General features: G+C 58.4%; 54 protein-coding genes (2 of these 54 cut by a window edge). 29 read left to right on the top strand and 25 right to left on the bottom strand.

Going from position 1 to position 57,127, the window contains the following annotated elements:
- The 7 genes from GOX45_RS09850 to GOX45_RS09820 all read right to left on the bottom strand — a co-directional run.
- Window positions 1–1,187 carry the 5' portion of a CpaF family protein gene (locus tag GOX45_RS09850; RefSeq protein WP_171100381.1) on the bottom strand. It extends 250 nt beyond the left edge of the window, so 1,187 of the gene's 1,437 nt are visible here — the first part of the coding sequence; the start codon lies at window positions 1,185–1,187; its stop codon lies off the left edge, out of view.
- A gap of 17 nt (window positions 1,188–1,204) precedes the next feature.
- Window positions 1,205–2,434: an AAA family ATPase gene (locus GOX45_RS09845; protein WP_171100379.1), complete on the bottom strand. Its 1,230-nt coding sequence runs from the start codon at window positions 2,432–2,434 to the stop codon at window positions 1,205–1,207.
- Window positions 2,435–2,640: 206 nt separating this feature from the next.
- Entirely contained in the window at window positions 2,641–3,264 is a 624-nt protein-coding gene (locus GOX45_RS09840; RefSeq protein ID WP_171100377.1) for an OmpA family protein, read from the bottom strand.
- Window positions 3,265–3,280: 16 nt separating this feature from the next.
- Window positions 3,281–4,687 carry a type II and III secretion system protein family protein gene (locus GOX45_RS09835; RefSeq protein ID WP_171100375.1) on the bottom strand — a complete coding sequence of 469 codons (1,407 nt, stop codon included), beginning with the start codon at window positions 4,685–4,687 and terminating at the stop codon, window positions 3,281–3,283.
- A 194-nt stretch (window positions 4,688–4,881) separates the two neighbouring features.
- Window positions 4,882–5,763, bottom strand: coding sequence for a Flp pilus assembly protein CpaB (cpaB, locus tag GOX45_RS09830; protein WP_171100373.1), 882 nt, complete (start codon window positions 5,761–5,763; stop codon window positions 4,882–4,884).
- A gap of 148 nt (window positions 5,764–5,911) precedes the next feature.
- On the bottom strand, window positions 5,912–6,106 hold the full coding sequence (locus tag GOX45_RS09825; protein WP_171100371.1) for a hypothetical protein: 195 nt from the start codon (window positions 6,104–6,106) through the stop codon (window positions 5,912–5,914).
- Between the two features lie 88 nt (window positions 6,107–6,194).
- Complete coding sequence (locus tag GOX45_RS09820; protein WP_171100369.1) at window positions 6,195–6,398, bottom strand: hypothetical protein; 204 nt, start codon at window positions 6,396–6,398, stop codon at window positions 6,195–6,197.
- 348 nt (window positions 6,399–6,746) lie between these two features.
- Between GOX45_RS09820 and GOX45_RS09815 the strand changes: the two genes are divergently transcribed.
- Complete coding sequence (locus tag GOX45_RS09815; protein ID WP_171100367.1) at window positions 6,747–7,613, top strand: lytic transglycosylase domain-containing protein; 867 nt, start codon at window positions 6,747–6,749, stop codon at window positions 7,611–7,613.
- A 53-nt stretch (window positions 7,614–7,666) separates the two neighbouring features.
- On the opposite strand, the gene GOX45_RS09810 is transcribed toward GOX45_RS09815, so the two are convergent.
- The 5 genes from GOX45_RS09810 to tldD form a co-directional block, all read right to left on the bottom strand.
- Window positions 7,667–8,293, bottom strand: a complete 627-nt coding sequence (locus tag GOX45_RS09810) for a CoA transferase subunit B (protein WP_171100365.1) — start codon at window positions 8,291–8,293, stop codon at window positions 7,667–7,669.
- Window positions 8,293–8,997, bottom strand: a complete 705-nt coding sequence (locus tag GOX45_RS09805) for a CoA transferase subunit A (protein ID WP_171100363.1) — start codon at window positions 8,995–8,997, stop codon at window positions 8,293–8,295. The genes GOX45_RS09810 and GOX45_RS09805 overlap by 1 nt, the downstream gene beginning before the upstream one ends.
- A 92-nt stretch (window positions 8,998–9,089) precedes the next feature.
- Window positions 9,090–11,708: a type I DNA topoisomerase gene (topA, locus tag GOX45_RS09800; protein ID WP_171100361.1), complete on the bottom strand. Its 2,619-nt coding sequence runs from the start codon at window positions 11,706–11,708 to the stop codon at window positions 9,090–9,092.
- 180 nt (window positions 11,709–11,888) lie between these two features.
- A complete protein-coding gene (dprA, locus tag GOX45_RS09795; protein ID WP_171100359.1) occupies window positions 11,889–13,013 on the bottom strand; it encodes a DNA-processing protein DprA in 1,125 nt (374 codons plus the stop codon).
- A 208-nt stretch (window positions 13,014–13,221) separates the two neighbouring features.
- Window positions 13,222–14,643: a metalloprotease TldD gene (gene tldD / locus GOX45_RS09790; protein ID WP_171100357.1), complete on the bottom strand. Its 1,422-nt coding sequence runs from the start codon at window positions 14,641–14,643 to the stop codon at window positions 13,222–13,224.
- Between the two features lie 176 nt (window positions 14,644–14,819).
- On the opposite strand from tldD, the gene coxB reads away from it, so the two are divergent.
- From coxB to GOX45_RS09735, 11 genes are all read left to right on the top strand, one after another.
- Complete coding sequence (coxB, locus tag GOX45_RS09785; protein ID WP_171100355.1) at window positions 14,820–15,731, top strand: cytochrome c oxidase subunit II; 912 nt, start codon at window positions 14,820–14,822, stop codon at window positions 15,729–15,731.
- Between the two features lie 84 nt (window positions 15,732–15,815).
- Complete coding sequence (gene cyoE, locus GOX45_RS09780; RefSeq protein ID WP_171100353.1) at window positions 15,816–16,766, top strand: heme o synthase; 951 nt, start codon at window positions 15,816–15,818, stop codon at window positions 16,764–16,766.
- Window positions 16,763–16,924 (top strand): hypothetical protein, encoded by a 162-nt coding sequence (locus tag GOX45_RS09775; protein WP_171100351.1) that lies wholly within the window; start codon window positions 16,763–16,765, stop codon window positions 16,922–16,924. The genes cyoE and GOX45_RS09775 overlap by 4 nt, the downstream gene beginning before the upstream one ends.
- The gene (locus GOX45_RS09770; RefSeq protein WP_171100349.1) at window positions 16,924–17,499 is read left to right on the top strand and encodes a cytochrome c oxidase assembly protein; all 576 of its coding nucleotides are present in this window, start codon (window positions 16,924–16,926) and stop codon (window positions 17,497–17,499) included. Before GOX45_RS09775 ends, GOX45_RS09770 begins: the two co-directional genes overlap by 1 nt.
- Window positions 17,500–17,521: 22 nt before the next feature.
- Window positions 17,522–18,337 (top strand): cytochrome c oxidase subunit 3, encoded by an 816-nt coding sequence (locus GOX45_RS09765; RefSeq protein WP_171100348.1) that lies wholly within the window; start codon window positions 17,522–17,524, stop codon window positions 18,335–18,337.
- Window positions 18,338–18,491: 154 nt separating this feature from the next.
- Complete coding sequence (locus GOX45_RS09760; RefSeq protein WP_171100346.1) at window positions 18,492–19,169, top strand: SURF1 family protein; 678 nt, start codon at window positions 18,492–18,494, stop codon at window positions 19,167–19,169.
- Window positions 19,166–20,554, top strand: a complete 1,389-nt coding sequence (gene thrC, locus GOX45_RS09755) for a threonine synthase (protein ID WP_171100344.1) — start codon at window positions 19,166–19,168, stop codon at window positions 20,552–20,554. Before GOX45_RS09760 ends, thrC begins: the two co-directional genes overlap by 4 nt.
- A complete protein-coding gene (locus GOX45_RS09750) occupies window positions 20,551–21,813 on the top strand; it encodes a pitrilysin family protein (RefSeq protein WP_171100342.1) in 1,263 nt (420 codons plus the stop codon). Before thrC ends, GOX45_RS09750 begins: the two co-directional genes overlap by 4 nt.
- Window positions 21,813–22,397, top strand: a complete 585-nt coding sequence (locus GOX45_RS09745; RefSeq protein WP_171100340.1) for a GNAT family N-acetyltransferase — start codon at window positions 21,813–21,815, stop codon at window positions 22,395–22,397. Before GOX45_RS09750 ends, GOX45_RS09745 begins: the two co-directional genes overlap by 1 nt.
- Before the next feature lie 102 nt (window positions 22,398–22,499).
- Window positions 22,500–23,318, top strand: a complete 819-nt coding sequence (locus tag GOX45_RS09740) for an MBL fold metallo-hydrolase (RefSeq protein ID WP_171100337.1) — start codon at window positions 22,500–22,502, stop codon at window positions 23,316–23,318.
- A 38-nt stretch (window positions 23,319–23,356) separates the two neighbouring features.
- Window positions 23,357–24,769 carry an FAD-binding oxidoreductase gene (locus tag GOX45_RS09735; protein WP_171100335.1) on the top strand — a complete coding sequence of 471 codons (1,413 nt, stop codon included), beginning with the start codon at window positions 23,357–23,359 and terminating at the stop codon, window positions 24,767–24,769.
- A gap of 36 nt (window positions 24,770–24,805) precedes the next feature.
- Here the strand turns inward: GOX45_RS09735 and GOX45_RS09730 are convergent, their stop codons facing one another.
- Window positions 24,806–25,288, bottom strand: a complete 483-nt coding sequence (locus tag GOX45_RS09730) for a fasciclin domain-containing protein (protein WP_171100333.1) — start codon at window positions 25,286–25,288, stop codon at window positions 24,806–24,808.
- A gap of 169 nt (window positions 25,289–25,457) precedes the next feature.
- Window positions 25,458–25,997, bottom strand: a complete 540-nt coding sequence (locus tag GOX45_RS09725; RefSeq protein WP_171100331.1) for an adenine phosphoribosyltransferase — start codon at window positions 25,995–25,997, stop codon at window positions 25,458–25,460.
- Window positions 25,998–26,317: 320 nt separating this feature from the next.
- On the opposite strand from GOX45_RS09725, the gene GOX45_RS09720 reads away from it, so the two are divergent.
- On the top strand, window positions 26,318–26,491 hold the full coding sequence (locus GOX45_RS09720) for a hypothetical protein (protein ID WP_171100329.1): 174 nt from the start codon (window positions 26,318–26,320) through the stop codon (window positions 26,489–26,491).
- Window positions 26,492–26,497: 6 nt separating this feature from the next.
- Here GOX45_RS09720 and GOX45_RS09715 read toward each other — a convergent pair whose 3' ends face one another.
- Window positions 26,498–27,127, bottom strand: a complete 630-nt coding sequence (locus GOX45_RS09715) for a LysE family translocator (protein ID WP_171100327.1) — start codon at window positions 27,125–27,127, stop codon at window positions 26,498–26,500.
- A gap of 272 nt (window positions 27,128–27,399) precedes the next feature.
- Here GOX45_RS09715 and GOX45_RS09710 point away from each other — a divergent pair, with 272 nt between their 5' ends.
- Window positions 27,400–28,266, top strand: coding sequence for an alpha/beta hydrolase (locus GOX45_RS09710; RefSeq protein ID WP_171100325.1), 867 nt, complete (start codon window positions 27,400–27,402; stop codon window positions 28,264–28,266).
- 10 nt (window positions 28,267–28,276) lie between these two features.
- On the opposite strand, the gene GOX45_RS09705 is transcribed toward GOX45_RS09710, so the two are convergent.
- Entirely contained in the window at window positions 28,277–29,149 is an 873-nt protein-coding gene (locus GOX45_RS09705; RefSeq protein WP_171100323.1) for an S-methyl-5'-thioadenosine phosphorylase, read from the bottom strand.
- A gap of 212 nt (window positions 29,150–29,361) precedes the next feature.
- On the opposite strand from GOX45_RS09705, the gene GOX45_RS09700 reads away from it, so the two are divergent.
- Window positions 29,362–30,996: a SulP family inorganic anion transporter gene (locus GOX45_RS09700; protein ID WP_171100320.1), complete on the top strand. Its 1,635-nt coding sequence runs from the start codon at window positions 29,362–29,364 to the stop codon at window positions 30,994–30,996.
- Between the two features lie 133 nt (window positions 30,997–31,129).
- On the opposite strand, the gene GOX45_RS09695 is transcribed toward GOX45_RS09700, so the two are convergent.
- Window positions 31,130–31,735: a flavin reductase family protein gene (locus GOX45_RS09695; protein ID WP_171100318.1), complete on the bottom strand. Its 606-nt coding sequence runs from the start codon at window positions 31,733–31,735 to the stop codon at window positions 31,130–31,132.
- 72 nt (window positions 31,736–31,807) lie between these two features.
- Between GOX45_RS09695 and GOX45_RS09690 the strand changes: the two genes are divergently transcribed.
- The 4 genes from GOX45_RS09690 (at window position 31,808) to GOX45_RS09675 (ending at window position 34,403) form a co-directional block, all read left to right on the top strand.
- Entirely contained in the window at window positions 31,808–32,302 is a 495-nt protein-coding gene (locus tag GOX45_RS09690) for a GNAT family N-acetyltransferase (protein WP_171100316.1), read from the top strand.
- A 53-nt stretch (window positions 32,303–32,355) separates the two neighbouring features.
- Entirely contained in the window at window positions 32,356–33,105 is a 750-nt protein-coding gene (locus GOX45_RS09685) for an EcsC family protein (RefSeq protein ID WP_171100314.1), read from the top strand.
- 200 nt (window positions 33,106–33,305) lie between these two features.
- On the top strand, window positions 33,306–33,761 hold the full coding sequence (locus tag GOX45_RS09680) for a DUF1178 family protein (protein ID WP_171100312.1): 456 nt from the start codon (window positions 33,306–33,308) through the stop codon (window positions 33,759–33,761).
- A gap of 3 nt (window positions 33,762–33,764) precedes the next feature.
- Window positions 33,765–34,403 carry an SDR family NAD(P)-dependent oxidoreductase gene (locus GOX45_RS09675; protein ID WP_171100310.1) on the top strand — a complete coding sequence of 213 codons (639 nt, stop codon included), beginning with the start codon at window positions 33,765–33,767 and terminating at the stop codon, window positions 34,401–34,403.
- Here GOX45_RS09675 and GOX45_RS09670 read toward each other — a convergent pair.
- Complete coding sequence (locus GOX45_RS09670; RefSeq protein WP_171100308.1) at window positions 34,397–34,753, bottom strand: hypothetical protein; 357 nt, start codon at window positions 34,751–34,753, stop codon at window positions 34,397–34,399. The two genes, GOX45_RS09675 and GOX45_RS09670, sit on opposite strands and share 7 nt — an antisense overlap.
- A gap of 156 nt (window positions 34,754–34,909) precedes the next feature.
- Between GOX45_RS09670 and GOX45_RS09665 the strand changes: the two genes are divergently transcribed.
- The 6 genes from GOX45_RS09665 to GOX45_RS09640 all read left to right on the top strand — a co-directional run bounded on the left by GOX45_RS09665 (window position 34,910) and on the right by GOX45_RS09640 (window position 43,734).
- On the top strand, window positions 34,910–36,148 hold the full coding sequence (locus GOX45_RS09665) for an aspartate kinase (protein WP_171100306.1): 1,239 nt from the start codon (window positions 34,910–34,912) through the stop codon (window positions 36,146–36,148).
- Between the two features lie 46 nt (window positions 36,149–36,194).
- A complete protein-coding gene (ptsP, locus tag GOX45_RS09660) occupies window positions 36,195–38,438 on the top strand; it encodes a phosphoenolpyruvate--protein phosphotransferase (RefSeq protein ID WP_171100304.1) in 2,244 nt (747 codons plus the stop codon).
- 164 nt (window positions 38,439–38,602) lie between these two features.
- The gene (gene zwf, locus GOX45_RS09655; protein ID WP_171100302.1) at window positions 38,603–40,048 is read left to right on the top strand and encodes a glucose-6-phosphate dehydrogenase; all 1,446 of its coding nucleotides are present in this window, start codon (window positions 38,603–38,605) and stop codon (window positions 40,046–40,048) included.
- A 2-nt stretch (window positions 40,049–40,050) separates the two neighbouring features.
- Window positions 40,051–41,856: a phosphogluconate dehydratase gene (edd, locus tag GOX45_RS09650; RefSeq protein WP_217350356.1), complete on the top strand. Its 1,806-nt coding sequence runs from the start codon at window positions 40,051–40,053 to the stop codon at window positions 41,854–41,856.
- 4 nt (window positions 41,857–41,860) lie between these two features.
- Window positions 41,861–42,493, top strand: coding sequence for a bifunctional 4-hydroxy-2-oxoglutarate aldolase/2-dehydro-3-deoxy-phosphogluconate aldolase (locus tag GOX45_RS09645; RefSeq protein WP_171100300.1), 633 nt, complete (start codon window positions 41,861–41,863; stop codon window positions 42,491–42,493).
- A 50-nt stretch (window positions 42,494–42,543) separates the two neighbouring features.
- The gene (locus tag GOX45_RS09640) at window positions 42,544–43,734 is read left to right on the top strand and encodes an alanine--glyoxylate aminotransferase family protein (RefSeq protein WP_171100298.1); all 1,191 of its coding nucleotides are present in this window, start codon (window positions 42,544–42,546) and stop codon (window positions 43,732–43,734) included.
- 82 nt (window positions 43,735–43,816) lie between these two features.
- Here GOX45_RS09640 and GOX45_RS09635 read toward each other — a convergent pair whose 3' ends face one another.
- Window positions 43,817–44,926, bottom strand: a complete 1,110-nt coding sequence (locus tag GOX45_RS09635; RefSeq protein ID WP_171100296.1) for a pyridoxal phosphate-dependent aminotransferase — start codon at window positions 44,924–44,926, stop codon at window positions 43,817–43,819.
- A gap of 94 nt (window positions 44,927–45,020) precedes the next feature.
- Between GOX45_RS09635 and GOX45_RS09630 the strand changes: the two genes are divergently transcribed.
- Both GOX45_RS09630 and GOX45_RS09625 read left to right on the top strand, forming a co-directional pair.
- Window positions 45,021–46,091 (top strand): SMP-30/gluconolactonase/LRE family protein, encoded by a 1,071-nt coding sequence (locus GOX45_RS09630; RefSeq protein ID WP_171100294.1) that lies wholly within the window; start codon window positions 45,021–45,023, stop codon window positions 46,089–46,091.
- A 64-nt stretch (window positions 46,092–46,155) separates the two neighbouring features.
- Entirely contained in the window at window positions 46,156–46,938 is a 783-nt protein-coding gene (locus tag GOX45_RS09625) for a crotonase/enoyl-CoA hydratase family protein (RefSeq protein WP_171100292.1), read from the top strand.
- Here the strand turns inward: GOX45_RS09625 and GOX45_RS09620 are convergent, their stop codons facing one another.
- The 4 genes from GOX45_RS09620 to GOX45_RS09605 form a co-directional block, all read right to left on the bottom strand.
- Window positions 46,939–47,271, bottom strand: a complete 333-nt coding sequence (locus GOX45_RS09620; RefSeq protein WP_171100290.1) for a DUF1992 domain-containing protein — start codon at window positions 47,269–47,271, stop codon at window positions 46,939–46,941.
- A 40-nt stretch (window positions 47,272–47,311) separates the two neighbouring features.
- A complete protein-coding gene (locus tag GOX45_RS09615) occupies window positions 47,312–48,475 on the bottom strand; it encodes a benzoate/H(+) symporter BenE family transporter (protein ID WP_254445983.1) in 1,164 nt (387 codons plus the stop codon).
- Between the two features lie 145 nt (window positions 48,476–48,620).
- Window positions 48,621–51,728 carry a valine--tRNA ligase gene (locus GOX45_RS09610; protein ID WP_171100288.1) on the bottom strand — a complete coding sequence of 1,036 codons (3,108 nt, stop codon included), beginning with the start codon at window positions 51,726–51,728 and terminating at the stop codon, window positions 48,621–48,623.
- 105 nt (window positions 51,729–51,833) lie between these two features.
- The gene (locus GOX45_RS09605) at window positions 51,834–52,730 is read right to left on the bottom strand and encodes a phytanoyl-CoA dioxygenase family protein (RefSeq protein ID WP_171100286.1); all 897 of its coding nucleotides are present in this window, start codon (window positions 52,728–52,730) and stop codon (window positions 51,834–51,836) included.
- A gap of 178 nt (window positions 52,731–52,908) precedes the next feature.
- On the opposite strand from GOX45_RS09605, the gene GOX45_RS09600 reads away from it, so the two are divergent.
- Together GOX45_RS09600 and GOX45_RS09595 are read left to right on the top strand one after the other, a co-directional pair.
- Window positions 52,909–55,200, top strand: a complete 2,292-nt coding sequence (locus tag GOX45_RS09600; protein ID WP_171100284.1) for a xanthine dehydrogenase family protein molybdopterin-binding subunit — start codon at window positions 52,909–52,911, stop codon at window positions 55,198–55,200.
- The gene (locus GOX45_RS09595) at window positions 55,178–56,254 is read left to right on the top strand and encodes a DUF2235 domain-containing protein (RefSeq protein WP_171100282.1); all 1,077 of its coding nucleotides are present in this window, start codon (window positions 55,178–55,180) and stop codon (window positions 56,252–56,254) included. The genes GOX45_RS09600 and GOX45_RS09595 overlap by 23 nt, the downstream gene beginning before the upstream one ends.
- Here GOX45_RS09595 and GOX45_RS09590 read toward each other — a convergent pair whose 3' ends face one another.
- Window positions 56,255–56,893: an NUDIX hydrolase N-terminal domain-containing protein gene (locus GOX45_RS09590; RefSeq protein WP_217350355.1), complete on the bottom strand. Its 639-nt coding sequence runs from the start codon at window positions 56,891–56,893 to the stop codon at window positions 56,255–56,257.
- A 5-nt stretch (window positions 56,894–56,898) separates the two neighbouring features.
- Window positions 56,899–57,127: the end of a GcrA family cell cycle regulator gene (locus GOX45_RS09585; RefSeq protein ID WP_171100280.1), read on the bottom strand. Its footprint extends 341 nt past the window's final position; the window shows 229 of its 570 coding nt (coding positions 342–570); its start codon lies beyond the right edge, outside the window; its stop codon occupies window positions 56,899–56,901.

Genomic DNA, 57,127 nt, shown 5'->3' with positions numbered 1-57,127 from the left:
TTCACAGCGCTTGAGATCTGGCTGCGGACCGCCTTGATCGGCATTTCGATCCCGGCCATCGCGATCATGTTTTCAAGACGCGAGATGCCGTCACGGGCCGAGTTGGCGTGGATCGTGGTCATGGAACCGTCGTGGCCGGTGTTCATGGCCTGCAACATGTCGATCACCTCGGCGCCACGCGTCTCACCCACGATGATGCGGTCAGGGCGCATACGCAGGGCGTTTTTCAGACAATCGCGCGGGCTGACCTCACCTTTGCCTTCCACGTTGGGCGGGCGGCTTTCCATCCGACCAACATGGGTCTGTTGCAGCTGAAGTTCCGCAGTATCCTCAATGGTCAGGATGCGCTCGGCGTCGTCGATGAAGCTGGACAAGGCGTTCAGCGTGGTCGTTTTACCCGAACCGGTACCACCCGACACGATGATGTTCAGGCGGGTCGATACTGCGGCCTGCAGATATGCCGCCATTTCCTCGGTAAACGCGCCGAAATTGACCAGATCGTCGATCCCTAGCTTGTCTTTCTTAAACTTACGAATGGACACCAGCGAGCCATCAACCGCAATCGGCGGGACCATGGCGTTGAAACGCGAGCCATCGGCAAGACGGGCGTCCACATAAGGGTTCGACTCATCAACACGACGACCCACGGCGGATACGATCTTGTCGATAATCCGCATCAGGTGTTTTTCGTCTTTGAAGGTGATGTCACTGATTTCAAGCTTACCGGCACGTTCCACAAAGATCTGCTGTGGACCGTTCACCAGAATATCGTTGACAGTCTCATCCTGAAGCAAGGTCTCAAGTGGACCAAGACCGGTGACTTCGTCATACAGCTCTTTGTTCAGCTGAGTGCGGTCTTCACGGTTCAGGATAATGTTGCGCGATTCCAGAACTTCGCTGGCAATTGCACTGATTTCAGTGCGCAGATCGGATTCTGCAGCGTTTTCCAGGGCTGCCAGGTTCAGGTTTTCCAGCAGTTCCCGGTGCAGCTCTAGCTTGATTTCACCCAAACGCTCTTTGCGCTTGCGCTCTTTGTCCGATCCGACAACTTCGCCTTTGACCTTTTGAACGGGTTTGCGCACGACGGCGTTTGCAGTGGCTTGAGGCGCTGCTGTCTCAGCAGCCGACGCCTGAGGCGGTTGCTGGACCGGTTGGGCGTCGGAAGGTTTCTTGTATCTTGAAAACACGGCGACTCTCCCTCGTGTTAAGCGGCTTCAGCGTCGTTGTTACCAAGGCTATGAAGCGATTGAGCCAGTTTGGCGATTTCTTTGCGCAACGGGTTTTTGGCCGCTGAGCTTTCCAAGGGCAGACCATGGTCGCCGCTGTTCATGACCGGCTTGCCGCCATCGGGCAGGTGCAAATCGATGGAAATTCCAAGGCTTTCACCCATACGTTTGACCCGGCTTTTCCCGTTGAGATCCGTGAACTTGGGTGCCCGGTTCAACGCAAAGCGTAATTTGTTGAACGGAAGCTCTTCGGATTGCAGCGCACGTTTCAGGCGCAGCGCGTTTTGGGCTGATCGCATGTCCAGTTCGATCACAGCAAAGTAAACATGTGCTGCCTGCAACACCGTCTCGGACCAGTGAACCAGCGTTTTTGGCATATCCACGATGACATAGTCGAAATGCCTGCGCGCTGTATCGATAACTTTTTGAATGTCATCGGGCGTAATGATGTCCAGCGGAACCATGTCTGACGGTGCGGTCAAGACTTCCAGTTTGTCATCAAATGTCTGCAACGCTTGGGCAAAGGATTCTTCATCCATCGACGCTGTATCGGAGAGCATCTCAAAAACAGCTTCATGGCGCGGCAGGTCGAGATAGGTTGAAACGGTGCCGTATTGCAAATCCAGATCGATCAGGCAAACACTTGGGCCGTCTTTGGGCGACACATTAGCCAGTTCCCAGGCAAGGTTCACGGCCAGTGTCGTCGCCCCGACGCCACCAGCAAGCCCATGGACAACGAACAAAGCGCCTTCTTTGGCCGAGTTTTCGGCCAACGCGACCGCCGATTGCTGAACGACAACCGGATCGGGCTGGTTCATCCGATCGATTGCCTCTTGCAATTCGTTTTCTGGAAGCGGGTAGGGGACAAATTCGTCCGCGCCTTTGCGCAAAAGCTGGTGCAATGAGGCTGGAGTAACGTCTTCCGCGATCAGAACAACCTTGATCTTTTTTTCTTTTGCCTGAGCAATGATCTCACCCATCAAAGAGAGGTTGTCTTCGTCATCACCATCTATGGCCAGCGCTACGAACTCCAACGCTTCGGCTTCGGGTTGGCTGAAAAAAGCAAGGGCTTCGGCGAAACCGAGATCGCCCCAGCGTTCGCCCAGAGCGGCTTCCATGTCTTCGATCAGAAGGTCGAAATTCTGAACATCCCGGCTGATTGTGCAGGCCAGGATGGCGGTGTCATCATCGTGCGGCGTTGCGCTCATCTTAAATCAATCCTCGTCGAGAGGGCTGAGCAAACCGGCTGAACTGTAGGGAAGGTTCTGGTTCGCTGTCGCCCTGGTGCGGTCAATCTAAACCGCAGGTCACCCTATTGTTCGCAATGTCGCGTGGAAGTTGGGCGAGATTTAGGCGCAAAAGAACCAATTGTTTGAAATTGGGCGACGATGCCGCCCAATTTCATTTTATTGTGTTATTCGCCGCTATTGACGTCTTCTTGTTTCTGAATGTCACTCTTTGTTTTCGCGCTTTCGACGTATTCGCGATAAATGACTTCAGCATACTTGCCATCGAGCAGCTGGTTGCGGCTGTCAACGAAACCCGAGACTTCGGTTACGGTTCGGCGGTTTCGACGGTCCCGATTTGGCGTATCGACCAGTGGGCGCGATTTGCCAAACGAAACAGCTGCCTCCAGACGCGAGCGCGAGATACCCTGTTGGGTCAGGAAAGCAACTGCGGCATTGGCGCGACGTTGCCCCAAAGCCTGGTTGTATCCGCTTGATCCAACTGCATCCGTGTGCCCGTAAACGCGGAAGCGTGCTTCGGGGAACTGTTTGATCCAATCGGCCTGGCGCAACAGGATTTGCTGTGCAGACGCGTCCAACTGCGAGCTATTGAAAGCAAAGTTGATTTGCGTCGGTACCTCAGCAGCGAAGCGTTGCCCAAGGATCTGTGCGTAGGACAGTTCTCCGCTTTGAACTTGGATATTGTTCAAGGTGGCGTTGCCAAAAGTGCCCTGATCAATCTCAAATCCTGCTTCACGTGTGCAGCCAGCGATCGCGACTGAAAGACCGAGTGTAATAATCCACTTATTCATTGGTCTTACCCTCCAATTAATCCAGCACGTAGCCGTATGAGCTGCCGAAATCTTGATTGGCGATCTCTGACGCGGCACCATTGCCAAGACGTTCGGTTCTGGCGACGCGCCCGTTGACGAACAGGTCAAACTCGCTGGGCGGTTTCACCCGATCTGTCGGCAGGGCAAGCGCCTCACCGCGTGTCGGCGTGACCAGATGCGCTGTTACGATGATGATCAATTCACTCTGTTCACGCTGGTATTGCGAACTGCGGAACAGTGCACCCAACACAGGAACGTCACCGAGCCATGGAACTTGTGCGCTCAGATCTGCGAAGTCATCTTGGATCAACCCAGCAATCGCAAAGCTTTCACCATCGCGCAGTTCAACGGTTGTCCGCGTTTGCCGCACAATAAAGCTTGGAACGTTGTCACCATTGATGGTGAAGGTCGAGTTCGGGTCGATGCTGGACACGGTTGCGCCTAGTTCCAAGTTGATCAGGTCTCCGTCGACAACGCGTGGAACGAACAGAAGCTGAACACCAAACTGCCGGTATTCAATTGCGACCACGCCATCATCTTGCGGAACCGGGATCGGAACCTCACCACCGGCCAGGAACTCGGCCTCTTGCCCAGAAAGGGCAGACAGGTTCGGTTCCGCCAAGCTGCGCGCCAGCCCTTTGTTTTCAAGCGCTTCGAGCAACAACCGGACTTGAGTAGAGCCCGCGCCAAACCCGAAGAGGATAGCGCCGGTATTCGTTTGAACAAACGGAATGTTGTTGTTCAAAGCGTTGCTCAATGCACCTTGGTTGTTCAGGGTATTAAAGCCGCCTGATGCGTCAGTTCCGCCAAAGCCAAGCGATGCGGTCAGGCTTTTGGCGACCGACCGGTTCATCTCGGCAAAGCGGACTTTCAGCATCACCTGCTGAACACCCGCGACGCTCATCAGGTTGGACACACGCTCGGGGGCATACCGTTCGGCCAATTCCAGTGCACGTGCCAGACGTGCGCTGCTGGAAACCGTACCGGATAGCACGATACCGTCATTGGCTGTGCGCACTTCGATCTGCTCGTTTGGCAGAATTTGGCGAAGCCGCTCTTTAAACTCTGTCACATCCGGCGCAACACGCACCCGAACATTGGCCAGAAGGTTGCCTGCGCCATCGAACAATGTCAGCGTCGTAAGGCCAGGTGTCTTACCCAGCACATAGATCGTCCGATCTGATAGCGAAGAAATGTCAGCGATACCGGCGTTTGCAATGCTAAGCTCTGCAAACGGCTGCTCGCTTTCTACTACAATCGCGCGGTTGACGGGAACTTCCAGCGTTTCCGCTGTCCCTTTCTTGACCACGCGAAGGGTTTCAGCCCAAGCGGCATCGCCGATTGGGCCCACAACTAGCGACAACCCCAGCAGGGTTGCGCTGATCCAGGAACGTATTGTCATGTGACCTGCCTCTCCGATCACCACTCTGTTATATGGGTCTAATGCCCTATGTGAGCGGAGCCTGCGATGAATCTGGATTTATTGCAATAATCAATGGTTTCCGGAGTTTTCCTTATGTGGACAATCCGCAACAACCTAAAAGAGAGAGCCGCGCAAGAAGCGCGGCCCAATAACGTTAACGGGTTGAATTGACGTCAATTTGTGCAGGGGATCGGAGTCTCGACGATCTCTCCGCCGCGGCGGGTTTTGATCGTGCAGACACGCTCGGGCACTGGAGCGGGCGCCGGTGCGGCTTCTTTGATATCCAACAGTTTGCGCTGATCGACTTCTACCGCGCTCGCGACCTCTTCGTCTTGGAACCCAACAAGCGCCAGCGACATACGTCCTGTGTTTTGCGCCTGCGCCAGAGCAGCAATCTGTTCAGATGTCGCTGCCACGGTTACGGTTCGTGCGATTGTCGCGCCCGTCAGATCCGATCCAGCTGTCTGGTCCACCGCAATCAATTCGATATTTGTTTGAATCAAACGGGTGATTTCACCGGCGACGCCTTGTCCAAGCCCTTGGACCGACCCTGTCCAGTAGACATCTACACGGTCACCAGGACGCAGAAAGCCCGAAACACCCGATGCGACATCTACGCTGATGGCAAAGGCGCGCATACCTTTTTCAAGTTGGGATGTTAGCCCGGCAGCTTCGCCTGGTCGCGTGACCTTTACGGCAAGCAGCGCTTCGTCTTTTTCCATCGCTCGCAGAACAAAGCGATCTTTGTTGGCGTCGTCCGGGAACAGAACGCTCATGTCCACGAATGCACCCTCGGGTATCGCGTCCTCGGGCCAGCGCACGGTGCGGACATCTTCTGCGACCAGTTTTTCACCGTAGCGGAGTGACCGATTCGAAACGATTACCTCGACAGTTGGGACAAGCCCGGCCTGTGCATTCGCAAGTGCTTCTTCGCGTTGCCGCAGCTCGTAAGCCTGCTGCGCGCGAGTTTTTGTAATATAGTCGCGTGCTAGATATACAGCACCACCGGCCAACGCGACCCCGATGATCAGAACAAGTCCAAAAACAGCTCGCATTTGTTCCTCGTTACCTAATGTTGTTTCACTTCAAACGGCGATCATTGCCGCTTTGGCTCATAGACAACCGTAATCTGGAATTGTGTCGAAAAAGGGGACAATGCGCAGTGTTTTTAGGTCATAAAAAGGTGTGCTAAGCCTCTAGACTCTAGTCGAATTTGAGTTGCACCACCTGTACATTCTCCAGCGCACTACCGGTTTTTTCATCAAGTTCCTGAAGAGACCCGTTCAACTGAGTATAGGTTAGGCCTGCAAGTCCGACGATCCCGGCGGTTAAGACCACCCAATCGACAGTGACAGCGCCGTCTTCGGATTGGAAGAAATCAATAAATTTTACCAACATCGTTTCGCTACCATCCTGGGCTAATAAGTAGGGGTCCCGCCTTGGCAAAGGCGCGACCCCCAAATTCATGTTTCAGCTGTTGCTGATATTACGGCGAAGGTGTGAAGTTCGGCGCAGTTACTGTGGTGTCTGTCAGAGCGGTGCTTACGTCACCGGCCAGGTCGCTGGCACCAGCGCTGATCTGGTTGTAAGCGATTGCTGCCAGAGCAACAACAGCAGCGGTCAGTACGACCCAGTCAACGGTCACAGCACCGTCTTCGTCTTTGCGGAAGTTCTTGATGAACTTGATCATGTTACGTCCCTCCTAAAGGATCAAAAAGTAATAACCTAGGCGTCTTTCAGAGCTTTCTCTCTCAGTCCGCTCCCGATCGTCTCGGTATGACCCAATGTTTGCCTGTTGCGCGTGGCAGGAATTGGGCCAAACGCAATTTTTTTGGAAAAAGACGCGATTTTTTTCCTTTGAGATGATTAAGTGGCTGAAAAATATAGGGAAATATTTTCATATTTTCTTAAAGACTCCTGAGAAGCGATGCAAAATAGCGGCAAATGAGGCGAAACTGCCCCATTCTGGGATGTTTTGCTGGCGCCGAGCGGTGTTTCAGGGTTCTAAATGAGCAAAAAGAACATTCGAGGCAGGCAAATGTTATTTCGCAAAGCGCTGATATGCGCTTCAGCAGCGTTGTTGCCCATTGCAGGGGCAATTTCGGTATCGGCGACCGAACAAGAACCACGTGGCGTCTATAAGCGCATCAAGGCACCGGCACCGGGGACAAGCCCTCGTGTAACGATACAGATAACGCCAGAAGAACACGCGGCGAAACCGTCTGCGCCAAGTACCGGCGCTGAACTCATCGTGCCCGAAATCATCGCGCGGGCAAAAGCGCCGCCACCTGACTTCGTTTTGCCGGGCAAAGCCAGCAAGCCGGTCGGGTCTTATAAAGCGTTCTGGAATCGTGTGTCGCCAGAGATCGACCGCGCCAGTGCCGAGCGTTTGAGCTCAGCGATTCAGGCGCTGTCTCATGTCAACGTCTCGTCACCAAGGCTGCAAAGCTTGCAAGACATCGCGCAGCAGCGCGGCGTTGATATTCTGCGTTCGACAGTGGGAACAAACGTGTCTCCGGCTTTGGTGCTTGCGGTTATTTCGGTCGAATCTGCGGGACGGGCAGACGCTGTCAGCTCCGCCGGGGCGCAGGGATTGATGCAATTGATGCCCGCAACCGCCTCACGATTTGGGGTCAGTGACAGCCTGAAGCCCGATCAGAACATTGCGGGCGGTGTGAAATACCTGAACTGGTTGATGGAAGAATTCGGCAACGACCCGATTCTTGTTCTAGCGGGTTACAATGCGGGCGAAGGGGCGGTGCGCAAACACAGCGGGGTTCCACCCTATGCTGAAACCCGAGATTATGTGCCCAAGGTTCTTGCGGCCTTTCAGGTGGCTCGGGCTCTTTGCACCACGCCGCCTCAATACATCTCGGATGGTTGCGTCTTTCAGGGACTGAACTGAAAAAAGGCCCGCACAAAAAGGCGGGCCTTCTCTATTGGTGGAGGCAAAGCGGATCAGTTGACCAGATTTGCTTCGGTTGCCTCGCGAATTTGATCCTCGGTCACCCCTTCGGCGAGTTCGACGATCTTCAAACCACCTTCGACGACATCCAGTACACCCAGATTGGTGATGATACGGTTCACAACTTTCTTGCCGGTCAGTGGCAGGGTGCATTTCTTCAGCAGTTTGGATTTGCCGTGTTTGTTGGTGTGATCCATCACCACGATCACGCGACCAACACCGGCAACCAGATCCATGGCGCCACCCATGCCTTTGACTAGAACGCCGGGAATCATCCAGTTGGCCAGGTCACCTTCTTCATCAACCTCCATCGCACCCAGAACCGCAGCGGCGATTTTACCGCCGCGGATCATGCCAAATGAGGTGGCGCTGTCGAAATACGAAGTGCGCGACAATTCGGTGATCGTCTGCTTGCCCGCATTGATCAGGTCGGGGTCTTCTTCACCTTCGAAGGGGAACGGGCCCATACCCAGCATGCCGTTCTCGGATTGCAGGGTGATGTCCTTGTCGCCCACATAGTTCGCCACCAGCGTCGGAATCCCGATGCCCAGGTTCACATACATGCCGTCTTCAAGCTCTTGCGCCGCACGGGCGGCCATCTGATTACGATCCCAGGGCATTATGCATCCTCCTTCTTGCGGGTGGTGCGCTGTTCGATGCGCTTTTCATGGCTGCCCCGGATGATGCGGTGCACATAGATGCCGGGCAGGTGGATCGCATCCGGCTCCAGCGAGCCGCGCGGAACAATCTCTTCGACCTCAGCGATGCAAATCTTGCCACAGGTCGCGGCGGGCACGTTGAAATTGCGCGCGGTCTTGCGGAAGATCAGGTTGCCGGTGTCGTCGGCTTTCCAGGCTTTCACGATGGCAAGATCGGCAAAGATGCCTTCTTCCATAATGTAAGTCTCGCCGTTGAACTCTTTGTGCTCTTTGCCTTCGGCGATCACGGTGCCTACACCCGTTTTGGTGTAAAAGCCGGGAATGCCTGCACCACCGGCACGCATCCGTTCAGCCAAAGTGCCTTGCGGGTTGAATTCCAACTCCAGTTCTCCGGCCAGATACTGACGCATGAATTCCGCGTTCTCACCCACGTAAGAGCTGATCATCTTCTTGACCTGCCTAGTCTGGAGCAGGATCCCGATGCCAAAATCATCCACACCGGCATTGTTCGAGGCAAAAGTCAGATCCTTTGCGCCCGACGTCTTGATCGCCTCAAGCAGCAGTTCCGGGATACCGCACAGGCCAAACCCGCCTGCCGCGATCAACATGCCATCCGAGATCACCCCATCGAGCGCCTCGGTGGCATTGTCATAGATTTTCTTCATGTACGATTCCCCCCAAGACGTGGTGTTGTGCCGAGTTGTGCCGCCACGTCACTGGGAAGTCAACGAAACCGGGGGGAGGGTGGTATTTCTACCTATTCCGCCGCTTTCTTGGTGGTCTTCTTTGCAGCCGCCTTCTTTTTGGGTGCGGCCTTTTTCTTGGTACCTTTCTTGGCCGCGCGTTCATTGACCAGTTCGATGGCCATTTCCTGCGTCACGTCCTCGGGCTTGATGTCCTTGGGAATCGTGGCGTTGACCTTCTCCCATTTGACGTAGGGCCCATAACGCCCGTCCAGTACCTGCATGGCACCGCCATCGGGATGCTCGCCCAGTTCTTTCAACGGTTTCGCAGCGGCCCGGCGACCGCGACCCGGATTGGCGCGTTTCTCGGCCAGAAGTTCGACGGCGCGGTTCATCCCGATCTCGAACACGTCGTTCGGATCTTTGAGGTTGGCATAGACCGGTTTCGCCTCGTCGGGCAGTTGGTGCATCAGATAGGGACCGAACCGTCCGAAATTCGAACTGATCATGCCGCCTTCGGGGTGTTCACCAATCTGGCGGGGTAGGGACAGAAGCGTCAGCGCCTTGTCCAGATCCATGTCGTCCTTGCTCCAGCCGCGCGGCAGCGAGGCGCGCGGGGGTTTCTTGTTCTCTGGCGTTGGCTCTCCACGTTGAACATAAGGCCCAAACCGACCGGATTTCAGCCAGATCTCATCACCCGCATCTTCGCCCAGCAGCCGCTCATCGCCTTCGGCCCCTTCGCCAGCAATTGGGCGGGTATAGGTGCATTCAGGGTAATTGCCACAGCCGACAAACCCGCCGGTGCGCGAGGTTTTCAGATGCAGCTGACCCACACCGCATTTGGGACAGACGCGCGGATCAGATCCGTCCTCGCGCGGCGGATACAACTGCGGGGCCAGCGCCTCGTCCAGTTTGTCCAGAACTTCCGAGATTCGCAGTTCCGAGGTTTCACCAATCGCAGCTGAGAAATCGCGCCAGAATTTACCCAGAAGGTCTTTATAGTCTCGATCACCGGCGCTGACATCATCCAGCTCTTCTTCCAGGTTGGCGGTGAATTCATAGCCCACATATTGGCGGAAGAAGTTCAGCAAAAAGATCGTGACGATCCGGCCCTTTTCCTCGGGGATCAGCCGGTTCTTGTCTTTGCGCACATATTCGCGGTCCTGAATCGTTGTCACGATCGAGGCATAGGTCGACGGTCGCCCGATGCCCAACTCCTCCATCCGTTTGACCAGAGTGGCCTCGGTATAGCGCGGCGGGGGTTGGGTATGGTGTTGCAGGGCCAGAACGGCCTCATTGTCGGACAGGATCGCGGCCTTGTCTTCTGCCTTGGCAAATTGGTCTTTCAGTGAGGTCTTGGCGAACTTCGCCGGGTCGCCTTGCATGATCTGCGGCAGGCGCTTGTCATCATCGTCGACCACATCGTCGCGGCCTTCTTCATAGACGCGCATGAACCCGTCAAACAGAACTACCTGACCCGTCGCGCGCAGACCCACCTGACCGTCTTCGCTGCCAATCTCGACCGTGGTGCGTTCTAGCCGGGCGGCGGCCATCTGACAGGCAATGGTGCGTTTCCAGATCAGGTCATAAAGCTTGCGCTGATCCTCATCCGTCACTTTCAGGGCCTTGGCATCGCGCGTCATATCGGTTGGGCGGATACATTCATGCGCTTCCTGCGCGTTCTTGGCCTTGTTCTTGTACATGCGCGGGCTGTCGGGCACGTATTCATTGCCATAGCGGTCGGCGATTGCATCACGCGCGGCGGCTACGGCCTCGTGCGCCATGTCGATCCCATCGGTCCGCATATAGGTGATATATCCTGCCTCATAGAGCCGTTGTGCCACCTGCATCGCGTGGCGTGCGCCCATGCCGAACTTGCGGCTGGCTTCCTGTTGCAGGGTCGAGGTCATGAAGGGCGCGCTGGGATTGCGCGCGGCGGGCTTGGCCTCGACCGAGGTCACGCTGAGCGCGCGGCTGGTGATGGCCTGAACCGCCAATTCCGCCTGGGTCGCGTTGGCCAGATCATGTTTGTCCAGCTTTTTCCCGGCCAGTGTGACCAAACGCGCCTCATAGGTTTGGCCGCGCGGAGTTTCGAACAGCGCCTTGACTGACCAGTATTCAACCGGTTTGAACGCCTCGATCTCCATCTCACGCTCGACGATCAGACGCAGACAGACTGATTGCACACGACCGGCGGATTTCGCACCGGGCAATTTGCGCCACAGAACCGGAGACAGGTTGAACCCCACCAGATAATCCAGTGCGCGTCGGGCCAAATAGGCCTCGACCAAAGGCATATCCACTTCGCGAGGGTTGCGCATCGCCTCGGTCACGGCCTCTTTGGTGATGGCATTAAAGGTCACACGGCTGACCGGCGTGTCTTTCTTTATCGAGCGGCGCTTGGTCAGCGCTTCTTGCAGGTGCCAGCTGATCGCCTCACCCTCACGATCAGGGTCGGTGGCGAGGATCAGGGCGTTGTCTTCTTTCAGCGCATCCGCAATGGCTTTGACATGTTTGCGGCTGTCATTGCCAACCTCCCACTTCATCGAAAATTCGTGGTCGGGATCGACCGATCCGTCCTTTGGGGGCAGGTCCCGCACATGGCCATACGAGGCCAGAACCGTGTAGTCAGGGCCGAGATATTTATTGATTGTTTTTGCTTTGGCCGGAGATTCTACAACAACTACGGGCATTTAAGGGGAATCCTCGCTCGACGAAATGGGCGCCTTCTATGGTGGTGCAAAATGTGTGGGGCAAGATAGAATTGTCAATGCGTTCCTTTTACTGTGTGAAAAGCGACGTGATTTCAGCGCACTATTGACGCTATCATCGCCTTGTCAGGACGCCAGGCCGGGAATATCACACCGGGTTGATCAACCGGCCAAAGACAGGAGGCCTCCGGGCTGACGTTGGATTCGGCCCTCTAATTCAAGATCGACCAATGCCGGACCCAGTTCCCCGGCCGTCGCTGCAATATCGCGCAGCAATTGGTCTTCGGCGATGGGTGAGGGGCCAAGACGATCAAGTATCTGCGTGTGTATGGCGTGCGCGGGTTTGGGGGCCGGCGTCGGTATCGCAGGCTGAGGCTCAGCAAAGAGTTCAGCCTGCGCTGGCAGGGCTTCAATGACATCATCCGCCGAACGCACAAGGGTCGCGCCGTCGCGAATCAGCGTGTTGCATCCTGCCGCCCGCGCATCAAAGGGATGGCCGGGAACCGCCAGCACCTCGCGCCCCTGATCCAAAGCGTCCCGGGCGGTGATCAGGCTGCCGGATTTGGCGGCGGCCTCAACCACCACCACCGCGCGCGCCAGACCCGAGATGATCCGGTTGCGGCGCGGGAAATGCCGGGCCTGCGGTGTCACGCCCATGGGCTGTTCCGACAGGCGTAGTCCCTGTTGCGCGATCATGTGGGCCAGATCGGTGTTTTCAGCAGGATAGATCACATCAACGCCGCCTGCCATGACGGCAATTGTACCGGTCTCAAGCGCCGCCAGATGCGCCGCGGTATCAATACCGCGCGCCAGACCTGACACGATCACATCACCTTTGCCGCCAAGATCTGTCGCCAATCCCCGGGCCATGCGCGCACCCAGAGACGAACAGTTCCGCGCACCGACCATGGCGACCGCAGTATTTCGCAACAGGGATGTATCGCCGAGCGCCCAAAGCATCGGAGGCGCGTCGCTGAGATCATTCAAAGCATCTGGGAAATCGGAAGCGCCAAGGCACAAAAGCCGCGCTTTGGCGGCTTTTGCGGCCTTGAGTTCCGCCTCAATCACGCCAGGAGGGCAAATTTCATACCCTTCGATTCCGGCTGCGCGTGCCATTTCGGGCAGCGCGGCCAGCGCGTTCTGCGCCGAGCCATGTTCGCGCAGTAGCCTGCGAAATGTCGCCGGACCAACCTTGCGCGAGCGCAACAGACGGAGCCACGAAAACCGATCCTCTTCCGTGGTGGGTGGGAGTGGGGGGTGATTGGAAGAAAGCTGCTCCTCGGTCATCCGTTGCTCCGCCTGATTGCAGAACCGGTTTACGGGATTCGGGGTTAACAGCTTGTGAATCTTGGATAGTTTTAGACGAAATTTCGAATGTGAGAGGAGGGAGTTTGGCGCAGTGCATTGAAAAGAAAAGAGTTTCTTCCAGAGAATCTTTTCGGGCCGCAGGCAAAGGCACATAGCGGCACAAGGGTAACCCTGTGCCGCTGCGCGGTTAGGTCGCCGATCCGCCCACCGTCAGCCCGTCCATCAAAACGGTTGGCTGCCCCACACCCACAGGCACCCATTGGCCGTCTTTGCCGCAGGTTCCCATACCGGGGTCCAAAGCCATGTCGTTGCCCAGGCCCCGGATGCGTTTGAGGGCCGAGGGGCCGTCTCCGATCAGCGTTGCGCCTTTGACCGGTGCGCCGATCTTGCCATTTTCGACGCGATACGCCTCGGTGCAGGAAAACACGAACTTGCCATTGGTGATATCGACCTGACCGCCGCCAAAGCCCACGGCCCATATGCCGTCCTTGATATCGGCCACCAGCGACGCGGGGTCTGCGTCTCCACCCAGCATGATCGTGTTGGTCATACGTGGCATGGGCTTGTGGGCATAGCTTTGACGGCGACCGTTCCCGGTGGGGGCAACACCCATCAAGCGTGCGTTCTGGCGATCTTGCATATATCCGGTCAGGATACCGTCTTCGATAAGTACAGTGCGCGCGCTGGGCGTGCCTTCATCATCCACGGTGATCGAGCCGCGACGGTCCGCGATGGTTCCGTCATCTACAACAGTTACACCTTTCGAGGCGATCTGCTGCCCCATCAGCCCTGCAAAGGCCGAGCTGCCCTTGCGGTTGAAATCGCCTTCCAGCCCGTGGCCAATGGCCTCATGTAGCAATATCCCGGGCCAGCCGGGGCCCAACGCGACTTCCATCACACCAGCAGGGGCAGGGACAGCGTCGAGGTTGACCAGAGCAATGCGCAGCGCTTCGCGGGCCTTGTCCTGCCAATCGGCCGGATCAATCAGCCCGTCCAGACCAACACGCCCACCGCCACCCGCCGATCCGCTTTCGCGACGACCGTCCTTTTCGACAATGACCGAGACGTTCAGCCGGGTCATTGGACGCGTGTCTTGCACCAACACGCCATCGGGGCGCAGGATCTGGACCTCTTGCACGGAAGCCATGATCGTTGCGCTGACCTGCACGACACGTGAGTCGAGGTCACGTGCAAAGGCGTCAATAGCGCGCAAGGTTTCGATCTTGACCGGGAAATCAGCGGACTCGATCGGATCCTGATCGGTGTAAAGCCGCGTGTTGGTCGGGCGCGGCGCTTCGGCCAGGCTGCCGCCGCCATCGCCCACCGCCAGTCGTGCGGTTTCAGCCGCCCGCTTCAGTGCCGCCATCGAAACGTCGGTGGAATGCGCATACCCGGCAACTTCACCCTGGACCGCACGCAGACCGAATCCCTCGGACGCGTCATAAGACGCGTTGCGCAATCGCCCATCGTCAAAGACCAGAGATTCGGATTTCCGCCGTTCGACAAACAGGTCTCCGTCTTCTGCGCCGTCCGTTGCTGCCTGCAAAACAGACAGGGCTTCGTCCAGTGGCAGGGCGCTTTCAAATGGGCGAAACGGGTCGTTGGACATGGGGCGGGACCTTTCCGGTTTGATCCAGATCAAAAATAGCGTCTGTTTGACGCAAGCATTTTGCTTTATCTACCCGCAGGAATATGGTTTTTAACGCGGCCAAAGACAACGGGTGAGGTGTGACCGATTCACATCTTTTCGCCAGAGACGCAAAGATCAAACGATCAGGACAGAACATGAAGAATGCTTTGATGCTTTCGGGGCTTATGGCAGCCCTCTCCAGCCTTCCCGCCATGGCTCAGGAGCTTGAGATTATTGGCAAACCGGTGGATGGCGGTATGGGTTTCCAGCCTGCAGCCACGGATCTGGCCACCGGAATTCACCGGCTGGACAACATGCTTTTGGTGATCATCACCTTGATCTGCGTCTTTGTTGCAGCCCTGCTGGTCTATTGCATCGTGCGCTACAACCAGCGCGCAAATCCGACGCCTGCGCGATTCTCGCACTACACTCCGGTCGAGATTGCCTGGACCTTGGGCCCGGTTCTGATTCTGGTCTTCATCGGGGCGTTTTCGCTGCCGGTGCTGTTCAAACAGCAGGAAATCCCGGAAGGCGACGTTGTTATCAAGGTGGTCGGCAACCAGTGGTACTGGACCTATGAGTATGTCGATCACGACTTTGCCTTCGACAGCTACCTGCTGGGTCACCCGGCAACCCTGGACGAAGGCGCGCGCCCGGCTGATGCAGATGTGACACCGTTTGTGCTCGACGACGCGATGCGCGCCAAACTTGCAGATGCGGGGTACAGCGACGATGAGTGGCTGCTGGCCACCGACACCGCGGTTGTTGTTCCTGTGGGTAAGGTCATCGTCATGCAGGTCACCGCATCGGACGTGATTCATTCCTGGACCATCCCATCCTTTGGGGTGAAACAGGATGGTGTTCCGGGTCGCTTGGCCGAGCTGTGGTTCGAAGCGGACCGTGAAGGCATCTATTTCGGCCAGTGCTCGGAACTGTGCGGCAAGGACCATGCCTACATGCCAATCACCGTCAAAGTGGTGAGCGAAGAAGCCTATGAAGAATGGCTGCAGGGCGCGATTGATGAATATGCGGGCCTGCCGCAGAGCTATCAAGTTGCGGCGAACTAAATCGACCAGAGTGGTGCAGGCCACCTGACACAGCTAACGGGCTGCGCGGGGGATCGCGCAGCTTTCGCCTAAGAAGGACCGGAAATGACCGACGCAAGCATCAATGCCAGCACAGCACCCGCCCAGGCGGATGAAGCCGGCTTTGGCGACTATTTCGCGCTGCTCAAGCCGCGCGTGATGTCGCTTGTGGTGTTTACTGCGCTGGTCGGCCTATTGGCGGCGCCGGTTTCCGTGCATCCGATTGTGGGCTTTTGCGCAATCCTGTTCATTGCCATCGGCGGCGGCGCCTCGGGTGCGTTGAACATGTGGTGGGACGCGGATATCGACCGGGTCATGAAGCGCACTAAGCGGCGTCCAATTCCTTCGGGCAAGGTGGACGAGGGCGAAGCGCTGGCACTTGGTTTGGCTCTGTCCGGTCTGTCTGTGATCATGCTGGGGTTGGCGACCAACTGGTTTGCCGGCGCATTCCTGGCCTTCACTATCTTTTTCTACGTCGTGATCTATACCATGTGGCTCAAGCGTACGACGCCACAGAACATCGTAATCGGTGGCGCGGCAGGGGCCTTCCCGCCGGTGATCGGATGGGTCGCGGCCACTGGATCCATGACGCTTGAGCCTTGGCTCATGTTCGCCCTGACCTTTATGTGGACACCGCCGCATTTCTGGGCCTTGGCACTGTTCATGCGCTCGGACTATGACGATGCGGGCGTCCCGATGCTGACGGTGACCCATGGTCGCCGGGCGACCCGCACGCATATCCTGATCTATACCGTTCTGCTGGCGCTGCTGGCGATCGGTACGGGGTTCTCGGGCATCGGCGGGCCGATTTATCTGGCTGTCGCTTTGATCTTGAACGCACTGTTCTTGCGGGGCGCCTGGCAGATTTCGCGCCGGACCGAAGCGGATTCCGAAGCTGATAACTTCAAGGTCGAACGCAGTTTCTTCAAGCTGTCGCTGCTATATCTCTTCATGCATTTTGGCGCGATTCTGGTCGAGGCGCTGCTGAAGCCCTACGGTCTGGGAGGCTGGTCATGAGCCTGCGCAAGTCCCACGAGCTGCATCAACGCCGGTTTAGTCGCAATCTGGGCGTTGGCCTGATGCTGGCGGCGTTTATCGTGATTATCTTTGGCCTGACGGTCGTAAAGGTCTCGGGCACCGATTTTGGAATGGCAACGCAAGAGGTTCAAAACTGATGGCTCTGTCTGGTCCTCAGAAAACGGTTGCTCAAACAGTGGGGCTGGTCCTGTTGATGGGCAGCCTGGCATGGGCAGCGGTCCCGTTCTACGACTGGTTCTGCCGGGTGACCGGCTTTGGTGGCACGACAGGCGTGGCCGAGGCGGCGCCCGAGGACATCATTGACCGCACCATCACTGTGCGCTTTGACGCTTCGAAAGCCAAAGACATGGCTTGGGAGTTCAAACCCGTGGAACGCGAGATGGAGGTTCGCATTGGCGAAACCGGATTGGCGTTTTACGAGGCATATAATCCGACCGACAGACCGATCGCGGGGCAGGCGTCGTACAACGTAGCGCCGTATTCTGCTGGTGGCTATTTCCAGAAGATCGCCTGCTTCTGCTTTGAAGAGCAGGTCTTGCAACCCGGTGAGCGGGTCGAGATGCCGGTCAGCTTCTTCGTTGACCCGGAACTGGTCGAAGATCTGGAAGCCAAATATGTGCATACGATCACGCTGTCGTATACATTCTACGAAATTGACCTGCCCGAGGGCTATGCCGCCCTTGAGACGCAGGATGATACAAACACGAACTAACGCCTGTAGGTGAGGGACGCTGATGGCACACGCAAAAAACCATGATTATCACATTCTGGCCCCGTCGATCTGGCCATTGGTCGGCGCGGTAGCCGGATTTGTGATGCTGTTCGGAGCCGTTCTGTGGATGCACGGGATTACCCCATGGATCTTCTGGATGGGCCTTGTTGGTGTTCTTTACACCATGTTCGCCTGGTGGTCCGAAGTGGTGGTCGAAAGCCGTCAGGGTGATCACACGCCGGTTGTGCGCATCGGGTTGCGCTATGGCTTTATCCTGTTTGTGATGTCCGAGGTGATGTTCTTCTTCGCCTGGTTCTGGTCGTTCTTCAAACATCGCATGTATCCGATGTACGACTATGCGGGCACCGAATATATCCAGCCGGATATTCACGCGGTTGACCCGTTCCACCTGCCGCTGATCAACACGCTGGTTCTGCTGTTGTCGGGGTGTGCGATCACCTGGGCGCACCATGCGCTTGTGCATGACAATGACCGCAAGGCGCTGATCAACGGTCTGGCGATCGGTATCGTGCTGGGCATCGCCTTCACCGCGTTGCAAGCCTTTGAGTACTATGAATTGTTGGCCCATGAGGGTTGGGTCTTCGGCGGCGATCAGTTCTATTCGAACTTCTTCATGGCCACCGGGTTCCACGGCGCGCATGTGATCATCGGGACGATCTTCCTGTCTGTGTGCCTGATCCGGGCGCTCAAGGGCGATTTCACGCCAGAGAAACATGTGGGCTTTGAGGCTGCTGCCTGGTACTGGCACTTCGTCGACGTCGTCTGGTTGTTCCTGTTCTTTGCCGTATACATCTGGGGTCAGGCCCCGCTGATGTAACGCCGGATGGGCTGTTCAAATGCAAAAGCCGCCCCAGGGGCGGCTTTTTCTCTATCAGGGCGCAAGATTGCGCCCGATACAATTGCGTTGTTGCAAATCGCTGCACTGCGCCCTTAACAAGACGCCGATTCCGGCTTTGATACATGGTCTTCGAATGCGCCGCCTTCTGTTCTTGCTGATCTTCGGACTGACCGGTCTGGGCATTCTGCTGTCGCTGGGCGTTTGGCAGGTGCAACGGCTGGCCTGGAAGCAAGGCATTCTGGCCGAGATCGAAGCGCGCATATCCGGCAACCCAGTTGGCCTGCCCGAAGCGCCACAGCCTGTACGGGACCGTTACCTTCCTGTTGCCCTGACCGGTGAGATGCTGCCGGGCGAGGTGCATGTGCTGGTCTCGGTCAAGCAGGTCGGTCCGGGGTATCGAATCGTCGCTCCTTTCCGTAGTGGCGACCGCACCGTTTTGGTGGATCGTGGCTTTGTCCCAACCACCGCCAAGGACACGGCGCGTCTGGTTGGAACGATGGAGGTCACCGGCAATCTGCACTGGCCGAATGAGATCGACAGCTACACGCCGGACGCGGATATTGAAGGCAACATCTGGTTCGCCCGCGACGTGCCCGCATTGGCCGCAGCAATGGGGACCGAGCCGGTGCTGCTGATCGCTCGATCTGAGACCGATCCGGGCGTGATCCCTCTGCCCGTGGACACGGCCGGTATCCCCAATGATCACCTGCAATATGCAATCACCTGGTTTGGGCTGGCCCTGGTTTGGGCCGCGATGACCGGATACTTCCTGTGGCGCAGTCGCGCCAATTCTGAGAGTAACGCGCTATGAAATACATCTCGACCCGTGGGCAGGCGCCCGAACTGACATTTGAAGAAGCGATGCTGACCGGTCTGGCCCGTGATGGCGGCTTGTACCTGCCAGCTGAGATCCCGGTGATGCGCCAGGACGAGATCGCGGCTTTGGCCGGTCTGCCCTATGAAGAGATCGCATTTCGGGTGATGTGGCCCTATGTCAGCGGCTCGTTCGGGGAAGATGAGTTTAAGGAAATCATTGCACGGGCCTATCAAGTCTTCGGTCATGATGCGCGCGCGCCGTTGAAGCAGCAGAACGAGAACCATTTCTTGTTGGAGCTGTTCCACGGGCCGACACTGGCCTTCAAAGATTTCGCAATGCAGCTGATCGGCCAGCTGTTTCAGGTGGCGCTGAAGCGGCGCGGCGACCGAGTAACCATTGTGGGCGCGACCAGCGGCGATACGGGATCAGCGGCGATCGAGGCCTTTCGGGGGCTGGATGCGGTGGATGTGTTCATTCTTTACCCGCATGGCCGCGTGTCCGAGGTGCAGCGTCGTCAGATGACAACGCCTGCGGACTCCAATGTGCACGCTTTGGCTGTGGATGGCGATTTTGACGATTGCCAGGCTGCGCTGAAAGACATGTTTAACGATTTTGATTTCCGGGATGAGGTGAAACTGGCGGGTGTGAACTCGATCAACTTTGCCCGCGTATTGGCGCAGATCGTGTATTATTTCTCGGCGGCGGTTAGCCTGGGCGCACCGCATCGCAAGGTCAGCTTTACCGTGCCTACGGGCAATTTCGGAGATATCTTCGCAGGCTATCTGGCCAAACGTATGGGGCTGCCCATCGAGCGTTTGGTGGTGGCTACCAATCAAAATGACATTCTGCACCGGTGCCTGTCGGGCGAGGGTTATTTCAAAGGTGACACGATCCCGTCGATCAGCCCGTCGATGGATATTCAGGTCAGCTCGAATTTCGAACGTGCGCTGTATTATGCCTATGGTGAGGATGGCAGCGCTGTTGCGCAGTTGATGGATGAGCTGAAGTCCGGTGGCTTCAACGTGAGCCAAGGCGCGATGCAGGCACTGGGCGAAAGCTTTGACTCGGGCCGCGTGTCCGAGGACGAGACGCTGGCGACCATCAAGCACACGCTGGCCAACAGCGCGGAACTGGTTTGCCCGCATACCGCAGTGGGTATCAAGGTTGCCGAAGAACAGCGCAGGGCGGATGTCCCGATGATCACGCTGGCCACAGCGCACCCGGCGAAATTCCCGGCGGCGGTCGAGAAGGCGAGCGGTGTGCATCCGCCTCTTCCCTCCCGCATGTCTGATCTGTATGAACGTCCGGAACGGGTGACCCGCATCGCCAATGATCTGGGCACCCTTGAGGATCATATCAGAAGGCATATCGCTGAGTGACTGTCAGGCAAGACCAATTGAAGAACGGCTTTCGGATCGTCAGTGAACATATGCCGGGGCTGCAATCGGCAGCCATCGGCATCTGGGTGACCGCCGGGGGACGGCATGAGAGGATCGAGCAGAACGGGATCGCCCATTTCCTTGAGCATATGGCGTTCAAGGGAACCGAGCGGCGCTCGGCTCTGCAAATCGCTGAGGCGATCGAGGATGTGGGCGGCTATATCAACGCCTATACCTCACGCGAGGTGACCGCCTATTATGCGCGCGTTCTGAAGGACGATGTGGCGCTGGCCATGGATGTGATCGGCGATATCGTGTTGAACCCGGTCTTTGACCCGCGCGAGATCGAGGTTGAGCGTGGCGTGATCCTGCAGGAGATCGGTCAGGCCTATGACACGCCCGACGATGTGATCTTTGACTGGCTGCAAGAGCAGAGCTATCACGATCAACCCTTAGGACGCACCATTTTGGGCCCGTCCGAGCGGGTCAGCGCGTTTTCGCGCGAGGATTTGTCAGGCTTTGTGGCAGAGCACTACGGGCCCGAGCAGATGATCCTGTCTGCCGCCGGAGCGGTGGATCATGATGCGCTGATGGCGATGGCCGAAGAAATGTTTGGCCATCTAAAGCCTCGGAAAGGTTTGATCGCTGAAACCGCTCGTTTTACTGGCGGCGAAGCACGGCAGGAAAAGGATCTGGAACAGGCGCATTTTGCGCTAGCGCTTGAGAGCCCGGGATATCGCGATGACGGGATCTATACGGCGCAGATCTATTCGACAGCCTTCGGTGGCGGAATGTCCTCGCGCTTGTTTCAGGAAGTGCGTGAAAGCCGGGGGCTTTGCTATACGATTTTTGCGCAGACCGGAGCTTATGCCGATACCGGAACCACCACGATCTATGCGGGAACATCCGCCGATCAGGTGGCAGAATTGGCGACGATCACCATTGATGAGATGAAACGCGCAGCCGATGACATGAGCGCCCAAGAGGTCGCGCGGGCGCGCGCTCAGATGAAGGCGGGAATGTTGATGGGGCTTGAAAGCCCGTCGAACCGGGCCGAACGGCTGGCGCGACTGGTGCAGATCTGGGGGCGAGTCCCGTCGCTTGAGGACACCGTGGCCAAAATAGACGCGGTGAGTACCGATAATGTACGCAGCTTTGCCGAGGTCATGGCAGCCCAAGCCCCAGCGGCGCTGGCGCTTTACGGTCCGATCTCGGGCGCTCCTTCACTGGCGGACTTGCAGGAGAGGCGCGCGGCGTGATGCTTCTGGGCCGACGCAAGCTGAAACTCGAAACCGAGCGCCTGAGCTTGCGCCCGCCCATTCACTCGGATTTCAACGACTGGGCCGCGCTTCGCCGCAGCTCAAAGGATTATCTGGTGCCGTGGGAGCCGGTTTGGGCCAAGGATCATCTGAGCCGTAAATCCTTTACCAACCGGGTCTATTGGGCGCAGCGATCTGTGGCGAGCGGGACAGCGATCCCGTTATTTCTGTTTCGGCGCAGCGACAATGTGTTGTTGGGAGCGATCACGCTGGACAATATCCGGCGGGGGCCAGCGCAGGCGGGCACTCTGGGCTATTGGACAGGGCAGACCTATGCGCGCCAGGGATATATGCGCGAAGCCATTGGCGCAGTGGTGCATCACGCGTTTACCCGCCTGGACCTGAGCCGGGTCGAGGCGGCGTGTCTGCCTGAAAACAAGGCCTCTCGCGGATTGTTGGAAAGTTCGGGCTTCAAATACGAGGGCGTTGCGCAGTCGTATTTGCAGATCAATGGCCGCTGGCGCACCCATGTGCTCTATGCAAGCCTTCGGTCCGACCGTCGGGGTCGGACGGATGCGGGCTAGGGGGCTTTGCCCCGTCGCGGCGGGCCGCGACTTCCGTTTGTATATTTTTGGCCAGATGAACAAGGGACATGACTTGCGGGGATTCTGCGCTACACTCTGATCATGCGCTGGTTGGTTGTGGCATTGATGTTGATATCGGGCGGGGCTTCGGCGCAGGAACGGCGACCGAGCCATTGCATTGCCATCGCTGATGCCGCGCCGGGGATTGAATACATTCACAAGGCGGCCTGGACAGACCCCGTGCCGGAATTTTCGGTGCGGATCAGCTATGTTGCTCATGCGTCTTTTCTGATTCAGACGCAGGGCGGATTGAACGCAGTCACCGATTTCACAGGCTTTATCGGTGGCGCGGATCTGATTCCGGATGTGGTGACAATGAACCACGCCCACAGCACCCATTGGACCGCCAATCCCGATCCGGCCATCCCGCATGTCCTACCGGGATGGGGCGAGTTTGGGCAGGGCATCGATCATTACCTGGATCTGGGCGAGATGCTGGTGCGCAATGTCTCGACCGATATCAGATCAAGCTATGGTGGCGTTGAAGAGCGCGGCAATTCGATTTTCGTGTTCGAGGTTGAAGGTCTGTGTATCGGGCATCTGGGGCATCTGCATCACGTGCCGTCGGATGAGCAATTTGCAGCGCTTGGGCGTCTGGATGTGGTCATGGCCGCGGTCGATGGTGGCACGACCATGCCCTTGCCCGAGATGGTGACGGTGCTGCGGCGGCTGAAAAGCTCGGTCATCATTCCGATGCACTGGTTTTCGAGCTTTTCGCTGGACCGGTTCCTGGTGGAGATCCGCGAGGATTTTCCTGTTGAGCGGTCCGGTGCGTCAGAACTTGTGGTGTCGTTGCGCAGCTTGCCGGACAGGCCAACGGTCGTTGTGCTTGAACCGCAATATCTGATCGATCTGGAATAGGTCTTGCTGCACAGCCGTGTCTTGGGCAAAGAGGCAGCATGTTGTTGAACCCCGTAGATGAGCCGTTTTGCGCGCGGGTGCGCCAGGTTTTGCCCGATGTGCTGCGCCCGATTGAACCCCGCTATCTTGACGAGCCGCGTGGCCGGTTTTCCGGCCATGCAGGTGCCGTGGCATTGCCGCGCAGCGTTGAAGAGGTATCAACTCTTGTTCGTATGGCAGCAGAGGCGCGCGTGCCCGTTCTACCCTATGGCGGTGGGACCGGCCTGGTTGGCGGGCAAGTGATGCCGGAAGGGCCAGCACCGCTTGTGATTTCGCTGGAACGTATGGCGGCGATTCGGGCAGTCTACGCCGACGAAAACGTGCTGATTGCCGAGGCCGGTGCCATTCTGTCGGATGTACAGGGCGCGGCAGAAGACGCGCAGCGGTTGTTCCCGCTGGCCCTTGCATCGCAAGGCTCGTGCCGGATCGGAGGCAATCTGGCGACCAATGCGGGCGGGGTCAATGTGCTGCGCTATGGCAATGCCCGCGATCTGTGCCTGGGGCTGGAGGCGGTGTTGCCCAATGGTGAGATCTGGCATGGGCTGAGTAGGTTGCGCAAGGACAATTCCGGCTATGACCTGCGCAATTTGTTGATTGGGGCGGAAGGGACGTTGGGGATCATCACCGCTGCGGCGCTGAAGCTTTTCCCACAACCCGCAGGTGTTGGCACGGCGATGCTGCAGGTCGCGTCTCCTGCTGCGGCGATAGATCTTTTGGCATTGGTACGTGACAGGGTCGGCGATTGCGTGACCTCGTTCGAACTGATCCACCAACAGGGTTTGGACTTTCTGGCCGAGGTTTTGCCGGATGTGCGCCAGCCGTTTCAGACGGCCCCGCTCTGGAGCGTGTTACTTGAACTGGGGCTGCCAGAAGGATTGTCCCCTTCGGATGTGATCGCAGAGCTTTTTCAGAATGCCGAGGCCAAAGGGTTGGTCAGCGATGGTGTGATTGCGCAGAACAAAGAGCAGCAGGATCAGCTGTGGTCGGTGCGCGAACATATCCCCGAGGCCAACCGCTTGATCGGGTCTGTTTCGAGCCACGACATCTCGGTTCCTATCTCAGAGATTCCTGCGTTCATCCAGCAGGGGGCCGAGGTAATCGCCGCGTTGGGAGATTTCCGCATCAACTGTTTCGGACATCTGGGTGACGGTAATCTGCACTATAACGTGTTCCCACCAAAGGGGCGGAGCAAGGCTGAATTTGATGAAATCCGTGGTGACGTGAAGCGCGCCGTGCATGATCTGGTGCACCTCTTCAACGGCTCGGTCAGTGCCGAACACGGTGTGGGTCGGCTGAAGACCGGTGATCTGCAGCGCTATGGCGATCCCGTAAAACTGCAGGCGATGCGTGCGATCAAGGCTGCGTTGGATCCTATGGGGATCATGAACCCCGGCGCCGTTCTGTCGGAATAGTCGCGGCCCCGGTTGGGACCGCAACCAGGTGCCAGATCAGGTGGCCGGCAGGATGACTTTGTCGATCACGTGGATCACGCCGTTATCCGCCTCGATATCCGCCTGAACAACGTTGGCGTCATTGATCATCACACCACTGTCCAGATCGATTGTGATGTCACCGCCCTGTACAGTTGCGGCTGTCATGTCGTCCGACAGATCACCTGACATCACTTTGCCCGGGACCACGTGATAGGTCAGGATCGCGACCAGTTGATCCTTGTTCTCGGGCTTGAGCAGGTTTTCGACAGTGCCTTCGGGCAGAGCCGCAAAGGCCTCATCCGTGGGTGCAAATACGGTGAACGGGCCTTCGCCTTTCAGCGTATCCACCAATTCAGCGGCTTGAACAGCTGCGACCAGCGTTTCGAAGGTGCCAGCGTTGACCGCTGTATCGACGATGTCTTTTTTGTTGCTACCAGCAAAGACTGTGGTGCTGAGCAGGATGGTGGCTGCGCTTGCGACTGCGAGTTTACGAAACATTTTGGACTTCCCTTGTTGAAAATGCCCAATGTGGCATCGACAAGGGTACGGGGCAGGGTCACGAAGAGATCACCAAAACTGTTGGCCAGTCGCTCTTGAAGCGCGCGCGGCGCGCGCTAAGCCAAGGATGGTTTCTCTTTCCAATCACAAAAACGTGATCACGAGCCGCTCAAAGGCCTTCGAATTCACACAAAACGTGGACATCCATGCCCATCTCTTCCAGCACTTTGCGACCGCCCAACTCGGGAAGGTCGATGATAAAGGCGCAAGACACAATCTCGCCACCCAACCGTTCGATCAGCTTGATCCCCGCCGCGGCCGTGCCCCCCGTGGCCAGCAGATCGTCGACCACAAGGATCTTTTCACCAGGTTGAATGGCATCGTCGTGAATCTCGACAATCGCCTCACCGTATTCAAGCTTATAGTCCTGGCTGATGGTGGTGCCCGGCAACTTGCCTTTCTTGCGGATGGGCACAAAACCAACGCTCAACTGGTGGGCAATGGCACCGCCCAGGATAAAGCCCCGCGCCTCAAGGCCGACAACCTTGTCGATCTGCTCTCCGGCGTAAGGGTGCAGCATCTGATCGATTGCCATGCGAAACCCGCGCGGATCTGCAAACAACGTCGTCACGTCTCGGAACATGATCCCCTCATGTGGGAAATCGACGATGGTTCGAACGTAGTCCTTGACGGATTTTGTCTTAGGCATGGGCCACCCCCTTGGCATCAGGCACGCAGAAGTGTTTGGCCCATCACAGAAAGTCTTGCAAGGAAAGTTTGCGCCGGGCCTATTTGCGACGTCGGATCATGATGCTTGGCAGGCCGTAATAGCGATATAGGTTGGCAGGAAGCCAAGACAGATGGGGTTTGCGCCAATTGCGCTGATCTTTCAAAAGAAATGCTTGAGCCACATGAAGATTCATTGCGTCAGTCCTGTTTTTATTGTTAGGTGCCCGATAACGACAAACTCTATGCTGCGTATATACAATGCATCGCTAAAAGAATCAAGTTTAGACGGGGTCAACGCTAGTGGCGAAGAAAGACGGCAAAGGGTCCACCAAGAAAAACAGCCAGTTGGTCTTGCGTCTGGACAAGGATGAACGCGACGCATTTGTTGAGCTGTGCAAAGAATTGGACACATCAGCGGCGCGTGAAATCCGTCGGTTTATTCGCGGATTTATGAAAGAAAACGCCGACAGCTAAGTACCATCAGGCCGGGCGGCGCAGTACCGCCGTGGCCAATCCCATTCCAATCAGGGTCAACCCGCCAAACCGTGTCATCGCGGTAATCACGCTTTCACGTCCGATCAATCGGCGCAAACGGTCAGCCAGCAAAGCATATGCCAAGGCGTTCAACCAGGCCAAGCCGACGAATGTTGCGATCAGGATGGCGAACTGAGGCCCCAAGGGATCAGCAGGGCGCAGGAATTGGGGTACAAAGGCAATGAAGAATGCAATGGATTTCGGGTTCAGCGCTGTCACCGCCGCTGCGTGCCCAAACACGCTGCGGGCTGAGACGTCTCGATCCGTTTCCACCGTCGTCAACCCGCCCGATGGGGCACTGCGCAACAGCTTGATACCCAGCCAGATCAGGTAGGCGGCCCCGACCCATTTCAAGACCGAAAACAATGTGGCCGACGCCAAAACCAGCGCCCCCAACCCTAACAAAGACGCGGTCATGGCGACGAGATCTCCGACCGCCACCCCCGTTGCCGAAGCCACGGCGACACTCCGACCCTTGGACAAAGCATAGCTGAGCACCAACAGCACAGTCGGGCCGGGGATGAGCAAAAGGGCGGTCGATGCGGCGACAAAGGCCAACCAAAGATCAAAACTCATGGAGGATCCTGTTCTATTTTGAGACAGGAAGCCTGCAAACCTGTAAGCCGTCAAGCTATTCACGTATCGTTCCGCGCAAAGCCAGGTCGTACGACACATCGCGTTGAAAGAAACCGCACCGGCGTAGGTCGGTCTGACCCTTCCAACCAGCTCCGGTTTTTCGTTTGCAAGATGGTTGCAACATGAAGACCACGTTAAGCCGCACTCATTCGGCTTGAAACAGCGTCGGAAATCCCCAGTCTTGAGGGGCAGATCAATATTCGGAGCGTCAAATGGCACAGGCTGAGAATTTGAGCACGGCGTCGACCAAGCAAAACCGTGCCCATCGCATTGCTGGGGTGAAACGCCTTGTCGGAAGTGCTCTGGTTCTGCTCGTTCTGATATACGCGACCATTCTGGGGTATATGTATTTCAACCAGCGGCAAATCCTGTTCAAAGCGGGCGAAGACTTGCCTGATCCCGCCTCGGTCGGGCTCGCGGATGTCCAAGTCGAACGTATTGCCATGGCCGACGGGACAGAACTGACGGTTTGGTCAGCCGCGCCTGTATTGGAGGGCGCGCCGACGGTTCTCTTCTTTCACGGTCAAAGCGGGAGCCTCGGCGACCGCGCAGACAGGTTGAACGAAATCCTGAACTCCGGCTATGGCATCCTCGCCCCCAGTTATCGCGGCTTTCCCGGCAGCGAGGGGGCGCCGTCCGAGGCGGCCTTGATCAGCGACGGTTTGCAGCTTTATGACCGGCTGGCCGCGCAAGCGTCATCAATTGTCTTGCATGGGCAAAGCCTTGGTACCGGTGTTGCCGCAGCTGTGGCTGCGGAACGGCCGGACGCGGCGCTGTTGGTGCTTGAGGCACCGTTCACGGCGACTGTTGATGTAGCTGGCGAACGTTATCCGCTTCTGCCTGTCTCTTTGCTGATGAAAGACCAATTCGCAACCCGCGACATCATCGGTGACATCACAGTGCCAACGCTGATCTTTCATGGCGAATTGGATGAAACTGTCCCGGTCCATCATGGCAAAGCCTTGGCGGATTTGTCGAACGGCAATGCCGAGTTGTTCCTGACCCCTGAAGGGCATCACAACGATCTGTGGTCTTTTGGCCTGTGGGATCAGGTTCAGGCGCGCCTGACGGCGCCCTGAACCTGCAAGATCACAGGATACGCCCGGCAACCGCATCCAACTTGGCCAAGAGCGCAGGATCGCGTTTTTCCGGCGCCGTGAGGATGGCGTATTCCAGTGCGCGGTCGCAGCCATGGGGGCAGGGTGCGCGGTCAGCCCCTAAGAGTGCTGGCAGTCCTTTGACCAAAGCCCGACCTTTCTCGGCGTTTCCGGTCAGGGTGGCCACAATTGTGGTCACGTCGACCTCGCCATGGTCGGGATGCCAGCTGTCGTAATCCGTTACCATCGCGATCGAGGCGTAGCACAGCTCGGCCTCGCGGGCGAGCTTGGCTTCGGGCATATTGGTCATGCCGATCACATCACATCCCCACTGCTCGCGATACATCTTGGATTCCGCTAGGCTGGAAAACTGCGGCCCTTCCATCGCCAGATAGGTGCCACCACGGTGAATGGTGATGCCCGCAGCTTTGCCCGCCGTCTCGCAGGCATCAGACAGGCGCGGGCAGGTTGGATGGGCCACACTGACATGGGCAACGCAGCCCGTGCCGAAAAAGCTTTTCTCGCGGGCAAAAGTGCGGTCGATGAACTGATCGACAATCACAAAGTCGCCTGGCGCCATCTGTTCACGGAACGACCCGCAGGCCGAGACCGAGATGACATCCGTCACGCCCAACCGTTTCAACGCGTCAATATTGGCGCGATAAGGAACATCGGTGGGCGAGTGTACATGACCACGACCATGGCGCGGCAGAAAGGCCATACCGACCCCTTCCAGTGTTCCGGTCAGGATCTGATCTGACGGTTCGCCCCAAGGGGTTTTCACGGTGACCCATTCAGCCCCTTCCAGCCCATCGATGTCATAGATACCGGATCCGCCGATGACGGCGATTTTCGTCTGGGTCAATGATCTTCTCCATGCGGATTGATTTCTCTGAATTTTTGCGGCTTGCAACGTTGTTTGGCAAGAGGCACGGATGTGCAAAAAGAAGGCGTTTTTGGAATCTCTGCTATGCGCCGTTTGCATATCCGCATCCCACCAGGCGCTGTGGCTCTTGTGCAAAGTTGCGGCTAGAAAGCCCCTTTCGCGCGAAAAGACCCAAGCCACAGGACCGTTCTATGCCCCGAGCCATACTGGCAAGCTTTGCCAAACATGTCGCCATACCCGATTTGCGCTGGTCTCCGGACGAAGGTCTGACGCCGTCGCGCCTACGGGTCGAACTTTTGTCGGGACTGACTGTTGCCCTGGCGTTGGTGCCCGAGGCGGTGGCTTTTGCCTTTGTTGCTGGCGTGCATCCGTTGGTGGGGCTCTATGCGGCGTTCCTTGTGGGCCTGATCACGGCGCTGATTGGTGGACGGCCGGGCATGATCTCGGGCGCAACCGGGGCTTTGGCTGTGGTCATGGTGGCATTGGTCGCAGAACATGGAGTGGAATACCTGTTCGCGACAGTTGTCTTGATGGGCATTTTGCAGGTGATCGCAGGGGCGATGCATTGGGGCCGCTTTATCCGACTGGTTCCTCACCCTGTGATGCTGGGTTTTGTGAACGGTCTGGCCATCGTGATTTTCTTGGCGCAGCTTGGGCAGTTCAAGGTGCCCGGCACGATGGAGAACACCGGCCACGGCGTCGGCGGCGGAGAATGGCTGGCGGGGATGCAGCTATATACAATGCTGGGGCTCGTGGCGCTGACCATGGCGGTTATTTGGGTCATGCCACGCGTCACACGGATCATTCCCGCACCCTTGGCCGGAATAGTTGTCGTGGCGGCGATCGTGATCGGCATGGGTCTGGATGTGCCGCGCGTGGGCGATCTGGCCTCAATCGAGGGTGGCTTGCCGGCCTTCCATATTCCGATGGTGCCGCTGACCTGGGAAACCTTCGAGATCATCCTGCCCTACGCCGTCATTCTGGCCGCCATCGGCCTGATTGAATCACTGCTGACCCTGAACCTCGTCGGTGAGATCACCGGCAAACGCGGCGGTGCCTCGCAGGAATGTATTGCGCAGGGCGCGGCGAATGTTGTGACTGGTTTCTTTGGCGGTATGGGCGGTTGCGCCATGATCGGCCAGTCGATGATCAACGTCAAATCCGGCGGGCGCACGCGAATTGCGGGCATCGCGGCGGCGCTGTTCCTGCTGTTGTTCATCCTCGTAGGCTCCCCCTTGATCGAGCAAATCCCGCTGGCCGCGCTTGTGGGCGTGATGTTCATGGTGGTGATCGGGACCTTCGCGTGGAACTCGTTCAAGATCCTGCTCAAGGTTCCGCTGATGGACGCGTTTGTGATCATCCTGGTCACTGTCGTGACCGTGATGGAAGACTTGGCGGTAGCGGTTGTTGTGGGCGTGATCGTCTCGGCGCTGGCCTATGCCTGGAACAACGCCAAACGCATCCATGCAGTCACGCGCGATTCACTGACGGAAGAGGGTGCGAAGGTGTATGAGATTCAGGGCCCGCTGTTCTTTGGTTCATCAGACGGGTTTGTCGAGATCTTCGATATCGCCAATGATCCTGAGACGGTGATCTTGGATTTTGCTGACAGCCGTGTGGTCGACCAATCGGCACTGCAGGCGATCGAAAATGTCGCTGCAAAATACGAGGCTGCGGGCAAACGCCTGATGCTGCGCCACCTGAGTCGGGATTGCCACAGGCTGCTGAACAAGGCGGGGCATCTGATGGTCGACAGCGATGATGATCCGGATTACGGCCTGGTCGTGGATTATTCAGTACGAACCGGCATTCTTGGTGGTCATTAACCCATTTGCGAGGCTCTGCCGCGCGCTCCGGGTTATTTGGTGCCAGATGAATAATGGATCACCTGCTTCATCTGGCTGAAAATATCCCGGGGGAGGCGCGCGCAGCGCGGCTGGGGCAGAGCCCCTGGCCGGATCAATCATCTGGGCGGGACAGGCTGAACAAATCGGTGACCACCGAATAATCACGGTATCCTAGCCGCGCCAGCGGTTTGAATGAGGTCACGTCGAACTTGCCCTCTTTGATATGATCGTCTTGCATGTGAACACCTGTCACCTCGCCGAACACCACCCGGTTGGCTTCGCCGGGTAGCGTCACGATTTGCGTCAGTTTACATTCAAGTGCCGCTGGCGCATCAGCGACCCGCGCGCAGTTGATGGTTTCGCATTCGGCGGTTGCTATCCCGGCGTGTTCGAACTCGTCTACATGCTTGTCCAGCCCGGCCGAACTTGCATTCATCGCAACCCGATGCGCATAGGCCACGATGTTGACGCAGAAAACTCCGGTGGCTTCGATATTGGAAACGCTGTCCTTTCCGTTCTCTTGATCATGCTTGCCGCTGGTGGTGGCGAACATCACCTGCGGCGGGGTATAGGCGACGCCGTTGAAGAAAGAATACGGCGCCAGGTTGTTGATCCCATTCGCATCCCGTGTCGAAATCCAGCCGATGGGCCGCGGCGTGATGATGGCGTTGAACGGATTGTGCGGCAGGCCGTGGCCGTCTTCGGGGCGATAGAACATGGTGTCTCCTAGCGTTTGCCCAAGGCGTACCGAAGTGCTAGGGCGATTGCCAGCAAGGAAAAGAGGGCCAGCGTGCAGCAGTTCGAAATCAGGCCGGAAGAGCCGGAGGATTGGTGGGAGGTCGAGGCGCTTTATGACCTGTGTTTTGCACCGGGGCGCGAGGCGCTTTCTTCCTATCGTCTGCGCGATGATGTGCCGCCTGTGTCCGGGCTGTCACTGGTGGCGCGGGACGGGCAGGGCATTTTGGCGGGTGCGATCCGCTTTTGGCCGGTTCATGTGCATGACAAGGATGCTTTGCTGTTGGGGCCGGTGGCCGTTCACCCGACCCATCAGGGCGAGGGCTTGGGCGGTTATCTGATCCATCACGGGTTGGAGGCCGGTCGCGGGCAAGGCTGGCAGCGCGTCATGCTTGTGGGTGATGCGCCCTATTACCAGCGGTTCGGCTTTTCGAAACTGCGCGGGGTAGAGATGCCGCCGCCGACCAACCCGGACCGCGTTTTGGGGGCCGAGCTTGTGCCGGGCGGGTGGACCGGATTGCGCGGCGCGGTCACCCGCTGGACCCGCTGACCTATTGAAATCCTTGATCACAATCCCGACATCTTCTGTACAGGAGGGTCCGGATGCAAAACGTGGTGCTGGTGCACGAGATCGATGCCGAGGCTGAATTGGATCGGTTGGCGGCGTGCTATCAATCTGCCGGTGGGGCAGGTGTCAAACTACTGAATAGGCTGGGCGGCTCCGCTGAATCTCTGTTGTCGCAATTGCCCGAACCGGTTCAGGCGGGCCTGAATGGGGCAACCGAATCTGCGCTTTGGATTGCGATGCATGCAGCCGAAAGCTCGCGCCGGGCGGTACCGGATCAGACGCCTTGGGTCAATACTGCCGTCACGACGGCCATGGGCGCCGCTGGTGGGTTTGGCGGGGTTTCGACCTCGTTGATGGAGCTTCCTGCAACCACGGCAATGCTGTTGCGCTCGATCCAGGGCGCGGCGGCGCGTGAAGGATTTGATCCCTCAGAACAGGGGGTGAAATTTGACTGTATCCGAGTTCTGTCGGCAGCGGGGCCTTTGGCACATGATGACGGTGCCGATGCGGGATTCTTTTCTGCACGCCTGACTTTGAGTGGCCCGACCATGCAGCGGTTGATCGCGGCGGTTGCACCTAAACTATCCGTGGTGCTGGGTCAGAAACTGGCTGCGCAATCAGTGCCTGTACTGGGCGCTTTGGCGGGTGGTGGTACGAACTATGTCTACACACGCTATTATCAGCAGGTAGCCCGCGTGCATTTCGGCCTGCGTAGGCTGGCTGTCGATGCCGATATCCCGCACGAGGAATTGGTATCCCGGCTTTCGAACCGGATGCTGCGCTAAACTTGTCATACGCCGCAAACGATCGAAACCTTGTCGTCTGGCGCCCAGAACGCTTAAGTCCGTGGCGTTAGCCCAGCTTTTGGCTCAGCGCTTCACTTTTACGCGGGTTTCGTCTGCAAGACAGCAATTTACCACAGGAATGACTTGATCTTAACGGTTTGCTCGGTATCTATTCGTCATCCTGCTAATCTGGACGGACCATGATACAATACGCCTTGAAATGTTCTGAAGGTCACAGCTTTGACAGCTGGTTTCAATCGGCGGAAGCCTATGACAAGCTGGCTTCGTCGGGGATGATTGCCTGCAGTGTCTGCGGATCTTCTCATGTGGAAAAGGCGGTCATGACCCCGCGGGTCCGCCCGGCGCGGCGCGCAAGCTCGGCCAATGCAAAAGGCAAATCGGCCCCTGAGCAGGTTCAGATGACTTCGGCGACACCAGATGTCGAAGAAGTCCTGTCGGAGCTGCGCCGCAAAGTCGAAGAAAACTCGGACTATGTTGGCAAGGACTTCGCGAGCGAAGCGCGCAAAATCCATCTGGGTGACGCCCCGGATCGCGCAATCTATGGTGAGGCGAAACCCGAAGAAGCACGTGCCCTGATCGAAGATGGCGTGCCGGTCGCGCCGTTGCCCTTCGTACCCAGCCGAAAGACCAACTAGCCTATGCATATCGTGATTACGGGGGCCAATCGTGGAATTGGCAAAGCTCTGGCGGATTGCTATCGAGACCAAGGGTACAATGTGATTGGAACCGCGCGCGACAAAAGCGGGCAGGTTCGGTTGGATGTCGCTGATCCGGCGCATCATGCGGATATGGCAGTGCAATTGCAGGGACAGCCGGTTGATCTGCTGATCTGCAACGCCGGTGTCTATTTGGACAAGGGGCAAGGTATTGACGGCTATCCGTCCGAGATGTGGGCCGAAAGCTTTGCAACCAACGTGACAGGTGTGTTTCTGACAATTCAGGCTTTGTTGCCGAATCTGCGGGCTGCGCGGGGCAAGATCGCAATCATCTCGTCGCAGATGGCGTCACATACGCGTGCGCCCGGGGGCAGCTATATTTATCGTGCCTCAAAGGCCGCTGCACTCAATCTTGGGCGTAATCTGGCCGCTGATCTGAAATCCGATGGAATTGCTGTCGGGATCTACCACCCCGGCTGGGTTCAGACGGATATGGGTGGGGCCGCTGCCGACATTCATGTGGACCACGCAGTTCAGGGCCTGACCGAACGGTTCTATGCGTTGTCACTGGCCAATACTGGGTGTTTCGAAACCTACGACGGGCAACTACACGCCTACTGAGTGGATAGCGCTGCCTTGGGCAGTTCGTAAACCTCTCCGGGCTCGATGAAGATCACCAAGATGTCGCCGCGTGTTTCATAGCTGAGCCTCGAGGTTGAACTGCTGGAATCGGGAACGCCATTGGTGAAATAGATGTTGCGCACTTCGCCATTGCCCAGACCGACAGCCAGCGTCGCGGTGCCATCGTCGCGACGCCGTAGTTCCGCGTTGCAGCTTTTCAGCGGGTCACCGGCACTTACCGCGCAAGGCACTGTGCCCAAAGAGTTCTGGCCGTCAGTGCCAGATAGGGTCGCGACCTGAGCGGTGGCAGCGGAAGACATAAGTGCAAAAGCGAAAGCAAAGCGGAGCATGAATAACCTCTTGAAACGGGTGTGCCTCTTAGGCTGACATCACGCCTGCACAATGTAAAGCGGCCCCGCGTTGCAGTGCGGGGCCTCTTGCCCTTACGGCCCCCCTCGCATAAGACGCACGGGATTTGAATCCCAAGGCGCGGAGACTTCAGCCCCATGCCCGTACTCGTGATGAAATTTGGTGGCACCTCGGTGGCCAACCTTGACCGAATCCGCCGCGCGGCCAAGCGCGTTGGGGTCGAGGTTGCAAAGGGGTATGACGTGATCGTCATCGTCTCGGCCATGTCGGGCAAGACAAACGAGCTGGTGGGCTGGGTGAACGAAACTTCCCCGCTGTTTGATGCGCGCGAATATGATGCGGTTGTCTCTTCAGGCGAAAACGTGACGGCCGGTCTGATGGCACTGACCTTACAGGAAATGGATGTGCCCGCGCGCAGTTGGCAAGGCTGGCAGGTGCCGCTGCTGACCAATGGCAGCCACTCGGCCGCCCGTATCGAAGAGATTCCCACCGCCAACCTGAACCAGAAGTTTGGTGAAGGGATGCGCGTGGCCGTTGTGGCAGGGTTCCAGGGGATCAGCCCCGAGGGCCGGATTACAACGCTGGGGCGGGGTGGTTCGGACACAACCGCGGTGGCCTTTGCTGCTGCTTTTGAGGCGGAGCGCTGCGACATCTATACCGATGTGGACGGGGTCTATACCACCGACCCGCGCATATGTGAAAAAGCGCGCAAACTGGACAAGATCGCGTTTGAAGAGATGCTTGAACTGGCCTCGCTGGGGGCGAAGGTGCTGCAAACCCGCTCGGTCGAGCTGGCGATGCGCTACAAGGTGCGCCTGCGGGTGCTGTCCAGTTTCGAAGAACAATCCGACAATGCCGGCACGCTGGTCTGCGACGAGGAGGATATTATGGAATCCAATGTAGTGGCCGGTGTGGCCTATTCCCGCGATGAGGCGAAGATGACGGTTGTGTCGGTGGCTGACCGACCCGGCATCGCCTCGATCATCTTTACCGCGCTCAGTGATGAGGGTGTGAATGTGGACATGATCGTACAGAACATCTCGGATGAAGGACGTACGGATATGACCTTTTCGTGCCCAACAGATCAGGTTGCCCGCGCAGAAAAGGCGCTGACGGCGATCAAGGACGCGGGTGAGTTGAACTATGCTGAATTGGTTGCAGACGAAGATGTCTGCAAGGTCTCGGTCGTGGGTATCGGCATGCGTTCGCAATCCGGTGTGGCTGCAAAAATGTTCAAGGTTCTCTCGGATGAGGGGATCAACATCAAGGTCATCACCACCTCTGAAATTAAAATTTCCGTTCTGGTTGACAGGAAATACATGGAACTTGCGGTTCAAGCGCTGCATGATGCGTTTGAATTGGACAAGGCGGCCTGAGCGTTTCAGCCAAGGGTTTCGTCTGACACCGTAAGTTGGTTGGGCAATGGTGGACGGTACCGAAACGGAATCTCGCAAGCTGCTGGGGCGGCTGCGCGAGGAAATGGCAAGCGAGGCCGCCGGTCAGGAACGTCTGGATCGGATCACGCGGTTGATCGCGGACAGCATGAGGGTCGAGGTTTGCTCGATCTATCTGTTCCGCGATGAAGATACGCTTGAGCTTTGCGCAACCCAAGGTCTGTCCTCCGAGGCGGTTCACAAAACGCGCATGCGTTTGGGCGAGGGTCTTGTGGGCCGCGTGGCCAAATCCGGTAAGGTGGTGAACGAGGCTGACGCGCCTTCGGCCAAGGGTTTCCGGTTCATGCCCGAGACGGGTGAGGAACGCTATTCGTCCTTCCTTGGGGTTCCCGTACAGCGCTTGGGTCAGAAGCTTGGCGTTCTGGTCGTGCAGACCCGCGAGGCACGTGAGTTTTCCGCTGACGAGATTTATGCCTTGGAAGTTGTGGCGATGGTGCTGGCCGAAATGGCCGAGCTTGGCGCTTTTGTCGGTGAAGGCGCGGCCCTGTCCCCGTTGCACCAGCAATCGATACAATTGACCGGCGGTCCCGCGCAGGAAGGATCTGCCGAGGGTCATGTCTGGCTGCACGAACCTCGCGTTGTCGTCACCAACCCGATTGCCGAAGATCCAAAGCGCGAACGCGAACGCTTGATCGAAGCGGTAGAAGAGCTGCGTGTGGGCGTCGACAAGATGCTCGAAATCTCGCAGGGGGGTGACAAAGAGCAGCTTCAGGTTTTGGAAGCCTATCGCATGTTTGCCAATTCCAAAGGCTGGATGCGACGCATGGAAGAAGACATCGCCAGCGGGTTAAGCGCCGAGGCTGCGGTTGAGAAAGAACAGACGCAGGCCAGGAGCCGCATGGGGCAGGTCACCGATCCTTATTTGCGGGAACGGCTTGCTGACCTGGATGATCTCAGCAACCGATTACTGCGTATTCTGACCGGGCAGGGCGCGAATAACGGTGCTGACTTGCCGCCCGACCCGATCTTGATCGCGCGCAATATAGGCCCCGGTGATTTGCTGGAATACGGCCGGTCGCTGAAAGGTATCGTGCTCGAGGAGGGCTCGGTCGGAAGCCATGCGACAATCGTTGCCCGCGCATTGGCGATTCCTTTGGTCGTTCACGTTGGTCGGATCACAACCGAAGCGCTGAACGGAGATCATATTCTGGTTGATGGTGATCAGGGTATCGTACATTTGCGGCCCGAAGATACGGTGGTGTCGGCCTTCCGCGACAAGATCGCCATGCAGGCCAAGGCACAAGAACGCTATGCCTCGATCCGCGAAACCAAAACGGTGACGCAGGACAATCAGCGTATCACGCTCACCATGAATGCGGGCCTGTTGGCTGACTTGCCATCCTTGGCCAATTCCGGTGCCGAAGGGGTGGGCCTGTTTCGCACCGAATTGCAGTTTCTGGTGCGTAACCAGATGCCCAAACGGTCCGAACTTGTGGCGCAATACAAGCGTGTTCTGGATGCCGCCGGCGATAAACCTGTGGTCTTTCGCACGCTGGATATCGGCTCGGATAAGGTCCTGCCTTATATGAAGCATATTGACGAACCGAACCCGGCACTGGGTTGGCGAGCCATTCGGGTGGGCCTCGACAAGCGCGGTGTTATGCGGATGCAATTGCAGGCGCTTTTGCGCGCTGCAAACGGGCGTCCGCTGACCATCATGTTTCCGTTTGTGGCTCAGGCGGATGAATTCCGCGAGGCGCGGAGCGAGGTCAACAAAACCGTTGAACGAGAGCAGCGCCTGGGCCATGTGCTTCCCGAAACGCTCAAGGTTGGGGCGATGCTTGAAACGCCTTCGCTGGGATTTGCGCCGCAGAAATTCTTTGATGAGGTCGATTTCATTTCCATCGGTGGCAACGACTTGAAACAGTTCTTTTTCGCGGCAGACCGCGAAAACGAACTGGTGCGCCGCCGCTATGACACGCTGAATGTCAGTTTCCTCAGCTTTATCGAACGCATTGTCGAACGGTGCAGTATCTCTGACACACCTCTCAGCTTCTGCGGAGAAGATGCCGGGCGACCTATCGAAGCGTTGTGCCTGACGGCGATGGGGATGCGCAGCCTGTCGATGCGTCCTGCGTCGATCGGCCCCGTCAAAAGCCTGCTGCTACGGTCAAACCTGCAAGACGTGCGCAAGATCATCGCAGATGCACGCCATCGCGGAGAACAATCGGTTCGACCCGCAGTAATGGAATGGTTGCGGAGCCAGAATTAGGGTTTTCGATAGAAAATTGCCTCGAGATACAGATTTCGCTGCTTGATTTTTGTCATCGGAAAAACTATTCAGACGATGAATGTTAGCGTTAACAGTGTCGCGAAATAATAGCGACGAGACCGCCGGGGTCGCAAGCGGCCATCCCGCGCGAAAAGGGGCCTGATATGGTTTCAAGGGTAATTCCCGTCCAGCCGTTCGATCTGGTGTTGTTCGGTGCAACTGGTGACTTGGCGCAGCGCAAGATCTTGCCAGGGCTTTATCACCGTTTCGAAGTCGAGCAGATGCCTGACGACGCACGCATAATTGCGACCGCACGGTCCTCAATGGATACCGAGCAGTTTCGCGCTCAGATTCTGGCGTCGATGAAAGAATTTGCACCGGGTTTCAAGCAGGACGTGTTGGATCAGTTCTTGCAGCACGTCGAATACATCCCGGTGGATGCCTTGGGCGAGTCCGGCTGGTCGGAGTTGAGCGCGGCATTGCGCCCTGATGTCGTGCGGGCCTTTTACCTTTCGGTTGGCCCGAGCCTGTTTCCCGGCATCGCGCAGCGCCTGTCGGACCACAAGATGGCGTCGCCGGACAGTCGTATCGTCGTTGAAAAGCCCTTTGGTCATGATTTGGCCTCGGCCAAAGCCTTGAATGAAGGTCTGCGCGCCTGCTTTGAAGAGCATCAGATTTATCGGATCGACCATTACCTGGGCAAAGAAACGGTGCAGAACCTGATGGCACTGCGCTTTGCGAACTCTTTGTTCGAGCCGCTCTGGAATTCAACTCATGTCGACCATGTGCAGATCACCGTGGCCGAAACGGTTGGTGTTGACGGTCGCGGGGCCTATTACGATCAGTCCGGCGCGATGCGCGACATGATTCAGAACCACTTGGTCCAGCTTCTGTGCCTGACGGCGATGGAGCCGCCGTCGAAGTTTTCACCCAACGCGGTGCGTGACGAAAAGGTCAAGGTGATCGAGGCGTTAGAGCCGGTTTCGCCCGCTGACATCGCCCGGGGTCAGTACCGTGCGGACAAGGGTGGCGATGGCTATACCGATCACGTGGGTAATGCCGATAGCCGGACGGAAAGTTACATCGCACTCAAGGTGCATCTGGGAAATTGGCGCTGGGCGGGTGTACCGTTCTATCTGCGCACCGGAAAACGCCTGCGGGCGCGGGAATCCGAGATCGCGGTTTTCTTCCGCGACCCGCCGCATACGATCTTTCCCAATGTTGGCCCGCTACGCGGAAACGTCCTGGTGATCCGGCTGCAACCGGATGAAGGCATCACGCTGCGCACCACTATCAAGGATCCGGGGCCGGGTGGGTTCCGCCTGTCTGATGTGTCGCTGGACATGAGCTTTGCCGATGCGCTGGGCGAAGACGCCAGCGCGCCCGACGCCTATGAACGCCTTGTGATGGATGTCATCCGTGGCGACCAGACGTTGTTCATGCGCGGGGATGAGGCCGAGGCGGCTTGGGCCTGGGTGGATCCTATCGTCGAAGGGTGGGAAGACCGCGGCGACCGACCGTCGTTGTATGATCAGGGCAGTTCCGGCCCGGAAGACGCTTTGATGCTGATGCATCGCGATGGCCGCCGTTGGCGCCAGATCGGAGGGTAATCATGGTCAACACAGTTATTTCCGACGTCACCAAACGTATTATCGACCGCAGCGCTGACCTGCGCGGCCCGCATCTGGAACGGATGGAACAGGCCAAATCCAAAGGTCCGGCGCGGGGGCATTTGTCATGCTCGGGGCAGGCGCATGCCTATGCGGGCGCTGGCGAAGACCAGCAATCCATGGCGACTGGCACGGCCGGGAACCTGGGCATCGTCACCGCCTATAACGATATGCTGTCCGCCCATCAGCCATTCGAACGATATCCCGAACTGATCCGCCAAGCGATCCGCGCAGCGGGCGGTACGGCTCAGGTGGCAGGCGGTGTTCCGGCCATGTGTGACGGGGTCACGCAGGGCGAAGCGGGGATGGAACTGTCGCTGTTTTCCCGTGATGTGATCGCGCTGGCGACCGGTGTGGCGCTGAGCCACAACACCTATGACGCGGCCGTATTCCTGGGCGTCTGTGACAAGATCGTGCCCGGCCTGATCATCGGGGCGCAGGCTTTCGGCCATTTGCCTGCAGTCTTCCTGCCAGCTGGTCCCATGACCAGCGGCCTGCCAAATGACGAAAAGGCCAAAGTACGTCAGCAATTTGCCGCCGGAGAAGTAGGGCGTGATGCGCTGATGAAGGCCGAATTGGCCGCCTATCACGGCCCCGGCACCTGCACCTTTTATGGCACCGCCAACACCAACCAGATGTTGATGGAGTTCATGGGCCTGCATCTGCCCGGGTCCAGCTTTATCAACCCGAACACTCCCCTGCGTGACGCGCTGACCGAAGAAGGCGCCCGTCGCGCCCTGTCGCTCAGCGCGCTGGGCAATCATTATACACCGGTGTGCCAGATCCTGGACGAACGCGCCTTTGTGAACGGCATCGTTGGTCTGATGGCCACGGGTGGTTCGACCAACCTGCTGATTCACCTGATCGCCATGGCACGCGCCGGTGGCATCGTTCTGGATTGGCAGGATTTCTCGGACATCTCCGCCGTGGTGCCTTTGGTCGCGCGGGTTTATCCCAACGGTCTGGCCGATGTGAACCATTTCCACGCAGCAGGCGGCTTGGGCTTTGCAATCGGAACGTTGCTGGACGAAGGCCTGCTGCATCCCGACACGCTGACCGTGGCAGGGCAGGGGCTGCACAACTATACCAAAGAGCCCAAGCTGAAAGACGGCGAGTTGGTCTGGGAAGACGGCGCAGGCCACAGCCTGAACGACAAGATCGTGCGCCCCGCCAATGACCCGTTCCAACCCACCGGCGGTCTGTCACGCCTGACCGGCAATCTGGGCACAGGTGTCATGAAAGTTTCTGCCGTCGCCCCCGAACACCAGATTGTCGAGGCCCCCGTGCGGGTCTTCCATGATCAGGACGAGGTAAAGGCGGCGTTCAAAGCGGGTGAGTTTACCGATGACGTCATCGTGGTGGTTCGTTTTCAGGGCCCAAAGGCCAATGGGATGCCCGAATTGCACTCGCTGACACCCTTGCTTTCGATCCTGCAAGGGCGCGGTCAAAAAGTGGCGCTGGTCACGGATGGCCGTATGTCGGGGGCATCTGGCAAGGTGCCTGCTGCCATTCATGTCTGCCCCGAGGCGCTGGACGGTGGCGCAATCGCCTATCTGCAAGATGGTGATCTTTTGCGCGTCGATGCCGTAAAAGGAGAATTGGAAATCCTCACCCCAGGCGTTCTGGACCGTAACCCAGCAACCGCAGACCTGACCAAAAACCAACACGGTGTTGGCCGCGACCTGTTTGGCGCGTTCCGCCAGAATGTCGGTTCTGCTGACACCGGCGCCAGTATTTTCGGAGTTTAAACCCATGTCCAAAACCCAACGTACCCGCGAAATCTGCTCGCTGGCCCCGATCGTACCTGTTTTGGTGGTCGAAGACGCTGCCCAGGCACGTCCCTTGGCCGAAGCCTTGGTCGCAGGCGGGCTGCCCGCGCTCGAGGTGACCTTGCGTACCCCCGCTGCGCTGGACGCCATCCGCGCTATGGCCGACGTCCCGGGCGGGGTCGTCGGCGCAGGCACGCTGGTCACACCCGAAGATGTACGCGCCGCCAAAGAGGCCGGTGCTCAATTCGGTGTCTCACCTGGTGCGACGGACGTGCTGATCGCAGCCTGCGAGGCCGAAGGCTTGCCCCTCCTACCGGGCGCTGGCACCGCCAGCGAAGCGATGGCCCTTTTGGAAAAGGGCTATGACATGTTGAAGTTCTTCCCTGCCGAAGCCTCTGGCGGTGCGCCTGCCTTGAAGGCAATCGGCGCACCGCTGCCGCAGATCACCTTCTGCCCCACCGGTGGCGTGTCGCCGTCAAACGCAAAAGACTACCTATCTTTGTCTAACGTGATCTGCGCCGGCGGCAGTTGGGTCGCCCCCAAACAGATGGTACAGGACGGCGACTGGTCGGGGATCGAATCCCTTGCACGCGACGCTTCCAAGCTGATGGATTGACGCCACAGGGCAAGACGCTAGGGTAGGCCCGATTCAAACAGGTTACCCTCATGACAAACCAGCTCTCCCTCGCGCAGGGGCGCGAGTATCTGGCCATTCCCGGCCCTTCGGTGATGCCTGACGCGGTGTTGCAAGCCATGCACCGCCCGTCGCCCAATATCTATGATGGCGCGCTGATCGAGATGATGCCGGCGCTGACCCGGGATCTGTGCCGGGTGGCTCGTACCGACCATAACGTCGCCATCTACATCTCAAACGGCCACGGCACGTGGGAAGCTGCCCTGTCCAACGTGATCGCTCCGGGCGAAACGGTGCTGGCACCGGCCTCGGGTCGGTTCACCCATGGCTGGGCCGAAATGGCCGAAGGGCTTGGCGCCAAGGCGGAGCTGATCGATTTTGGTGCCTCCTCTGCTTGGGATCTGGATCGCATTGCCGAGACGCTACACGCCGACACGGCACATGAAATCAAGGCTGTGCTTGCGGTCCACGTCGATACATCCACTTCGATCCGCAACGACATCCCTGCCTTGCGCGCTCTGCTGGATGATCTGAATCACCCGGCGTTGCTGATGGCTGATTGCATCGCCTCGATGGGCTGTGACCGCTTCGAAATGGACGCCTGGGGCGTGGATATCGCCGTCACCGCCTGCCAAAAGGGGCTGATGACCCCGGCGGGCACCGGTTTTGTGTTTTTCAATGACAAAGCTCAGGCCAAACGCGCCGCAATGCCAAGGGTCTCGCGATACTGGGATTGGGAGCCCCGCGCCAACCCCGAATTGTTCTACCAGTACTTCAACGGCACCGCGCCCACCCATCACCTCTACGGCCTGCGCGCTGCACTGGACCTGATCCATGCCGAAGGGATTGAGACGGTCTGGACTCGCCACCAACGTTTGGCCCAAGCCATCTGGGCTGCGTGTGAGGTTTGGGCCCAAGGCGGGGCTTTTCACCTTAATGTCACCGATCCCGCTTATCGCAGTCATGCGGTCACCGCGCTGCGCCTGACCGAGGGTCGCGGTACCCCGCTGCGTAACTACACCGAAAACCAACTTGGCTTGACGCTGGGTATCGGGTTGGGGATGGAAGATTGGGACGGTTGTTTCCGCCTCGGCCATATGGGGCATGTGAATGCGCAGATGATCATGGCTCTGTTGGGCAGCGTCGAAACCGCCATGGCTGCGCTGGATATCCCGCGAGGCTCAGGCGCGCTCGAGGCCGCCGCCGCCACATTGGCCGCCTGACGCCACGCCACCTCTTCTTCTGTTCGAAAATACCTTCGGGGGGAATCGCGCGGTGGCGCGATGGGGGGCAGACAGCCCCCCTCTACCGTCCTTGGGCCTTGGCCAATGCCTTGGGCAAAGCCGCCTCAAACGCCGCCATTTCCTCTGCGCCGCCACAGCTCACCCGGATGCATCGGTTTTGCGGGGCCACAAACGGCATCCGCACAAAGATGCCCTGATCGATCAGAGCCTCAAGCACTGCCTTGGCAAACACCCCATCCCGCCCGCAATCGATGGCCACAAAATTCGTGGCCGAGGGCAAAGGCGTCAAACCGTTGGCGCGCGCGATCTGTCCGACACGCTCTCGCGCCTCTGAAATCTGCCTCTGAACCTGCGCCAGCCAGCTAGCATCGTGCAACGCGGCCAGCGCGCCCGCTTGCGCGGCCCGGTTCATCCCAAAGTGATTGCGCACTTTGTTGAACGACGAAATCAAACCTGGCGCTCCGATGGCATAGCCCACGCGCGCACCCGCCATGCCATAGACTTTGGAAAAGGTTCGCATCCGGATTACGCGCGGGTCATCTGCGGTCACCGGTGCAGCCGTACCTTCGGGTGCGCATTCCACATAAGCCTCATCCAGAACAAGCAGGCAACTTTCGGGCAATCCGTTCAGCGCCGCCACAACATCCGCCCCGGACCGCCATGTGCCCATCGGATTGTCTGGGTTGGCCAGATAGACCAGCTTGGCGTCCACCTCCGACGCTTTGGCGAACAAGGCCGCCGGGTCTTCATGATCTTCGTTATAAGGAACCTTGTGCAAAACCCCACCAAACCCGGCCACATGATAATTGAAGGTGGGATAAGCCCCGTCCGAGGTCACCACCGCGTCGCCCGGACCCACAAGCAACCGCACGAGATAGCCCAACAGCCCATCAATGCCTTCGCCCACAACGATATTCTCGGGCGCCACACCGTGATGGGTCGCCAAAGCGTGGCGCAGTTCGAAATTTTCTGGATCCCCATACATCCAGATTTCACTGGCCGCCGCCTGCATCGCCGCAATCGCACGGGGAGAAGGACCAAAGACGCTCTCATTTGCACCAATCCGTGCCACAAAAGGCGTGCCGCGTTGCCGCTCCTGGGTTTCGGGGCCCACAAAGGGTACGGTTGCGGGCAGGGATTGTGCAAGCGGGGTATAGCGCGGATCAGTCATGCGGGCAGATAAGCGCAAGGCTGCCGCGCGGGCAAGTGTTGCGCCACAGCGCATTCCCTCGCAGACTGCCCGGAAACAGGGGTTGTGAGGTGTCATGCGGTATCTGCTCGGGTTGGTCTTGATCGGCTTGGTCTATCTTCTGTTCTGGCCAGTTCCCGTTGACCCGGTGGCGTATTCTTTCCCCGAAGATCAGGGCTTTACCGGCGAATTCGCCGAAAACGCAGCGTTGGACAAGGTCAAGCTGATCCAATTGCCCGATGGTGAGATCGGGCCCGAAGACCTGGCTGTATTGCCGGATGGTGCGATCTATACGACCAGCCTGTCGGGAAAGCTTTATCGTATCGACGGCGCGGATCCGGTTGAAGTTGAGGATCTGGGCGGACGGCCCTTGGGGCTGCGCGCAGGGCCCGATGGCGCGCTTTACATCGCTGACAGCTATCGCGGGCTGATGCGCTGGACGGGGCCGGGGACTTTGGAAACCCTTGTGTCCGAGATCGACGGGGCCCCGGTGATCTATGCCAACAATCAGGACGTGGCGCAGGATGGCACGGTTTACTTTTCGAACTCGTCAGACAGGTTCAATCCGCAAACCATGGGTGGAACAAAACCCACGTCTGTTTTGACCATTTGGGAGCAGTCCCCAACCGGATATGTCGCGCGCTATTCTCCTGATGGTGAGGTCGAGAAAATTGCCGAGGGCTTCGTGTATACCAACGGCGTAGCTCTGTCGCCGGACGAAGACTTCCTGCTGATTGCCGAAACGGGCCGGGCCAAGGTGCATAAGCTGTGGCTCAGCGGTCCGAAGGCCGGCACGCGCGAGGTGCTATTGAACAATCTTCCCGGCTATCCCGACAATATCAAAGCCCAAGGCGACGGCACCTATTGGATGGCGTTTGCCAGCCCGCGCGTCCCGTCGGAAGTGTTGATGCCCTATCCGTTCCTGCGCAAAGTGCTCTGGCGTTTGGGCCCCATGGTGCGACCGGGGCCAATCCATCGCGGCATGTTGGTTCAGTTTGATGGTGACGGAACCATTCTGCGCACGTTGCAGGACCCGGAGGGGCAGCTTGGGATCACCACCAGCGGTCAGGTGATCGGGGACCAGCTTTTTGTCATGACGCTCGATTCCCCGTGGTTCGGGCGCATGCCCGTGGCGGATATGCCCTGACGTCGTAGTGGAACTGCCCGGCCCGGGCTGGCATGATCCGCATCAATTGCAGTGGGAGGCCCGAATGGCGCGTGTATCCGTCGAGTACAAAAATCACATCGCTCATGTCACGCTGACTCGCGGTGACAAAATGAACGCGCTTGATGACGCGATGGTCAAGGCCATCCTGTCTGCCGGGCAAGAGGTCGCAGCGTCCGACGCGCGGGCCGTGGTTCTGTCGGGCGAGGGCAAGAGCTTTTGCGCGGGCCTCGACATGGCCAGCTTTGCCGCGTTGGCGCAGACAGATCCAACCGAATGGCTGATGACCCGCAGCCACGACGACGCCAATGAAATGCAAGAGCTTGCCCTGATCTGGCGGCGTGTCCCGGTTCCGGTGATCTGCGCCCTGCAAGGCGTAGCTTATGGTGGCGGCCTTCAGATCGCGTTGGGGGCGGATATCCGCATCGCTCATTCCGATACCAAACTTGCGGTGATGGAGATGAAATGGGGGATCATCCCGGACATGGGCGGCATGGTCTTGCTGCCTCAGCTTGTCCGTTCGGACGTGCTGCGCCTGCTGACCTACACCGCGCGCCCGATCGGCGCTCCGCAGGCTGCAGAGTGGGGGCTTGTGACCAAACTGTCCGATGATCCCGTGACCGAAGCGCTGGCGCTGGCCGAGGATATCGCAGGTCAAAGCCCGTCTGCCATTCGCGCGGCAAAACGCCTGATAGATCTGGCTGAACAGGCCCCGCGGTCCGAAGTGCTGCTGGCCGAGTCTTCGGAACAGGTGGACTTGATCGGCAAGCCCGATCAGATGGAGGTTGTCATGGCGCAGATGCAGGGCAGAAAGCCCGAGTTCAAATGATCACCGCAGAAAGGCCCGGCGCGCGTCGCGCGCCATGTTGTATCGCATCTCGAGGTCTGCGATCTCTGCCATAGCTGCTTTCCGGTCCTGAGCATCAGTCAGAGCCGCATAGGACTTGCGCGCCTCATCCAGTTTCTTCTTGATATCAAACTCTTCGGGCAGCACACCGGCTTGCGCCATTATCCTGTGGCCCGCCGCAATAGCGGGATCGCTTTGCGCCTCGGCAGACCGGTCCGGCAGCGGCGCGCCTTCGCCTTCAAGACCCCGTAACTGGCCCTCGGCTTCGGCCTTTTTGATCTGGCGTTCGACCAGTTTTCCAAGTGCTCCGAACATGTTCAGACCATAGCACTGACAGAGGTCGCACTAAAGGGGTTCACCGCATCCTGTGCGTCACAAGATATGCAATGCCACCAGCCAGCAATCCCCAAACGGCGGCCCCCAGCCCAAAGACAGTGATGCCCGAGGCGGTAATGGCGAGCGTCAGAATGGCCGCCTCTCGCTCGGTTGGAACGTCCAGTGCGGCGTGAATGGCACTGGCCAGCACGCCGATCAGCGCGACACCGGCCAATGTTCCCATCAGCAGCGGGTCGGCATGGGCGGCGAAGCTGGTGATGGCCACGGCAAAGACGCCGAATAGGCAATAGAACACGCCTGCCATGACCGCAGACCAATAACGTTGCGCCGGGTCGGGGTGGCTGTCCTCGTTCGAACACATCGCAGCAGTTATGGCTGCCAGACAAGTGGCAGGCGCCCCGAACGGAGCCGACAGCATGCTGGCAGCACCGACAGAAGAAAACAATCGGCCCGCAACAGGGTTGAACCCAAAGCTGCGCATCACCGCCACACCGGGAATGTTCTGTGTCGCCATCGTGACAATAAAGAGCGGCACGCCTATTCCGATGGCCGAGGCAACCGAAAAGCTGGGCGCAGTCCAGATTGGTGTGGTGATCATTCGGTCGGGCAAAAGCTGCGCGCCGTTTGCGTTCAAAGACACGATGATGGCGGCTGCGACCACGGCGGCGGGTACGGCAAAAAGCCGGTTGAACCGGCCTGCTATGAACCAGGTCAGGATCACCGGCAGCGCTTGCCACGGGATTTCAACCGCTGCTTTGAAGGGCACCAGACAGAGCGGCAAAAGCACCCCCGCCAGCATCGCCTGCGCCAGCGATGTGGGGATTGCGGCTGCCAGTCGCCCCAGCGGTTTCCACAACCCCGCCAGAACGGTCAGCGCACCAGCGCACAGGAAAGCTCCAATCGCTGCCGAATACCCTTGGGCCGGTGCGGCGGACACGGCCAGAAGGGCTGCACCCGGGGTCGACCACGCGACGCTGATGGGCAGTTTGTAGAAAAGGCTAAGGGCAATCGCCGCAAGCCCCATGGCAATCGCCGCGCTCATCAGTCCAGACGCCGCCTGCACGGGCGAGGCGCCCATGGCGCTTAGCCCCTGCAAGACAATCGGGAAAGAGCTGAAGAAACCGACAATGGCCACCACCAACCCAGTTGAAACGGTTTGCATCGGAGGAAGGGGGTGCGCCATCTGAGCCTTTCAGGATTGCTTGGGCTAAGTGCTAGCAAGGGCAGGGTGGCGCGAACAAGGGGGAAAGCTTTGATGGCAAAGAAAAACCTCACCGCTTGCATGGGCGGTGAGGTTGGGATTTTCCGTATTTGGAACGAGAAGAAGATCAGGCAATTTCGGCCAGACGTGCGAGCGCTTCGTTCAGTTTCGCCTCTTCTTCCTCGCGGGCGGCGAGGTTGGCTTTGGCCTCGGCCACCACCTCTTCAGGGGCTGAGGCCACGAATTTGGGGTTGTTCAGGCGACCGCGCAGACCGCCCAGTTCCTTGGCCAGTTTGCCCTTGGCTTTCTCCAGCCGCTCTTTTTCAGCGCCGATGTCGATGATGTCGGCCAGTGGCAGGCCAAAGCTTGCGCCGGGGGCGGCGATCGAGATCGTGCCTTTGGGCAGTTCCTCGGCCTTGGTCAAGCTGTCGATACGTGCCAGGCGTTTGATCAGCGCCTCATTACGGTCCCAGGCGGCCTGGCCGTGAGCGTCGATCTCGGTGACCAGCATCGGCACGTAGAGGCCCGCCGGGACGCGCATCTGCGCACGGGCCGAGCGGGTGTTTTCGATGACCGAGATCACCCAGTTCATCTCACGATCCGCATCGGCATCAACCCGTTCAGCACCATAGGTCGGCCAATCAGCGTGGACGACCATTTTGGCGCGGGTGCCGGTCAGGCCCCAGAGTTCCTCGGTGATGAAGGGCATAATCGGATGCAGCAAGACCATGCACTGATCCAGAACCCAGCGCATGGTGGCGCGGGTCTCAGACTGTGCCTCGGCATCGTCGCCTTGCAGCAGCGGTTTGGACAACTCCACATACCAGTCGCAGACCTTGCCCCAGACAAAGGCGTAAAGCCCATTGGCCGCGTCGTTGAAGCGATAGCTTTCCAGTGCCGCATCGACCTCTTCCCGCACGCGGGCGGTTTCGCCGATGATCCAGCGGTTGACGGCGGCTTTGGGTTTCAAATCGCCCACGTCCAGTTGCGGAACCGCGTCGGTGAAGACCTCGTTCATCTCGGCAAAGCGGACGGCGTTCCACAGTTTGGTGCCAAAGTTGCGGTAGCCGGTGATGCGCTCGCGGCTCAGTTTCAGCACGCCGCCAATCGCCGCCATCGAGGCGTTGGTAAAGCGCAGCGCGTCGGCGCCGAATTCGTCCACGATCTCCAGCGGGTCGATGACGTTGCCGGTGGTTTTGGACATCTTCTTGCCCTTCTCGTCGCGGACGAGCTGATGCAAGTAGACGGTGTGAAACGGGATCTGGTTCACCACGGCCAGTTGCATCATCATCATCCGGGCGACCCAGAAGAACAGGATGTCAAAGCCGGTGACCAGAACATCCGTGGGGAAGTAGCGTTCCAGTTCCTCGGTCTGTTCGGGCCAGCCCAGCGTGCCGATGGGCCAAAGGCCGGAGGAGAACCATGTGTCGAGAACGTCGGGGTCGCGCGCCAGCGTAACCCGCCGAACAGTAATGTGTTCTGCGTTTCCGATGCCGCTAGCGGCTGGGTTAGGTTCTTTGCGCTGGCCTTCTGGTGCTTGGATATGTTCGTAGGTGGAAAATTCCACTCGAACGCTTTCGCCGTAGAAGGCTGCGGCTTTCTGTTGCGCTTCTTCCTTTGTGGGTGCGCAGAAAGGTTGTTTGGTTTCATATGTCAGAGCCCGCATTCCATCGTCTTTGATGGACATTCCCTCGATGACACCCGGCCCATACCAAACCGGGATCTGATGCCCCCACCACAGCTGGCGCGAGATGCACCAGGGCTCGATGTTTTCCAGCCAATGATAATAGGTCTTCTCGCCCGACTCGGGGATGATCTTGACCCGACCGTCCTTGACCGCGTCCAGCGCGGGGCCGACGACCTTTTCGGCATCCACAAACCACTGGTCGGTGAACATCGGCTCGATCACCACTTTCGAGCGGTCGCCGAAGGGCTGCATGATCGGTTTGCTTTCGACAAGCGGCACCAGCGCCGCCGGGTCGTCATCCTCGCCCAGCTTGGTGCCCAGACGCGGATCATCGGTGCGGGTCATTACGGCCAGGCCGTCAGCCGTGATCTCTTCGACCACCTTTGCCCGCGCCTCGAACCGGTCGAGGCCGCGCAAGTGGTCGGGCACGAGGTTGATCGCGTCGATCTCGTTCTCGGTAAACTCACGGCCCCGGGCATACTCCTGCGCCAACCCTGCGGCTTCGGCATAGGGCGCGCCGTCGGCCCGCATCGCGCCTTTGGTGTCCATCAGGCGGTACATCGGGATACCGCCGCGCTTGGCCACCATGTTGTCGTTGAAGTCATGCGCCCCGGTGATCTTCACCGCGCCCGAGCCAAAATCGGGATCGGGATAGTCATCGGTGATGATCGGGATCTGGCGGCGATGCTCTTTCGGGCCAACCGGAATTTCGCAGAGTTTTCCAATAATTGGCGCATATCTCTCATCCGATGGATGAACCGCGACCGCACCGTCGCCCAGCATTGTTTCAGGCCGCGTGGTGGCAATCGAGATATAGTCGCGCTCTTCCTCAAGCACGATATTCCCGTCTTCGTCTTTCTCGACGTAAGTGTAGGTCTCACCCCCGGCCAATGGGTATTTGAAGTGCCACATATGCCCGGGCGTTTCGATATTTTCGACCTCAAGATCCGAGATCGCGGTTTCGAAATGCGGGTCCCAGTTGACCAGACGTTTGCCGCGATAGATCAGGCCCTTTTCGTACATATCGACAAAGACCTTGATCACCGCATCGTGGAAGTTGGCCGAGTTCTCGTGCCCCGTGCGCGGATCACCCGCCGCACCGGCCATGGTAAACGCGTTGCGCGACCAGTCACAGGAGGAGCCGAGGCGTTTTAGCTGCTCAATGATCGTGCCACCATATTCGCCCTTCCATTCCCAGACTTTTTCCAGGAATTTCTCACGGCCCAACTCGCGTCGACCGGGTTGCTGGGTCAGCATCAGCATCTTTTCCACCTGCATCTGCGTGGCGATGCCTGCGTGATCTTGCCCGGGCTGCCACAGCGTGTCGAAACCACGCATGCGGTGCCAGCGGATCAGTATGTCCTGCAGGGTGTTGTTGAACGCGTGACCCACATGCAGCGCGCCCGTCACGTTGGGGGGCGGGATCATGATGGTGAAGCTTTCGTCGCGCGATTTGTTCGCGCCTGCTTTGAAGGCGCCGGCCTGTTCCCAGGCCTCATAGATGCGGGCCTCGGCCTCGGCCGCGTTGAATGTCTTTTCCATCGCCATGGGGTGCGTCCTGCGTCATCAATCTTGGGTCAGCGCCTGCAATAGCGAATGGAGGCGGGAAGGGAAAGGCCCTGCGCCGCCTGCAGCGTTCAGATACCTGCCTTGCTAGGCGCGTGGCGCAGACGCCGAATAAAGATGGAGCTGTTCGCTGGCCCCTTCAGCCAACGCTTTGGACTGATCCGCGCGGATGCGCGCATGAAGGTCCAGAGCGTCTGGGGTGAAGGGTTCAGCTGGTGCCGGAATGTGGATGAAATTGCTTTTGCGGTCCTCGCCCCGGGCCAGAATAGCATAGTCACGATCCGCAACCTTTTGCTGTGCATTCGGGTTGAGATAGCGGATCGCCAGGCCGATGCGTCGGTCATCCGAGGTATTGGGGCCCGAGCCGTGGATCGTCAGCCCGTGATGCAACGACATCTGTCCAGGCTGCAACTCGATATGGGTCTTGTCGTCTTCGGCGACGTCGACGGCCACTTCCTGCCCGCGCGACAAAAGGTTGGTGTCCGAGAAGGTATCGTTATGCGGCAGGATCGGGTTTTTGTGGCTGCCCGCCACGAAATCCATGCACCCGCTCTCGACCGTTGCGGGCGACAGCGCAACCCAGGCGGTGACTTGATCGGGGGTTTCGCCCATCCCCCAATAAGTTAGGTCCTGGTGCATGCCTACAATCTGCTTGGTCTTGGGTTCCTTGATGAAAAACTCAGCCGACCATAGCAAAAGATCTGGCCCCAAAATCCCTTCGACGACATCCAAAATACGCGGGTCCAGCGCGATATGGGCGGCCAGCGGTATCACCACATGCGCGTTAACGCGTTTATACATGTTCAACGGCAGGGGCAGGTCCGCTGTGCGCCAGTCGGCCTCGAGCGTTTCCAACTCAGTCCGGAACTGGGCAGCTTCATCAGTGTCAAACACAGTGATCGGGAAAGCATATCCGTCTTGCCAGTAAGACTCGACCGTCTGTGCATCAAGACGCCCATTCGACAAGGAAACAGATGTGGGCATGTGAACCTCCGCAGGCTAGGGTATTGAGGAGCGTAGAACCGGCGCAAGCCATCGCGCTACGCGCATTCGAGACATCAATGTCGTATTCAGACCACCGCAATGGATTTTCTGCTGCCACTGGACATGAGCAACCGCCAAGCTAGGCTGCACATGCAGAAAGCAGGCTAGGGATTCCCCAATGGAAAAGTTCGGCAAAAGCCAACCCGTTATCCGGGTCGAAGATCAACGGTTTCTGACCGGGGCAGGCAGCTACATGGATGATATCGTGCCCGAAGGCGCTCTGTACGCTGCCTTTCTGCGTAGCCCTGTGGCGCATGCCGAGATTACCGCGTTGGACCTTGAGGCGGCTCGCCAGGCCGAAGGCGTACGATTGGTGATGACGTTGGAGGATCTGGCCGCTGCTGGTGTCGACACAGTGATGAACGCGGCCACGGTTCCCAACCGGGATGGTACCAAAGCTGCCGCGCCCGAGCGTCATATGCTGGCCAAGGATCGTGTGCGTTTCGTGGGTGAGCCCGTGGCGGTCGTCATCGCCGAAACGCTTGCGCAGGCCCGTGATGCCGTCGAGGTTATCGAATTGGAAACCAATGACTTGCCGGTCAAATTGGATGTGGAATCGGGCGGCGTGACCTTGCACCCAGAGGCGCCGGATAACCGCGCCTTTGACTGGGATCTGGGTGATGCCGAAGCCACGCAGGCCGCGTTCGACGCGGCGGCGCATACTGTCGCGCTTGATGTGGCTGACAACCGGGTCATCGCCAGCTCAATCGAACCGCGCGGGTGTCAGGCCAATTGGGTCGATGGTCGGTTGCACTTTTCCTATGGCGGTCAGGGCGTCTGGGGGATGAAAGCGCAGCTGGTTCAGAAACTGAAACTGGATGCTGAAGCCATCCGCGTGACCACAGGTGACGTTGGCGGTGGGTTCGGGATGAAGGCGATGCCCTATCCCGAATATTTCTCAGTCGCCGCTGCGGCGATCAAGCTGGGCCAAGCGGTGCATTGGATGTCGGACCGGTCCGAGGCGATGGTGTCGGACCATCACGGGCGTGATTTGACCTCGTTGGCCGAGCTGGCCTTTGACGCTGATCACAAGATCATGGCCTATCGAGTCCACAGCAAGATCAATCTTGGCGCATATAACAGCCATTTTGCACAGGCCATCCAAACCTCGTTGTTCAGCAAGGTGTTGATGGGCGTTTATGATGTGCAGACCACCTATTTGCGGGTCGAGGGCTTCTTTACCAACACCACCCAGGTTGATGCCTATCGTGGTGCCGGTCGTCCCGAAGCGATCTATGTGCTGGAGCGTGTTATGGATCGCGCGGCGCGTGAGCTGCGCGTTGATCCGTGGGAGCTGCGGCGCAAGAACTTCATCCGTCCTGGCAATTTCCCCTATGTCTCGGCCACGGGTGAGACCTATGACGTGGGCGATTTCGACATGGTTCTGTCGCGCGCAGGCGCACAGGTCGCAGGGTTCGCCGCCCGCAAGGCTGCGGATGCGGAACACGGTCTGATCCGTGGGCAGGGCCTGTGCTACTATATCGAAAGCATTCTGGGTGACCCTTCCGAAGGCGCAAAGGTCGAATTTTGCGAGGATGGGACCGTGAACCTTTACGTCGGCACCCAGTCAAACGGGCAGGGGCATGAGACGGTCTATACCCATTTCCTGTCGGATCAGACGGGCATCCCCGCGGACCGGATCCGCGTTTTACAGGGTGATTCTGATCTCATGGCGCAAGGGGGTGGTACCGGCGGGTCACGCTCAGTGACGACACAAAGCAACGCAACACTGGTGACTGTTGACCGGATGGTATCGGCATTCTCGGCATATCTGGCGGACAAGATCGGTGTCGCAGAGGAGGATATCAGCTTTGATCATGAGACATTCCGTGCGCCGGGCTCGAACCTGACACCGACTCTGATCGAGGTGGCCGAGATGGCCCGTGCCGATGGGCGCGACGACCTGTTGCAGCATCAGGCACGCGCGACGCTTGAGGCGCGCAGCTTTCCAAATGGCGCGCATGTTGCCGAAATCGTGATAGATTCTTACACCGGCGAAACCTGGGTCGATCGCTATGTGGTGGTCGATGATTTTGGTAATTTGATCAACCCGATGTTGGCCGAAGGTCAAGTGCATGGCGGGGTGGTGCAGGGTATCGGCCAGGCCTTGACCGAGCATGTTGTGCATGACGAAAGCGGGCAACCGCTCACGGCTTCGTTCATGGATTACGCCTTGCCCCGCGCGGTAGACATACCCATGATTGAGTTTACCTCGGCGCCGGTACCGTCAACCGCCAACCCGATGGGGATGAAAGGCTGTGGCGAGGCAGGCACCGTGGGCGCACTGGCTGCGGTTGCGAATGCGGTTCAGGATGCGCTCTGGGATTACGGGGTGCGGCAGGCTGACATGCCTTTCACACCCCATCGAGTATGGGAATTGCTGACGCATGGTTCTGTCGCGGCTGAGTAGAAAGGTACTGGGATGGCTCGGACGGCCTCTGCGGTCCGAGCATTCAACAGAAACGCGCCACCGCGAACCCATCAGCCACGTAATCATTCTGGACGGCACCATGTCCACGTTGGAGCCTGGCTATGAGACCCATGCAGGCCAAACGCTGCGGTTGTGTAGCGAGATGGGCAGCAAGGTTTCGGTCTTCTACGAATCCGGTGTGCAGTGGGAAAGCTGGAAATCCTCGCTCGACGTGATGATGGGGCGCGGTATCAACCGTCAGATCCGGCGGGCTTACGGGTATCTGGCATCGCGCTACAAACCCGGCGACAAGATCTTTTTCATTGGCTACTCGCGTGGCGCCTATGGCGTCCGCAGCCTGGCGGGTGTCATAGATGAGATCGGCCTGCTCAAGGCCGAGCACGCCACGGTTCGCAATATCAAGCAGGCCTACCGCCACTATGAATGCAATTCGCATGGCAAGGCTGCGGCAGCCTTCAGTCAGGCGTTTTGTCATGAGGACGTGGCGATCGAAATGGTCGGGGTCTGGGACACCGTCAAGGCGCTGGGGCTACGCTTGCCGTTATTGTGGCGCTGGGCCGAAGAACGTCATTCTTTCCACAACCACCAACTTGGGCCCGCCACGCGTCATGGTTACCACGCAATGGCGCTGGACGAGACCCGCGAGGTGTTCGAGCCCGTGTTATGGAAATGCACACCCGACTTCAAAGGACATATCGAACAGGTCTGGTTTCGCGGTACGCATGGGGATGTGGGTGGCCAGCTGAACGGCTTTGAAGAGGCCCGACCGCTGAGCAATATCTCGTTGATCTGGATGCTGGACAAGGCCGAGCTGCACGGTCTGCCTCTGCCCGAAGGCTGGCGCGACCGATTTCCCGTCGATGCCGCGGCCCGTTCGGTGGGGACGTGGCGGGGCTGGGGAAAGATCTTTTTGCTGCGCAAGCATCGCAAGGTTGGACGTGACCGGTCAGAAAGCCTGCACGACTCGGTGTCATTGGACGAGCTGCCCGGCTGGGTACAGACGCCGGATTTGCTTTCGCAGCAAGTTCACTGATCAATCAAATGTTGTCGGGTGGCCGGTATTGGCCGAGAAGGCAGCCTGGATGTCAGCTGGAATATTGCGCGTAAGCGACAGCTCGGGCAGGGCATCCGAGGCAAAGAAGGCAAGGTCGCTGGTTTCTGTTCCAGGCTTTGGTTCACCGCTGTTTAGTGGATCGCACAGAAAGAACAGTTTGTAGAAATCCCGCGCATCTGCCGGATAGGGATGACGCGCCTTATGACGCAGGGCATAAAGCTGGCGCGCCTCTACTCTGAGGCCAGCTTCTTCCCAAACCTCGCGTTCGATGTTTTCAGCGGGCGAGCTTCCAATATCGGCAAATCCGCCCGGCATCGCCCATTTCCCGTCACTACGCTCGCGCACCAGAAGAATGCATCCGTCCCGGATGACCGCGCCACGAATGTCGACGCTGGGTGTGGCATAACCGGCAGTGTGCTTCGGGATCAGCCCTTCAATATGCGCAAGCGGCACCCGCCCCAGATCAGCCAGCATGGAACGCGCAATGACTGCAATTTCGTCATAGCGTTCCCGGTCGAATGGGTTCTCGATAAAATGCTGGCCGGTTTCGGCCAGCGCCAGAAGCCTTTTTGCGCGTGCCAGCCAGGTCTCCTCGATCGCTGTCGGATCCTGGCGCATCGGGGTTACCGGCGACGGTCGCGGCGCGAGCTCATGGGTTGGAAGGCGACACCCACATGCGCTTCGCAATAGGGCTTGCCCGCCTCAACCGGCAGACCACAGAACCAGAAATCCTCGGTCGCTGGGTCACCCACCGGCCATTTGCAGGTCTTCTCGGTCAACTCCATCAGCGTCAGCTTCTTGGCCTTTTTCTCGACCTCGTTGACCTTGGCCAGCGCCTCGGGGCTGATCTCG

Source organism: Ruegeria sp. HKCCD7255 (assembly GCF_013031565.1).
GTDB lineage: Bacteria > Pseudomonadota > Alphaproteobacteria > Rhodobacterales > Rhodobacteraceae > Ruegeria.
The sequence above is the reverse complement of the archived record's forward strand: the minus strand, read 5'-3'. Positions and strand labels throughout refer to the sequence as shown.

Bases quoted from the DNA above. Each gene is read 5' to 3' on its own strand.
- GOX45_RS09845 (WP_171100379.1), bottom strand. From the start codon at position 2,434: ATGAGCGCAACGCCGCACGATGATGACACCGCCATCCTGGCCTGCACA.
- GOX45_RS09840 (WP_171100377.1), bottom strand. From the start codon at position 3,264: ATGAATAAGTGGATTATTACACTCGGTCTTTCAGTCGCGATCGCTGGC.
- GOX45_RS09835 (WP_171100375.1), bottom strand. From the start codon at position 4,687: ATGACAATACGTTCCTGGATCAGCGCAACCCTGCTGGGGTTGTCGCTA.
- cpaB (WP_171100373.1), bottom strand. From the start codon at position 5,763: ATGCGAGCTGTTTTTGGACTTGTTCTGATCATCGGGGTCGCGTTGGCC.
- GOX45_RS09825 (WP_171100371.1), bottom strand. From the start codon at position 6,106: ATGTTGGTAAAATTTATTGATTTCTTCCAATCCGAAGACGGCGCTGTC.
- GOX45_RS09820 (WP_171100369.1), bottom strand. From the start codon at position 6,398: ATGATCAAGTTCATCAAGAACTTCCGCAAAGACGAAGACGGTGCTGTG.
- GOX45_RS09815 (WP_171100367.1), top strand. From the start codon at position 6,747: ATGTTATTTCGCAAAGCGCTGATATGCGCTTCAGCAGCGTTGTTGCCC.
- GOX45_RS09810 (WP_171100365.1), bottom strand. From the start codon at position 8,293: ATGCCCTGGGATCGTAATCAGATGGCCGCCCGTGCGGCGCAAGAGCTT.
- GOX45_RS09805 (WP_171100363.1), bottom strand. From the start codon at position 8,997: ATGAAGAAAATCTATGACAATGCCACCGAGGCGCTCGATGGGGTGATC.
- topA (WP_171100361.1), bottom strand. From the start codon at position 11,708: ATGCCCGTAGTTGTTGTAGAATCTCCGGCCAAAGCAAAAACAATCAAT.
- dprA (WP_171100359.1), bottom strand. From the start codon at position 13,013: ATGACCGAGGAGCAGCTTTCTTCCAATCACCCCCCACTCCCACCCACC.
- tldD (WP_171100357.1), bottom strand. From the start codon at position 14,643: ATGTCCAACGACCCGTTTCGCCCATTTGAAAGCGCCCTGCCACTGGAC.
- coxB (WP_171100355.1), top strand. From the start codon at position 14,820: ATGAAGAATGCTTTGATGCTTTCGGGGCTTATGGCAGCCCTCTCCAGC.
- cyoE (WP_171100353.1), top strand. From the start codon at position 15,816: ATGACCGACGCAAGCATCAATGCCAGCACAGCACCCGCCCAGGCGGAT.
- GOX45_RS09775 (WP_171100351.1), top strand. From the start codon at position 16,763: ATGAGCCTGCGCAAGTCCCACGAGCTGCATCAACGCCGGTTTAGTCGC.
- GOX45_RS09770 (WP_171100349.1), top strand. From the start codon at position 16,924: ATGGCTCTGTCTGGTCCTCAGAAAACGGTTGCTCAAACAGTGGGGCTG.
- GOX45_RS09765 (WP_171100348.1), top strand. From the start codon at position 17,522: ATGGCACACGCAAAAAACCATGATTATCACATTCTGGCCCCGTCGATC.
- GOX45_RS09760 (WP_171100346.1), top strand. From the start codon at position 18,492: ATGCGCCGCCTTCTGTTCTTGCTGATCTTCGGACTGACCGGTCTGGGC.
- thrC (WP_171100344.1), top strand. From the start codon at position 19,166: ATGAAATACATCTCGACCCGTGGGCAGGCGCCCGAACTGACATTTGAA.
- GOX45_RS09745 (WP_171100340.1), top strand. From the start codon at position 21,813: ATGCTTCTGGGCCGACGCAAGCTGAAACTCGAAACCGAGCGCCTGAGC.
- GOX45_RS09740 (WP_171100337.1), top strand. From the start codon at position 22,500: ATGCGCTGGTTGGTTGTGGCATTGATGTTGATATCGGGCGGGGCTTCG.
- GOX45_RS09735 (WP_171100335.1), top strand. From the start codon at position 23,357: ATGTTGTTGAACCCCGTAGATGAGCCGTTTTGCGCGCGGGTGCGCCAG.
- GOX45_RS09730 (WP_171100333.1), bottom strand. From the start codon at position 25,288: ATGTTTCGTAAACTCGCAGTCGCAAGCGCAGCCACCATCCTGCTCAGC.
- GOX45_RS09725 (WP_171100331.1), bottom strand. From the start codon at position 25,997: ATGCCTAAGACAAAATCCGTCAAGGACTACGTTCGAACCATCGTCGAT.
- GOX45_RS09715 (WP_171100327.1), bottom strand. From the start codon at position 27,127: ATGAGTTTTGATCTTTGGTTGGCCTTTGTCGCCGCATCGACCGCCCTT.
- GOX45_RS09710 (WP_171100325.1), top strand. From the start codon at position 27,400: ATGGCACAGGCTGAGAATTTGAGCACGGCGTCGACCAAGCAAAACCGT.
- GOX45_RS09700 (WP_171100320.1), top strand. From the start codon at position 29,362: ATGCCCCGAGCCATACTGGCAAGCTTTGCCAAACATGTCGCCATACCC.
- GOX45_RS09695 (WP_171100318.1), bottom strand. From the start codon at position 31,735: ATGTTCTATCGCCCCGAAGACGGCCACGGCCTGCCGCACAATCCGTTC.
- GOX45_RS09685 (WP_171100314.1), top strand. From the start codon at position 32,356: ATGCAAAACGTGGTGCTGGTGCACGAGATCGATGCCGAGGCTGAATTG.
- GOX45_RS09680 (WP_171100312.1), top strand. From the start codon at position 33,306: ATGATACAATACGCCTTGAAATGTTCTGAAGGTCACAGCTTTGACAGC.
- GOX45_RS09675 (WP_171100310.1), top strand. From the start codon at position 33,765: ATGCATATCGTGATTACGGGGGCCAATCGTGGAATTGGCAAAGCTCTG.
- GOX45_RS09670 (WP_171100308.1), bottom strand. From the start codon at position 34,753: ATGCTCCGCTTTGCTTTCGCTTTTGCACTTATGTCTTCCGCTGCCACC.
- GOX45_RS09665 (WP_171100306.1), top strand. From the start codon at position 34,910: ATGCCCGTACTCGTGATGAAATTTGGTGGCACCTCGGTGGCCAACCTT.
- ptsP (WP_171100304.1), top strand. From the start codon at position 36,195: ATGGTGGACGGTACCGAAACGGAATCTCGCAAGCTGCTGGGGCGGCTG.
- zwf (WP_171100302.1), top strand. From the start codon at position 38,603: ATGGTTTCAAGGGTAATTCCCGTCCAGCCGTTCGATCTGGTGTTGTTC.
- edd (WP_217350356.1), top strand. From the start codon at position 40,051: ATGGTCAACACAGTTATTTCCGACGTCACCAAACGTATTATCGACCGC.
- GOX45_RS09645 (WP_171100300.1), top strand. From the start codon at position 41,861: ATGTCCAAAACCCAACGTACCCGCGAAATCTGCTCGCTGGCCCCGATC.
- GOX45_RS09640 (WP_171100298.1), top strand. From the start codon at position 42,544: ATGACAAACCAGCTCTCCCTCGCGCAGGGGCGCGAGTATCTGGCCATT.
- GOX45_RS09635 (WP_171100296.1), bottom strand. From the start codon at position 44,926: ATGACTGATCCGCGCTATACCCCGCTTGCACAATCCCTGCCCGCAACC.
- GOX45_RS09630 (WP_171100294.1), top strand. From the start codon at position 45,021: ATGCGGTATCTGCTCGGGTTGGTCTTGATCGGCTTGGTCTATCTTCTG.
- GOX45_RS09625 (WP_171100292.1), top strand. From the start codon at position 46,156: ATGGCGCGTGTATCCGTCGAGTACAAAAATCACATCGCTCATGTCACG.
- GOX45_RS09620 (WP_171100290.1), bottom strand. From the start codon at position 47,271: ATGTTCGGAGCACTTGGAAAACTGGTCGAACGCCAGATCAAAAAGGCC.
- GOX45_RS09615 (WP_254445983.1), bottom strand. From the start codon at position 48,475: ATGGCGCACCCCCTTCCTCCGATGCAAACCGTTTCAACTGGGTTGGTG.
- GOX45_RS09610 (WP_171100288.1), bottom strand. From the start codon at position 51,728: ATGGCGATGGAAAAGACATTCAACGCGGCCGAGGCCGAGGCCCGCATC.
- GOX45_RS09605 (WP_171100286.1), bottom strand. From the start codon at position 52,730: ATGCCCACATCTGTTTCCTTGTCGAATGGGCGTCTTGATGCACAGACG.
- GOX45_RS09600 (WP_171100284.1), top strand. From the start codon at position 52,909: ATGGAAAAGTTCGGCAAAAGCCAACCCGTTATCCGGGTCGAAGATCAA.
- GOX45_RS09595 (WP_171100282.1), top strand. From the start codon at position 55,178: ATGGTTCTGTCGCGGCTGAGTAGAAAGGTACTGGGATGGCTCGGACGG.
- GOX45_RS09590 (WP_217350355.1), bottom strand. From the start codon at position 56,893: ATGCGCCAGGATCCGACAGCGATCGAGGAGACCTGGCTGGCACGCGCA.